The sequence below is a fragment of the Caldicoprobacter algeriensis genome (assembly GCF_023838525.1).
In the GTDB taxonomy this organism is placed as follows: domain Bacteria; phylum Bacillota; class Clostridia; order Caldicoprobacterales; family Caldicoprobacteraceae; genus Caldicoprobacter; species Caldicoprobacter algeriensis.
This window is the reverse complement of record NZ_JAHUQD010000009.1, coordinates 1-57,671: the sequence shown is the minus strand read 5'-3', so window position 1 is coordinate 57,671 and position 57,671 is coordinate 1. Positions and strand designations below refer to the sequence as shown.

Here is a 57,671-nt window from a genome sequence, read left to right as displayed (position 1 = left end):
TTCAGGTTTGCCAGAACATGTAAAAGACTTCACATGGATTACCTCTCGATTAGACAGCACCTCCAGGTCAAAGGCCTGTTTCTCTACCTCACCTTTTTCCAGTTTCTGCTTAACAACAAGTGCTACACCAAAGGCTCCCATAAGTCCTGGCTCGGGCGGCACTATTATCCTTTTACCCGTTATAGCCGCCATTGCAAGGGGAACAGCACGATTATAACACACACCACCCTGCATAAAAATCCTATTACCGATAGGCCTATTCCCCTTTACTCTATTTATATAATTCAAGCACACCGAATATACAAGCCCTGCTACAATATCTTCTCTGGATATACCTTCCTGTATAGCCGTTTTGATATCGCTGCTTATAAATGCGGCGCACTGGTCGTTAAAATTAGGTGGTTTTACTCCCCGTAATGCTATATCAGCTATCTGGTATACACTGATACCCAGAGTTTCGCCGGCAGCTTCTTCCAAAAAGGAACCAGTACCGGCAGAACAGGCTTCATTCATAGCGTAATCAGCCGGTACGCCCTGAACCAGATAAGTATACTTCGCATCCTGGCCACCTATTTCAAATATAGTATCAACATCCTTATCAAAATATGCCGCTGCCGTCGCGTGGGCTATTATTTCATTTACCACTGCTGAAGCCATAGCATGCAGCCCTGCTATCTGCCTTCCAGAACCCGTAACACCTAAACCTATAACTTTTGCTCCCTTTATTTCCTCTGCAATTTTCTTATAGCACTGCCGTGCCGCACCTACGGGGTCACCATTAGTCCTGAGATATTCTGAAGCCACTATAGTATTATCGCTCATCCTTATAGCCACTGCTTTAGTAGTGGTAGAACCGACATCCAAACCTACAATGCACTCTTCACCCGGTTTTACACTACCACGGGGCATTTCTTTAAACTCCACCATATCAGAATATTTAATAAGAGGTTCAAAATACGAAAAAGAAGCGGCTAACTCATCTATAAGCCTGCCTTCACCTTCAGGTACACGTGCTTTATTCAATGCTGCCCACACCGCTGTCCCAAAAGCTTCAAAACAGCCAGCCTCATCTGCCACTATTACATCCGGGAACTCTTCCTTTATATAATCCACCATTAGCTTGTTTTCAGCACATTTTCCTATCAAAAGTACTTTTGAAGCATCACATCTCCTTAAAAGTTCTATCACTTTTGATGCCATCATTTTACACAAACCTGATACCACACGCCCTTTAGGCTCTCCTTTATTCAAAGCATGGGTACAGTCGCTTTTACAAAACACTGAACAGCGCCCTGCCACAGTGTATGGTGGTTGTTCTGCAATCCTCAAAGCTTCTTCAGGAAGCAGGCCCATTCTTTTTATCTGCTGCATAAAGAATTCCCCTGTACCCGATGCACATTTGTTACCCGATATGATGTTCACTATATTGCCTTTTGTATTTAATTTATATGCTATAAACATCTCGCCTCCAGCTGATATAATTGTGTCTATACCAGGGTATTTATTTGATAAATGTCTATATGCGATTTCCACAGCCTCGGGCTCCGATATTTTGAGCAACCTTATGCGCCGGGCAAACTTCCTGCCTGTTACCGCTACAAATTCGCAGTTCAAAGAAGAAAAAACTCTTTCAAAAACCGAATTAGGAGACCCACCATGTGGAATCCAGAGGGTATCAACTATGCGTAAAAAATCACCCTCTAGTTGGACGCTTGCAACACTTACACTGGTAGAACCTAGACAGATACCTGTGCTGACCATCGTTTCCCTTTTCCTCCCCCGGCTTAAGCGTTGAAATATTTAAAAATATTTTAACACCTTCTGTTGAATAATTCATCTCCCTATCTTTAAATTTGCTCGGCTTAAAAAGTAACTCTCTTGTAAAACTTATTTTTGTTTTGTTATAAAAATTTATCCTTTAAAGTTGCGTATCCTTCACAACCAAATTTACTGAAGTATGTTGTACAGCTTGGCTCCAAAATGATACAATTCTATAAAACTCAATTCAAGGAGGTTCCCTATGTCAGGTTCAACCATCGGAAAGAACTTCACCGTCACCACCTGGGGTGAATCCCACGGCAAAGCTCTAGGAGTGGTCGTTGATGGATGCCCGGCCGGCATTCCACTGTGCGAAGAAGACATTCAGAAGGATCTGAATAGACGAAGACCTGGGCAATCCCCCTATTCCACGTCACGGCAGGAAGGAGATAAGGTAACCATACTGTCAGGGGTTTTTGAGGGCCTAACCACAGGCACGCCCATATCCCTCATCATCCCTAATGAGGATCAGCGGTCCAAAGACTACTCGCAAATTGCCCATGTATATCGCCCTGGCCATGCTGACTATACCTATCATCAGAAATACGGCATATGGGATTATAGAGGCGGCGGCCGTGCATCAGGCAGGGAAACGGCCGCCCGTGTCGCCGCCGGCGCCATTGCCAAAAAGGTTTTGTCCCAACTAGGGGTGAAAATACAGGCATATACCCTCTCTATAGGACCAATAAAGATTAATCGGGAAAAATTTGACGAAAACGAGATATATCGTAACCAATTCGCCATGCCTGACTGCGAAGCAGCGAAAAAGGCTGCAGAGTACATCCAGCAGCTCAAGGAAAAGGGCGATTCGGCAGGCGGGGTTGTGGAATGCGTAATACAGGGTCTGCCCAGCGGAGTAGGAGAGCCGGTATTCGACAAGCTTGACGCGGCCCTCGCCAAAGCCATAATGTCCATTGGTGCGGTAAAGGGCATCGAATTTGGCAGAGGATTTGAGGCAGCTTACCTCACCGGTTCGCAGAACAATGACCCTTTGACCTACGATCCAGATAAAGGGCTTATCAAGCTCACCAACAACTCGGGTGGTATAACCGGAGGGATAAGCGAGGGGTTCCCCATCGTATTCCGTGCAACATTTAAACCCACACCTTCCATTCGCATTCCGCAAAATACGGTAACGCACGATATGCAGAACACACAGCTTAAGCTAACAGGCAGGCATGACCCCGTAATAGTTCCCCGAGCAGTAGTAGTGGTGGAAGCTATGGCAGCCATTACAGTAGTGGACTTGCTCTTCCAGCGCATACTGTCCAGAATAGACCTCATAAAAAAGGCATTGTCTTGAGAGGGCTATAATTTTAAACAGTTCCCAGCAAGCCGTGCTTGAGTTTTATCTTTGTAAGCTATGTTTGAATTTTTTTCGATGAATCGGCTCCTCTATAATTTACAAATTATTCATACAATATTCACATGACATTCACAACTTTAATATAGAACACGGGTACAATATTAAATACACAAATCTAAAGAGGAGGTGAACAGACTTGAAGAAATGGTGGATAATGGCCATAGCCATAATGCTGGTAGGAGCCATTGCAGTTCCCATTGCGTGGGCCCAAAACGAAAATACACAGACGCCGGCACAAACTCCTTCCAACGCTACAGGAACACAGCTTAGTGAATCACAGAAAAAGGAACTGGCAGATCTGTACTCAAAAATTGCTGAGCTTAAAAAACAGATCGTGGATAAGTATCTAGAGTTTGGAGTAATCGACCAAGAACGGGCTGAAGCTATGAAGCAGAGAATAGACCAGATGGAGAAATTCCGAGCCGAACAAGGGTACCTGCCAGGATTTGGCCGTGGCAAATTTAATGGCGGTTTCGGACGAAGAAGAGGTATGGGTTTCGGCGGGCGGTGTCCATTTACTCAGCAAAGTTCATCTCAATCCACACAAACTTCTCAGTAAAAATACTTTAAAATTAAAGGGGGACTTTTAAGTCCCCTCCTTTATTTGCTGGATAAGAAGGTCAGCCAGCTCATCCGCTGCATATGGCCTGCCTACCTCACGCATCATCTCAATCATATACTTCCTTCTGCTTTCATTGTGAAACAGATGATAGACCGCTTCATCCACCGTAAAAGTCTCGCTAGTCTTAATGGCCAGACCATTGTTCAGCAAAAATTCAGCATTCCTGTCCTCCTGCCCCGGAATGGGGTTTATCAGGATCATGGGAATGCACTTGGCCAGGCTTTCAGATACGGTAAGCCCTCCAGGCTTGGTCAATATACAATCCGAGGCGTCCATCATGACGTCCACATTGTCCACAAAGCCGTAATTGTAGATCTTTTTCTTTATATCCATCAAATCAATCTTTTTCTTCAATGAAGCGTTATTGCCGCACACCGAAATTATCTGGAAATCCATGTCCATTTTGTCTAGCCTGCGAATAACGTCATCCACATTTCCATAGCCCATGCTCCCGCTCATAACCAATATCGTCCTCTTATTCTCGATGCCCAGCAGCTTTCTGGCCTCCGCTTTGTCCATCTTATTGGCAAACTTTATGAAAATGGGAATCCCAATGGGCCAAACCTTTTCGAGGGGTATCCCCTTTCTCTGGATTTGGAGGTTTAGCAGGCTGCTGGCAGTGACATAATAATCCAAATTGGTATCTTCCCAAAAAGGATGGACAGTGAAATCGGTTATAATACCCACGCTCTTGCATGACAGCCCCTTTTCCCTGAGATAGCTTATCACCTGTGCAGGGAAAATGTGGGTGCAAACGATCACGTCAGGTTGATATTCGCCGAGGAACACCGTTAATTTCCTGGACAAAAGCGAGCTTATTATCTTGCCTATGTAAAGCTTTTCGTTGGATTTCTCCAATCTTTCTCCCAGCCGGTACAGTCTCCCGTAAACAGCGGGGGTAAATTTCGTGGAGATGAGATAGGCCTTGGCAACCGATTCGCTTAATATGGGATTTATATACTCAAATATATCCAGCAACACGCAGTCAACGCCTTTAGCTTTCAAACTCTCCATGGCAGCCTTGGCCGTCTGATTATGGCCATGACCTGCTGATACCGATAAAAACAATGCTCTCACAGCCTTCACCTCCTTCGTTAGCGCTCAGCAGCCAGATCTATGATACACCCAAATCAAAATTTTGTGAACCATCATTCACTTTTGGAAATCTCAAGTATATTTTGCCATATTTAATCTTAAGTATATTCTACCATGTTTTTTGATAAGTGTATCCCGCTACTTTCGTAAAATTCGCATTAAACTAACAACTGCCCTCCCTGACTGTAACCTTGCGAGAAATTTTAAGGCATAAGAAATAAGGGGCCTACTCCTTGTGGGAAATCGGCCCCAATGAGTGTATAATCAGTAAATAATATTTGTAAATCGATGACAGACACTTCAGTCAGAACAAATGTACTTATTTCCTGCCGTACAGCGGTCCAAAGGCAGCACAAGCCCTGTAGTCGGCGCCCTCCAGGTCATTTGTGCCAAACGCATTCCAGGCGCTTGGCCTGAATATCCTGTCTTCCGAAACATTGTGCATGCACACCGGAATTCTCAGCATGGATGCCAGGGTGATGAGCTCTGCTCCAATGTGGCCGTAACACACAGCCGCGTGGTTAGCACCCCAACTGTTCATGACAGTGTATACATCCTTAAAGGCGCCCTTGCCTGTCAGTATGGGAACAAACCATGTGGTGGGCCATGTGGGATCAGTGCGCTTATCAAGTATATCATGCACATCCTCAGGCAGCTCCACCGTGTAGCCCTCGGCCAGCTGGAGCACCGGGCCTAGCCCTTTCACGATGTTTATCCTCGACATGGTAACCGGCATCCCGCCTCTGGTGGTAAAATCGGTGGAGAAACCGCCGCCGCGGAAGTAGCCCAGGTTGGCATACCTGAACTGGGTTGCGTCGAGACATCGTGCAACCTCCTCAGGTGTCACTTCCCAGAATGGCTTGATGGCCGGCTTGCCGTCCTTGGTCTGCTGGCCCGTACCGTCCAACGCCGCCGATCCGGAATTGATAAGATGGATAACGCCATTGGCTGCCAACCCGGTTAATTCTTTGCCGGTAACCCGCTTTACAGCCTCAGGACTCCAGTAGGTCCTCACATCGGCAAAGATCTGAGCCGTACCCGTGAGCAGATGTCCAAACAGCATGGCAACACCGTTTAACGAGTCGTTCTCGGTTGCAAGAATGTAAGGCTGCCTTATGCCGTTCCAGTCAAACGAGGAGTTGAGTATGGTCTCCATAAAATCGCCGTTGGGGAAGTGGTCAGTCCACTGCCTCTGCCCCTGGAATCCCGCCACTATGGCATTGTGCCCTAAGGCTTCCTCCTCAAACCCCATCTCGGCCAGTTTTGGATTGCCCACCATAAGGTCACGGGCAATCATTGTCATCTTTATGACCATTTCCCAGTCCTTATCCTTTTTCTCCCTGGAAACCTGCATCTCTGGCGGGTTGTTATCAGGGCCCTCTTTGCAGTTGGCCTTTACCCAGCGCAAAGCTCGCTCAAACTCCTCTTTATCATAGATCCCTTCCTCAATTCGCCTTATAAATTCGCTCATATCTATGTATTCCACGCGCATCCCCAGATAGCTCTCAAAGAAGTCTGGATCGACCATGGAGCCGGCAATGCCCATCGATACTCCACCCATGGAGAGATAGGATTTACCCCTCATGTTTGCAACAGCCAGAGCCGCTTTAGTGAACCTGAGGAGCTTCTCCTTCACGTCATCGGGAATGGTGGTATCGCTAGCATCCTGTACATCCCTGCCGTATATGCCAAAGGCCGGCAAACCTTTTTGGTTGTGAGCCGCCAGCACCGCAGCAAGATATACAGCCCCTGGACGCTCGGTCCCGTTAAAGCCCCATATCGCTTTGGGGATAAAAGGATCCATATCCATGGTCTCAGAGCCATAGCACCAGCATGGCGTTACGGTGATGGATACGCCCACACCTTCACGGGCAAACTTCTCGGCTGTCTGTGCCGCCTCAGCCACCCCACCAATGCAGGTATCGGCAATTACGCACTCTACCGGCATGCCGTTGTAGTGCCTGACGTTTTCCTCCAAAAACTTGGCCACCGCTTTGGCCATGTTCATGGTCTGCTCCTCCAGAGACTCCCTGACGCCCCGTCGCCTTCCATCGATGGTAGGCCGTATCCCGATTTTGGGCATACCCCCTTTAAACCTGTTGTGCGGCGGAATCAATTTCATTCCCTCAACATTGGCCATAAATCTCTCCTCCTCTTTTATGTATTTTAAATTTTTGATTGTAGTGTAAAAAACCTATTTTGCTACTCAAAACGAAATTCACAGTTTGAGGGTGGAGTGGTTTCGCCAACCCAATCGCTTCTGAGCATATATTTTCCCCAACAGCATCATATCAACTCTCACAGGCATAAACTGCATCTCATCATTTTACGCCTTGTTCAAACACCACCATCTCGTGTCCTTCGACTCTTGGCACCACCACTTTTACATATCCATTTGTATACTCAAAATCCAGCTCCTCACCTTTCGGAGCACAATACACCCTTTCAGGCTTTGAAGAAAGCTTTACCTTCACCTCTACGTTATACAGAGGAATTATGTCTTCTATAATGTCTATTTCCTCGCACCGCCTTTGGGGGATATAATGGAGTATATGGAGAATATACCGGTTATAGGGCTTTTGGTAATTTAAGAGCATATGCGCCGTGGTGGGTGCATTGGTTTCAACCAGCTTATCAGGCAAAAGCAGCCGCAAAGCGTTTACCACCAGCTGCTTATAAACCCTTGCTCCGTGCTTGTGATACATTGAAAACACAGGGTGTGCAAAATAGATGACGGAACCTTTCTGCGTAACCGCCGGATATCCGCTTTCCCTTTCAGGTGGCGTCTGACGATGGGAACAAAAATGCCTATAGCTTCTGTTGAAATAGGGATTCCAGATTGAGGCCAGTATCCTGGTCCCTTCTTGAGGCTTTACCCATAAGCCCCTGTCATACATGACATACTCGGTATCAAACAGACCCTGATTTATGGCCTCACCCGCCACCACATAGTCGGGCGAGTATTCGGCATCGCTCACCAGCTCAATCCCCATGCCTGACAGCACGAATTGTTGTTGACCTCTTACCATCCCGGATTTGTATGAGAGTAGCAGCTTGCCCCCGTTTGCAACGTAGCTTTCCAGTTTATCTTTTAGGGCCTCATCCAGAGTGATTACATCAGGAAGAATGATGACCCTGTAGCGGCTGAAATCCATCTGTTCATCGATTACATCAAACTGATAATGTGACTCCTCCAGCATCTTATAAGCGCCTCTCAAGGATGGATGGAGCCTGATGGCAGTATCCTCAATCGCTTCTGGCGTAAATACCCCTATCTCGGTCACCGCAGTGACATCATCGCACCATGGTTCCTTCTCTTTTACTTGGCTATACACGCTGCCAATGAGCTTGTATGTGGCTTTATTTATAGCTCCGCTGGGATGAAGCTGGTCGCCTATGGAGCACTTGGCGCCATGGGCCAGAGCTGTAAAGCATTCATATTCCAGCGCCGCTTGATTCTTAAACCCACCGAAATCGGCCCACGACTTATGGAACCTGCCGGTCATCCCCAGATATTCGTATCCCAAATTCCTGGCATACCTCACAGTGATGGGGAAATGCTCGTATCCCCACCCGCCGCTAGGAAGGGATTCCAGCTCCAAATGGGTATACGTATCTAGGGTATCCCTAATCGAGGGACCAATATGCCCTGCATTATAGAAGATGGTACAGTCTTTATTATACCTGCGCACAGTAGCCGTCATCCTTCTCTTGAAGGCATCCAGTACCTGTTTGGCAAACTTTTTGCGATCCTCCGGGTCTTCAGGGTTTAGCCCCGCCCGTTCCATCCCTTCCATGCAATAGCTGCAGCAGCAAGGGTGTTGGATTATTATGTCAAAGAACAAGCCATCCACTTCATCTCCAAACTTTTCCAAAACCTCAATGGTCTGTTCCTCCACATAATCGATGTACGGAGTATTAAAGCATAAATGTTTCCAGCCTGCCTCTAAAGGCCCAGCACCATAAGGCCTGCCATCTGGCATCCTCTCTAGCCACTCTGGATGCCGCTTTGCCATGTATTCATCCCAACCCACGGTTATGTAAATTGGTACTCGAATGCCCATCGCATGGCAGGCTTCAATCTGCTCACGCAAGAGGTCTCTTTTGAGCCCGGGATGCCGCGCAGGAAATTTGGTATCGTAGTAAATCATGCCGTGGTGACACCTGGCAAAGCAGGTGATGGAATCAACGCCAGCTTCTTTCAAGGTGTTAGCAAACTCCTGAGGGTCAAAAGCGTGCCCCACCTCCACAATCTTCTCGGAGGTGTGAAAATCCAGATGAACCTGCCTGAACCGCAATTTTCCCATGTTATCTCCCTTTCCATTAAATTTGTTTTTTAGCTTTTTGAAAAAACAAATAGTCAAAAATACAATCAAAATACAATCCATTCTTTCTAACAGATTAATCTCAAAATTGAAACGGTTCAAATTGAAGGTAAAACAATTAAAGAACACATTTAGAGGAACATATCTAAGGTTTATTTAGGTATTAAAGCGTATCTTGACTGCTAAGGCTAAGAAATGACTCTTACCGAATCCCTTACAATCATCCTGGTATGAAGCCTGTGTACCTCCGGGTAACCTGTATAATCCCCCTTTATCCTCTTTAATATGAGATTTCCGGCTATTTCTCCCATTTTTGAGGTGGGCTGTTCGATCACCGTCAAGGAAGGCTTTATGACATCTGACAGCTCAAAGTAATCAAAGCCTATGAGGGACAGCTCCTGCGGAACCTTGATATTCAATTCATGGATAGCCATCACAGCCCCCAGCGTCATATAATAATTGGTCACATAGAGGGCAGTTGGAATATCAGGTCCTTCAAAGAACTCTTTTGCAGCCAGATAACCTCCTACCGTAGTGAAATTGCCATACTTGATCCAACGGGATTCCACAGGCATATTATAGGCCTCCAGCGCTTGCTTGTATCCCTCAAACCTTTGCTGGCTGACCCATGAGTTGGGTGGCCCATTTATTATGGCAATTTTGGTATGGTTGGAATGGATGAACCTCTCAACCGCCCTGAAAGAGGCCCCGGCATTATCCACCAGTACTTTATCGGTATTAAAGCCGGGAATATCTTCATTTACTATTACTATGGGGATCCCCTCACAAATATACTTGTCCATTATGCTCAAACGAACGTTATTGGAAAAAAGGATAAGCCCATCCACAAAACGGTCCCTCAAAAAATTCAGCTTCTGCTCGAGCTTCTCAGTGTCGCCTTCGTAATCGCACAGTATGATGCTGTAATTCTCCTTTTCCACAGTCCTCTCTATGGCCGTTACGATAGAGGTGCAGAAAATATTCGTAAAATCATCGATCACTACTCCGATGGTCATAGAACGGTTGCTCTTGAGGCCTTTAGCGATGATATTCTGCTTAAAACCTAACTCCTGGATGGCTTTCTCAACCTTTAAACGGTTCTCCTCCCGCAACCTATACCCATTGAGGTATCGAGATACTGTACCCAAGGAGACGCCTGCTCGTTTTGCCACATCGCGGATAGTTACAGCCATATTTCGCTCCCAAATACCCTAAAAAAGATTGAACCAGTTCAATTGTTATTATAACCCCAGGGAACATCCACGTCAAGATTTGGAAGGCAAAGCCCCCGACTGAGGTAATATGGCAGTCGGGGGATAGCACTGCACATTTCTTTACTCCTCAAATTCAACGCATATGCTGGCAACGCTATAGGGTTGTACCTCAAATGATACACATGCCCCATCTATAGAAACGCTAAGGCCGTTGTCTATCCTACACTCGTTTAAGTCCACATAATAAGCCTGTACGGGTTGTTTCCACAACCTGAGCACAGCTTTAGCAGCCTTGCCTTCGGCCTCATAGCCCCTTACCACAACCCGTTTGGCTTTCCCCTGTTCCTCGGCCATCTTAACAGCCGAAAGCGCCACATCCCCTTCCTCCAGACTCATAAAGCTGCCTGAGGCAGGCAGCGAGCCTCCGTGTACAGAAGAGGAAATAACGCTCAACGGATGATTGAAGTTATATGCCCTCTGGATAAGCTCCCTGTTGCTGGCATTATCCACCAGACAGACAGCAAAACTGAACTTGTGCACGCCAAACTCGGGATAGGGATCCGGGTCATAAGAGCTGCGTATTAAGGTAATGGACATAGAGTTATCCACACATCTGAACCCGTATTTGGTATCCGTAATGAGCATTACGGATTTCCCGCCCGGCTGCTTTCTCACTCCCAAGGCCCAGCTGTTGGCCGGAACGTCCCTATCCATCCCCTCCCGCTCTATGGTGCCAAAGGGAATATCATACTTATAGCACGAACACTCATACCCAAGAGGCATGTAGAAGCTGAGCTGGGGTACGCTTATGCCTGGTTTACCCACCTCGTGCCAGTCACACTGCACATCATAGCGCAGCATCGGGCTGTTATAATCCAGCGAAATAGTTACCTTCAAGCTGGAATCCCTGAAAGAGCACTCATAAGCAATGGACTGCCTGACATTGCCTGCTCCATAAGTCACCTTTTTAATCTTAACGTCTCGAGTCAAGTCAATAACGTTCATGTGGCGACCCACAACCCATGACGTCATACCCTTGCTGGGGTCTTCCTCGATCAATCTGAAGATGCCGGCAGGTGACCCCTTTATAAACTCCTCTCCCGTAGCCTTATCCACCAACGATACGATGGCTGCATCACGGCTACTGAACACAACTCTTATATGATCATTTTCAAGGACAAACTGGTCTATACCCTCTATCCGCGGATCCCTGGGGAAGGGCAATGCCGTCTCGATCTCGTCATCTTCCGTCAGGATGTAAGTGTTATACCCGCATGCAGGAACTCTTGCCTTGATAAGCACCCTCATGTAGTGATGTCCCCAGTAAGAGTTAAAACCTTTGTCAAGTACCTGATGCTCAACTTTGTTACCTTGAGCATCCCTAAAAACAATTTTGTCGACATCGCCCAACCAGTCCCAAACCACTATCTCAGCCGCTTCATCTCTTTCCACCGGCGCAGGATTGAAGACATGGAATACGCGGGTCTTCCCCCTGCCCCTCTCAGATTGGGTCACCTTAAACTGTTCTGCACCAAATCCCGCTCCGGCCCCCTCAGATACGCTGTCCTTATCGTCCTCCTCAGACACGATAAACCTTGAGGTATCTATCTGTGCAGCAATGGCTTGAAGCGATAGGCTCCTCCTGCTGTTAGCTATGGCCATGGTATTCTGGAAAAGACCCATGGCATATTCCCTGGTATCTATTGTCCCCGAACCCGGAATGATGTCATGGAACTGGTTGAAAAGCACATTCCGCCATGCGCTTTCAAAAGCTCTGTTGTCATACCTGTATCCGGCGCAAAAGCTGGAAAACACATTGAACATCTCGGCCTCATTTAGCGCTGCCTCGCTGATACGGTTGGCCATCTTAATCCTGGACTGGCTGGTGTAGCAGCCTGTAAATATGAAATTGCGCTCACCCTTCACTTCCGGCAGTTCATCGGCAATCCTTTCCACCAGTCTGTAAAACTCAGCAAAGGTACCAAAGCGAATTTGCGGGAATACCGGCCAGGTATTCATGTCTATTATTCTTTCTAAATCCCTGCGAGTTGGCCCGCCACCGTGATCACCAACCCCGTAAACCTTTAGCATTGTATCCAGATTATGCTGGGTACAAAATTGGGGTACATATAATACCATGTCAGGGCGAATCTCCGCGTTGTACCAGAACGGTTCGCGATATGCTATTATATAATTCCCAGATGGCGCTACCCATTTGTAGAGGTAGGGCCCTTCATAGCCTCTGCAGTGGTAGTAATACTTCACTCCACCACTGCGCAGGATTTCAGGCACATTCTGATTGTGACCAAAGGTATCAGGCTCAAAGTCCAGGTTTAAAACCTCGGGATCGATATCCAAGAGCCTTGACAAATACCTCTTGGTATACAGGATATGCCTGGCCATGCTCTCGCCGTTGGGCATATTCTTATCAGCCTCAACCCATGTAGAGGCCGTAACCTCCCAGCGCCCTCCCTTCACCCTGCTTCTGACCTCTTCCAGCATCTCGGGCGCATAGTCCTCCAGTATTTTATACACAGATGCTTGTGACTGGGAAAACGTAAAATCAGGATATTCCTTCATCAGGTTGAGCACAGTCCTGAAGGTATCAAGGGTAACCATCACCGTTTCATCCCAGCGCCATATCCAATTCATATCGATATGAGAGTGAGCAGCGCAAATTATCTTAAATCTCTTAGCCTCCTGTGAAAGCTCTGCCAGCATCTCCTCTGCCTTTTCACAGGTAGACCTAGTAATGGCGCCTTCTTTGCCGAACTCCCCGTACACAAAATCGATAACTTTTGAAAGCAGGCCATCAAACTGATGGTCCTTAACCTCCGATAACTTGAGCCCATACTCGAGCTGGGATAAAATCCTGCTTCCCCAGTAGCCAAGGCCTTTGCTTTTACGCATCTCCCTTAGTTTTTTTAAATGATGTTCCATGGCAATCCCCTTTCTCGTAAATCCGTTCCGGCATCAATAGCCATTTCACACTGTTTAACAATCCACCTATGGTAAAGCGCTATTAGCTCTTCAAACAAATCGGGACAATCATATAGCACATAGGTTACTGCTTCAAGTCCACCCTCAAAAAGATCTACAAGGGTTACTTACACAGAGTATATATAATCCAGTTGGATATGTCAGGTGCAACGGGAACCCGGTCTGGCATACCCCCTCTCATTGCATACATCATACGCTCATGCGGCGTCATGTCCTCCATTTCACAACCACCTCAGTCACTTCACTAAAGATTTTTTCTAAAAAAACAACTTTGCACCTACTTATAAATGGTACCTACAGCATATAACCGTTAAGTGTTTTTACAGAATAATGAACTATCATCCATCTTTCTAAATATTTTATACCTCTTTTAAAAGGCCTCACTTTCATTCCCTATACGAAATGAGCTTTTACAAAATAAGCTTGAAAAATTTTATCCAAAAACAAAAACACCACCTGACTTCATTATCAGGCGGTCTTGCCTATGGTGGAGCTAAGGGGATTCGAACCCCTGGCCTCAACACTGCCAGTGTTGCGCTCTCCCAACTGAGCTATAGCCCCACGATATGGACTTGTGTCAACTAGCGAGTTATATTATAACCCAATACAGCCGTTTTGTAAAGTAGAAATTTTTACTTTCCCTGGCTGCTTGAAATCAATATCCAAGCAGCCAGGAAAGCCATCTTACAATACTTCGCGTTCCTTATTTCCCAAATCATGCCACAAAACAAACCCCATAGCCCATTCCATCATCCTGTAAAAATACCTTCACCATTTTCATCGCAGGTTTAGTATGCCCTAGCAAAGTACACCATATGTTTGGCCGGGCGCCTGCAATAAACGCAGTGGTCATCTATATGCTCCTGTTCAAAAGGTATACATCTGGTAGTAGCACCGGTCTCTGCTTTTATATTGTCCTCGCACTCCCTCTCGCCGCACCACATGGCCTTGACAAAGCCCTTCTTTACCTCTATAGCCTCTTTAAACTCATCAAAATTGCGTGCCACATGGGTAAAATTCTCTCGCATCTTCAAGGCCTTGTTATATATTCCCTTATGCACCTCGACAAGCATATCGTTTATGGCCTGCACAACGTTATCCATGGGTACAGATACTTTCTCAAAGTTGTCGCGGCGCACCAGTACCACCTGGTTTTTCTCTATGTCCTTGGGCCCTATCTCAAGGCGCACCGGCACTCCTTTGAGCTCCCACTCGTTGAACTTCCAGCCCGGCGTCTGCGTATCCCTCTCGTCAATTTCTACGCGAATGCCGGCATCAGCAATCTGCCTGTATACCTCTCTGGCTTTGTCCAGCACGCCCTCCTTGTGAATGGCAATGGGCACGATGATCACCTGTACAGGAGCAACCTTAGGGGGCAATACCAGACCGCGCTCATCTCCGTGTACCATTATTATAGCGCCTATCAGCCGTGTGGATACGCCCCATGAAGTCTGCCATGCGTATTTGAGCTGACCATCCTTATCTAAATACTGTATATCAAACACCTTGGCAAAATGCTGGCCCAAATTGTGCGACGTCCCCGCTTGAAGGGCTTTGCCGTCCTGCATCATGGCCTCCATGGTATAAGTGCGCAAGGCGCCGGCAAACTTCTCCTTCTCGGACTTACGGCCGACAACGACAGGGATAGCCAGAACGTTTTCAGCAAACTCCTTGTATATGCCCAAAATCTTCAGCGTCTCCTCTTCGGCCTCTTCTTCGGTGGCATGCACCGTATGGCCCTCCTGCCACAGGAACTCGGCAGTCCTCAAAAAAGGCCTGGTCGATTTTTCCCAGCGCACCACGTTGCACCACTGGTTGTACAGTATGGGCAGGTCCCTGTAAGACTGCACCCATTTGGCGTACATTGCACATATTATGGTCTCAGATGTTGGCCTGACCACCAAAGGCTCGGCCAGCTCCTCGCTTCCGCCCCGGGTAACCCAGGCCACCTCAGGGGCAAACCCTTCTACATGTTCGGCCTCCTTGCGCAAAAGGCTCTCGGGTATGAACAGAGGGAAGTATGCATTTTTATGGCCGGTGGCCTTAAACCGCTCATCCAGCTCCTTTTGGATGTTCTCCCATATGGCATATCCATATGGCTTGATTACCATGCAGCCCTTTACCGGAGCATAATCGACCAGGTCCGCCTTTAAAATCACATCGGTATACCACTGAGAAAAGTCCTCTTCCCTAGGAGTTATATAGGTAACAAACTCCTGTTGCTTTTTTTCCATACACCAAGCTCCTTTCACAAAACACGCGATGTTTACAACAATTCCCTCGGTTTCTTATTTAGGTATTTTAGCATCAGCAGTATATATTTTCAACTATATTTGCTGGATTGCAGCCAAAAACGCTCCAATTTTTTAACTAAATACCTAAACCTACTGCCTTGCTTCAATAGCTGCGCTCGGTGAGCCCATCTAAAAGATTCTCCAGCGCCGCTTTGGCTGGAATAGGCGCAAGGCCATCAATAAATGTGCTGGCACGCTTTAAATAGCTTCTGGCCATATTTCTGCTGTATTCAATACCCCCACTTGCATGTACCAATTCAATCACCCGTTCCACATCTTCCGGAACATAGCTTTCTTTATCCAAAATCTTTATAACCTCGTCTCTATAGGATGAGTTGATGGCATATATCAAGGGCAGAGTATACACCCCTTGAACGAAATCGCTTCCCACCGGCTTACCAGTCTTAGCAGGATCGCCTGTAAAATCCAGCAGGTCATCGGTGATTTGAAATGCCATGCCAAAGTTAAATCCAAACTCCCTCAAGCACCGCACAACCTTTGACGGGCACTCGCTTTCATGCGCTCCAACATAACAGCTCAGTGCAAACAGCAGTGCCGTCTTACGCCCTATCCTCTTCAAGTATTGCTTAACGGTGACGTATTTGTCATACCTCGATTGGTACTGTGCAATCTCGCCTTCGCAGATGGCCTTAACCACCTTGGATAGGCCCCGCATGTTTTCAAATGTTGTGCTGTGGGCAAGCAGCAAAAAGGTTTTGGCAAACAAAAAATCACCCGTAAAGACGGCTATGTCTTTCCCCCACCGCGACTGAACCGTAGGCCTGCCCCTCCGTATCTTTGAGTCGTCGATTATATCATCATGGACCAGGGTAGCCATGTGTAGTATCTCAACGGCCGCCGCCAAAGGGATGAGCTTTTTATCGTCATACTTTCCAAACTTGCCCGAAAGCAACACCAGGGCAGGTCGAAGCCTTTTGCCGCCGGCCTCCAGCAGTTCCCTCAAAGCCGCTTCCAACACCTTTTGCTTGGACAAGAGGGTGGCTTTGATGTGCTCATCAACCCTTTTAAGCTCATCCCCGATTATATCGACATAGCTCACGGTTAACCTTTTGCTTTGACTCTTCATCAACAACTGTTTAACCCCTTTCCCACTTAAACCACTTTTGCTCTTCTAGGTATTTAATAATATACCTGGATGCCAGACCTACAAAAAATCCAGTACCCACAGCAGCAACGGTCAACACAGGCAAATAGGTAAACAATATACCTATCGTTCCAAACACCCATGACGCCACCAGCAGCTGCCCTATATTATGGAATATAGCTCCTGCTGTGCTAATGCCCATCATGCTGAAATAAGCCCTCCACCTGAAATACAACCAGCCCATCACCAAACAGCTCAAAATCCCACCCGCAAGGCTGTAAAGCATTGCCGTAACGCTGCCTGCAAGAAGCGAACCCAGCACAGAGCGAACTATAACTACCACTAACGCCTCTTTAAAGCCGAAGAGTACCAAAGTGACCAGGGTCATAATGTTGGCCAATCCCAGCTTTATCCCCGGAGCCACAACCGGCATAAAACCCTCTATCAGATGCAAAACTAAAGCCTGCGAAATGATAAGCGCCAGCATGACCATCTTTCTAACTTTATTCATAAACTTTCTCCTCAAGATGCAATATCATCTACATCGGGCGTTTCTTCATGGCCAGCCGTTATCTTCACGACCACCCTATGAGGCAGGCACACTATGGCTTGACCGGCATGACGAATGGGACCTGACTTTACGCAAACCTGATCAGGACAGTTGGCTTCTTTTATTTTTACCTCTTCATATGTTACCGATACAACATTATATTTGCCGTTTCCAGCATCCACACGAAACTCCACAGGAGCCATACCTTTATATATACGGCAGGAATACACCTCTTTGCCATCCAGCTCAACCACTACACTTTTATCGCCACCCTGTGTCCCCATGGCATACATGCCCATCAAGCCTACCGCAACCAACGCTGCTGCAAATAGGTATACCACCAGGTCCCCTATTTTCATCGACATCCTCATGGCTGAAGCTCATACTCCTTATCGGTCACAATCAGCTTCCCCTTTAGACCTTTTGAGGTATATATTTTCTTATCAAATGTGATAGCCAGGGCATCTATGCCCTCCAACTTATCAACGAGTTCAAGCCCTCTTTCGACCCCCATGATAAATACAGTTGTAGACAGCGCATCGGCATCAATGGAGTTTGGAGCGACCACCGTTGTGGCCATAAGCCCGCTGTTTGCGGGATAACCCGTCGAAGGGTCAAATATGTGATGGTACCTCTTTCCTGTCTTCTTATAAATATCTACGATATAGCGTTCATAATCGCCCGAGCTGACAACGCTTCCGTCCATTACCTCTATAATAGCAATATGGCGCCGCGCTCCTTCAGCTCTAGGATCCTGTACGCCTATTCTCCAGGGCTGGCCATTGGGCTTACCGCCCATGGCCACCACATTTCCACCCATGTTTATAAGGGCGTGCACCACGCCTTCCTCTTTTAAAATCCTAGCCACTTCATCGGCGGCGTATCCCTTGGCAATGGCCCCCAAATCAATGCCCATGCCAGGCTCTTTAAGGTAAACGGTCTTCTCGGCCTCGTTTAGCACAACGTTGCGATAGTCCACAAACCTCAGCTTATCTTGTATCTCGGCCTCTGTAGGCACCCGGGGATGCTCAGATGTGATCCCCCACAGCTTTACGATGGGATATATGGTTATGTCAAAGGCTCCATTGGATATTTCTGCATACTCCAATGCCTTTTTTATGACTTCAAAGGTGTCATCGTGTACTTTCACGGGCTGCTTGCCGGCATTGCTGTTTATACGGCTCACGTCGCTGTCCTGTATCGTAACGCTCATGCGGTTCTCTATTTCTTCAATCCGCTTTATAGCCTTATCCAAAATATCGGGCCCTTCTTTGCCCGCATATATGCGTATATTGACCCACGTATTGAGAGCAAATATATCCTTGCGGTATTCCTGAGGCCCTGCTGTCCTTGCGCAGCCCTGCAAAGCCACTCCTAATAAAAAAATCGCTATGATTAAAGCACGAATTCGTTGGTACCTTTTCAAATGTAAACCCCCATCTCTCCATTTGATTTTGATGTAACATCCATACAGTGTGGCTTTTTAAATTTATTTTTTCGACGCCCTAATTCAACATAAAATATAATACCATCTGATACCCCTTATGACAAGCTTTTCAAAAACACAATTACGATTAAATAAAAGACCTGTCTTACGACAGGTCTTTTATTTAAATTTTACTTGCTCTGTGCTTCCTTTAAAGCTTCTTTTGCTAATGTCTTGAATTTCTCTGTTGTGCCAGTGGCACCGGTGTAAGTATCAACAGCGTCGGGATCCTGCTTCTCAACAAGGCCTTTCTCCAATGTCTCATATGCATCCAACAGGTCTACATTCTTTTGTTCCTTGAATCTCTTATGATACTCTGTATCCTCGCTCTTCTTCTTGCCTTCCTGGTTTACCTCATCATAATTGACTTCGGTAATTTTGCCGCCTTCAACCTTTATTTCAATCTGCCCTTTCCAACCGTGATCGTCAAATTTGGGCTCCTCAGCCTTATATGTTCCATCTTTATAAGCGGCAGTTTCAGCTCCCTTGTCTTCGGTAGCTCCTTGTCCTTGCTCATTGGAATCATTAGCGGCGCCACCACCACAGGCTGTTAACAGAGCAATGGTCAACAGCACTATTAATCCCAAGCTAAGTAACTTTTTCATTGCATGCACTCCTCCTTTTCCTTTTTGTTGTTATTTTTTAATCATTGTCTATTCTATCTCAAAACATAAATATATTCAATGCTTTTATCGGTTTATTCTCTCCAATTTTTTCAATAATAGGGATTATAAGCACTGTTTTGCTCATCCTGAGATAAATCTCCCTCCATTTTCTTTGATTTTAACCATTATTATATACATATTGTGCATATGCTCGTTAAAATTATATCTTTTATTTGATAAATTTATGTCTTTTAAACATTTAGATTATATGTTAAAATTTTAATAAGTGTTAATTTTATAACACATTTCTATGCACAAATAATCCGTATAACTCAAAGGAGGTAGATGCGATGTCCGATGCGATGTCCGCCAAGCAGGTGGTTATACTGGGTGCAGGGTACGGTGGATTGGAAGCGGCCAAAACTTTGCACAAACTATTAAAAAAGCAAAGCGATGTAGAGATCACCCTTATAGATCAAAATCCCTACCACACGCTGCTTACCGAGCTCCATCAGGTAGCTGGCCACAGGATTGAACCCAAGGGCGTTAAGGTGTCAATCGAGCACGTTTTGCAATATACAAAAGTAAAATTCGTACACGACAGAATACAAAAGGCCGACCTCAAAAACAAAAAGCTGATATCGGCGAACCATGAGTACAGCTTCGATTATTTGATTTTGGCCGCCGGTAGTCAGCCCGCATATTTTGGGATCCCTGGGATGAAAGAATACGCCTTCACATTGTGGTCGTTGGAGGATGCACAGAAAATACACGACCACATAGTACACATGTTCCAGCTGGCATCAAAGGAGCAAAACCCTGATAAACGCAAGGAAATGCTCACATTTGTAGTTGGTGGAGGCGGGTTCACCGGCGTAGAAATGATGGGCGAACTTATGGAATGGACAGTTACCCTGTGCCGTGAGTACAACATACCCAAAGAAGAGGTGCGGCTTGCGGTCATTGAGGCGCTGCCCACCATTTGCCCGATACTGGACGAAAAGCTATCTAAAAAAATAGTAAACTTCTTTGAAAAACACGGCGTAGAGGTATACACCAACACACCCATAACCGAAGTCCATCCTGACAAAGTCTGCATGAAGACCGGAGACATTATACCCACCAGGACCCTCATATGGACCGGGGGCGTTGAGGCAAACGAGTTTGCAAAGGAGTTGGGGCTGACACTAGGCAAGCGTAACCGAATAGTGGTGAACGAATACCTGCAAACCGTTGAGTATCCATATGTATATGCCATCGGCGACATAATGGAGTTTAAAGAAAACGGCAATGTGCTCCCGGCCCTGGTCGAGTCAGCCCTACAATCAGGCAAATGCGCAGCACAAAACATTGCCGCAGAGATTTTGGGCACTCAAAAACAAAGGTTTAAACCCGAGCTTCACGGCGTAATGGTGTCGGTAGGTTCCTTCTTTGCGGTGGCGCAGATCAAAGGCTTGCCTCTGCTGATCGGTATATGGGCCACCATCATGAAGCATCTGGTAAACATGCACTATCTATTTGGAATAGGTGGCCTTGAGCTTATATGGGACTATATTTACGACCAGTTCCTGTACAAGGCCAGAACGTACAACGCCTTCATAGAGACAGCCATCGGTCACATCAAGCGAAGAAACTTTACCTTCTGGCTTGTGCCGCTCAGAATATGGCTGGGAATCATGTGGCTATCATCGGGTATTCAAAAAATACAGGCCGGTTGGTTCGGTGATTGGGCAATGCTGGGTCCTGGAGGCGCAACCGATGCCACATCATCGGCATCCATCATCAGCCTGGTCAGCGATCATACTCCCGGCTGGTATGCCTGGATAGTCGAAAACATCATATACCCCAATGCCCTGCTGTTCCAGAAGCTCATAGTAATCACCGAGATTGGGCTGGGAATAGCTTTCATATTCGGAATATTCACCTTTATTGCTGGACTGGTATCTATTGCCATGAACATCAACTTTATGCTATCGACAGGCCTTCCTTCCACCAATACTGGTCTGCCAGACCTGTGGTACATCATGGCATCGATAGCCATGCTGGCCGGTGCCGGAAGGTCGCTGGGAGTGGACTATTACCTGATCCCTTACCTCAGGAATCAGGTAAGATACTTCCAGAAAAACAGGAGTTTCCACCTATTCAAGGGATGGCAGTGGTAAAGCACATAATATGTTGCCTCATATAGCGATTTCAGAAATGAACGGTTTGCATAAAGTTTGAGATGCACCAACACAACAAGCAGACGATAGGTAAAAAGCTTTTGCCGACGCCATAAGCACGAAAAGATAAAAAACGGGGCCAAGAGGCGTTTTCGCCTTGGCCCCGTTTTTTATGCCAGGTTTTTTATTTCATGCCACCGTTGTCTGATCTTTTTATGCTGCAGTTGCCTGATTGCATCTACGGCTTCTCGGCTTTTTTATCACGCGCGAAGCATTCAGTATAGAAAGTATGGCGACCCCTACGTCGGCAAAAACCGCTTCCCACATGCTGGTGGTGCCAGCTGCCCCCAGCAAAAGTACCAACCCTTTAACCCCCAGAGCCATGATGATGTTTTGCCACACGATACGCTTTGTACGGGTGGCTATCATTATGGCGGTTACCAGTTTGGAGGGCTCATCGGTCATGAGCACCACATCTGCCGCTTCGATGGCGGCATCGGAACCTAACCCTCCCATCGCCACCCCTACATCGGCTCTGGCCAACACCGGCGCATCGTTTATTCCATCGCCCACAAATACCACCTTGCCTTTCCTGGTGGCTTTAGTCCTTTCTATCGCCTCCAGCTTCTCCACCTTTTGATGCGGAAGAAGTTCGGCATATACCTCATCCAGCCCCAAATTTTGCCCTACCTTGAGTCCCGTATGATAGTTATCCCCTGTAAACATAACGGTTCGCTTTACGCCCATTCGCTTTAAATCATCGATGGCCTGTTTGGAGTCTTCTTTAAGCTCATCCTCTATTATGATATATCCTACATACTGCCCATCTATGGAAAGGTGCACAGCGGTATGAGCAAGCTCCACCTCCGGACATACCACGCCGTACTGCCTAAGCAGGCCAGCAGTGCCCACCAGCACCTCCTTGCCCTTTATTCTGGCCTTGACGCCATATCCCGGAATCTCAGCATATTCGTCAACCTGCCGCCGGTCCAAAGGTTTGCTGTAAGCCTCTATTATCGAGAGGGCAATGGGGTGGTTCGAATAGCTTTCGGCCAGGGCAGCGTAGTGAAGCAGCTCATCTCTCATCATATCGGCCACCGGAACCACTTTAGCAACCTTAAATACTCCTTTGGTCAATGTCCCCGTCTTATCAAACACCACGGTATCAACATTTCCAAGGGCTTCAAGGTACTGCCCTCCTTTGACCAGTATGCCGCTACGGGAGGCACCGCCCAATCCCCCGAAAAATCCAACGGGTATCGATATCACAAGAGCACAGGGACACGAGACCACTAGAAATATCAGGGCTCTGTACACCCATTCCTCAAAAGGCTGCTTCCACAGGAGGGGCGGCACGACGGCTATCAAGGCAGCGGCTGAAACCACTGCCGGCGTATAATACCTGGCAAACCTGGTTATGAATTTTTCGGTAGGTGCCTTATTATTTTTGGCATTTTCTACTAAATCAAGTATTTTAGAGGTAGTAGAGTTTTTAAAATCGCTTGTCACTTCAACGTATATAACTCCATTTTGATTTACAAACCCCGATAGCACTTTGGTACCCGGCACCACATCCCTCGGCATAGGCTCGCCGGTCAAAGCCGAGGTGTCTACTGTCGACTGGCCCTTGACCACAACCCCGTCAAGCGGTATGCGTTCACCAGGCTTGACTACGATAACATCGCCCACCGTCACCTCATCGGGGTGTACTCTCTGGATATCATCCCCAGCCACTTTATTAGCATATTCTGGCCTTATATCCATGAGCTCCGCAATCGACCGCCTGGACCTTCTTAAAATGCTGTCCTGCAGCCATTCCCCTATACGGTAAAACAGCATCACCGCAGCCGCCTCGGGGAACTCCTCGATAGCAAAAGCACCTATTGTGGCTACGGTCATCAAGAAGTTCTCATCAAACACCTTGCCTTTGATGGTATTTTTGATGGCATGCAGCACGACTTCCCTTCCCGCAAGTACATAGCTTATCAAATACAGCGCTGCCTTTATCCATTTCGAGAACGGAAAGAAAGCCGCAACTGAAAAGATGATAGCACCTGCTATAAGGTCGAGATTTTCCATTACCTCTTCCTTTAAATTCGCTTTGGAAAACCGTTCTGTTTGTAATCCCGCTGTATTACTGCAACCGCAACAGCTACAGCCCCCTGCTTCACGGTGATAAACATTGTTGTTTATGTTCAACCTCACAACAGACCTCCTCACATATTAAAATAAACTTCTTTTATTTCTCCATTATGTGTTTTAAACCAACCTGAATTATCTGCTGGATGTGTTCATCATCAAGCGAATAATATATGTTCCTTCCTTCCCTTCTGTATTTTATAAGCCTGCTCTGCCTTAACACCTTGAGCTGGTGAGAAACCGCAGACTGGTTCATCCCAAGAAACTCGCATAAATCACACACGCACATCTCAGCTATCGACAGGGCATACAGTATTCGCAGGCGCGTGGCATCGCCGAACACCTTAAAAAACTCAGCCAGCTCATTTACCACATCGTCGCTCAAGGCGTTTTTATTAACGCTGTCCAGGGTTTCCCGATGGACGATGAAATCCATACATACATCCAACTTTTCCTCGTTATTCAAAGTCAACATCCCTCCTGAAAAACTATTAAAATATGAACATATATTCATGCTTTGAATATATTTTAACTTATACTATGTTTGGCGTCAATACCCTTCAATCCTATAGAGGATACACACCCACTACTGAGCATATGACAACGTACATACCAGCTTTCCTTTAAACAACTCATCTCTATGAGTACGAGATCTTCTTGTCGAGTTAGAACAAATTCAATCATCTCCAATCCATAAATCCCCAATCCCAGCACACACCATATTTACTGTTGCCATCGTTATACTGTATAATTAACAAGACAGCTATTCTAAAAATTCAAAGTAGAAGGAGTAGGGAATATGCCTTTTAAAAATAGAAACAATCGAAACTATTACGCTCTAATGATAGAAGGCACCCTTTTTTTCACCGGCTTGGCTTTCCTGGATACCAACTCAGTAGTACCCGTATTTATACATACCTTTACGCAAAGCCTTCAGCTAGCTGGACTGGCCAGTACAATGGGATCTGCGTCTTCGCTGCTGGCCCAACTTTTTATGGGGCCGTACATACACAGGATAAAGAACTTACCGGCTTTTATATCAACCATAATGTTTCTCTTCAGGCCCCTTCCACTGCTGATGGTGCCAATTTTAATGTTTGCGGTTAACCCCTATATCGTGGTGTGGGCATTCCTTTGCATATATGCGCTTTTATGGGCCAGCGATGGGCTCATTGTGGTACCTTGGTTGGACGTCTTTGGTCGTACAATCCCAGACAATCAAAGGGGAAAGTTGCTTGGGAATCAGCAACTATTTGGCGGTATAGGAAGCCTAGCAGCAGGATTTATAATAAAGATAACGCTGGAAAATGCTCTCCTTTCCAGCGCACAAAAATACTCCATACTTTTCGGGCTATCGGGTATTCTGCTGCTGTCTTCGGCTGTAGCCATGACTTTCGTCAAAGATTCTCCTAGAGAAAATAGCCATAAAAGGATTAACATTCTTGAATATTACAGCACTTTGCCAGGATATTTAAACAAAAACAAAGCCTACAGGCATATGCTGGCCACTCAGCTCATCGGGAGCCTTGCAGGCATGATCCTACCCTTTATAATCCTTTTTGGGCAAAATACCTTTGCTTTGTCTCCAAACCAGGTCTCTACGCTCATTTATATCCAAATCATTGGCTCTTTAATTGGAGGCCTTTTTTGGGGAAACATCAGCCATCGTCTGGGCAACAAATATATTATCCTGATTTCCCAAATAATTAACTTTACCCTCCCTTCTCTAGCTTTAATAAGCTTAGGACTGCATAAATTTATTCCACCATTATTTTTTCTTGTTCCCATGTGCGTCCTTGGCGGAATAAACAAGGGAGCCTGGATGGGATATACCAACTACACTATAGATATAACAGATGAAGAAAATCGCCCTGTGTATTTTGTATTAACAAGCCTAATCACATTTCCAACAACCTTTTTACCCTATATTGCCGGGATCATAGCAGATGCGTGGGGCTTTATTCCACTGTTCATAATTGGCATGGCAGCCGCTTCTATTGCAATAAACCTAGCGCTTGCCCTTAAAACCCCTCATAGGATTGAATAACAACTAGTTAGCTGCTTTTTTCGATCCGCCACGTAGCCACGTAGCAAATTCTCAGCTTACAATAAACAAGATACCAACCAAAAACATTAAGGATCGGACGTATTTTATCATCCGATCCTTTTAAATTTATCCTATTCATCCAGCAAGCCATCTCGGAGCCCCAGAGGCAATGGCGCCGGGCGGCTGCACGAACTGGGAACGGTATAATGGCTTCCGCTCTGTGAGGCGTCCAAAAACCCCTGCATTACATCCAGCACATGGTAGGCCATCTCCCCATTGGCCCTGTGTGGCCTTCCCGACAGCAATGCATAAGCCATATCAGCCACTCCAATGCCTCGGCTGTTGTCGGCATAACCGTGAGTCAAAGGAACCTCGCCCCATTCACTGGCCCCTTGACGGCGTATCAGCACAGGACCGCCAAATGTGTTGGGATCAGGCACGCTTAGGCTGCCCTCGCTGCCGTAAATCTCAATTCGCGGTAGATTGGCGCTCCATACATCAAAGCTGGTGATAATGGTCCCCACGGCGCCGTTTTCAAAATCCATAACGCCAGCAATATGAGTGGGCGTCTCCACCTTTATCTTTGTGCCATATTTGGGTTGGCTGGTGATGGTCCTCTCCGGAAATGTAATCCTGGCAGAAGCCGTCACCCTCTTTATGGGACCTATAAGGGATATCAGAGCCGTTATATAATATGGCCCCATATCAAACATAGGGCCTCCGCCCACCTGATAGTAGAACTCGGGATCAGGATGCCAGCTCTCATGGCCATGGCATACCATAAACGCCGTTGCCGCTATCGGTTCACCGATCCAGCCGTCGTCTATCAGCTTTCGACAAGTCTGAAGCCCGGCCCCGAGAAATGTATCGGGAGCACAGCCCACCAAAAGCCCTTTTGCCCTGGCTATGTCCAGTATCCTTTTCCCTTCTTCACGAGTGATGGCCAACGGTTTTTCAACATACACATTTTTGCCGGCTTCAAGAGCGGCAATGCACACCTGGGCATGTGCTTTAGGAACCGTCAAATTGACCACGATGTCGATCTCGGGATCCGCAAGAAGTTCATCTACCGAGCACGCTTTAGGGATGTTGAATTCTTTTGCTCTGGCCTGCGCCCTTTCCAAAATCAAATCCGCACAGGCCACCACTTCCAAAATCTCAAACCGCTGGCTACAGTTTTTTAAATAGATGCCGCTTATGTTACCGCATCCGACAATCCCCACCTTTACCTTTTTCATGACAACCACCCTTTTACTTAAAACATCCTCTTTACCGATTGGATTAAAACTTCAGCATTATCACTGGCCTGCATGGCAACGTCCTTGCCTTCAGCTGCCCAGAGGAAACCCCTTTTCATTATGGTTCGAACCGGCTCAACCTGCAACACGTCTACATGATGTCCTAAAGAACAGTAGAATACCCTTCCTCTTCCCCAGCGCTTGGTCCATACAACCGGCACATCCACCTGCCCATTGGCAGCATGCGGGCCATCCACCACAGGAAACCGTGTGGTGGCAAGCACTTCAATCGACGGGTCAATATGTACATAGTATTGTTCGCTCTTTACGGTAAAATCCTCAATCCCTTCAACAATGGGGCTGGAGCCCCTTTTGACGTTGACAACGTATTCCACCCCATCCCCTCCAGGATGCGCTACCCACTGTCCTCCCGTCATAAACTGCCACTGGACGCACTCCCTGAAGGCATCGCACATGCCGCCATGGCACCCTGCAATGCCCACTCCGCTGGCCACAGCCTCAAGGACCGGTCTAACCTGAGCATCGGTTATCTTACCCATGGTCCACACAGGGATTATGAGGTAAAGCGACTTTAACTTTTCCACATCCAAAAACGCGTCCAGCGTCTCGGAAATCTCTACCTCAAATCCTTCTTCAACAAGAATATCGCGAAAGAGCTCCGACACTTCAACGGGCTGATGGCCTTCCCAGCCTCCCCGAACTATCAGGGCCTTTTTACCCATAATGGCATATCCCCTTTCAATAAGATTTTCAGATGGCGTTCATAACAATTATATCAAAAAAGTACTATCAGAACACGCATAAAAATGACAATTTCACTACTTAACCCATAAAAGTAAGCGCCTTAAAATTCACACAAAAAACCTCTCCAGCATCACCTCATAGCTGGAGAGGCTTAAAAATCACTCTTCCTCCTTTACCAGGTCTCCACGAATCAAAGCCTCCAGGTCATCCAGCATCTTGTTCACCTGGCTCCTGGACACTACAAATTCAGCCTTTCCACTGCGGAATACAGCGTAGAAATCATTATCGTATGGCACGTAGTTCACATGAACCTCTCTCCTTGAGCCCTTATTCAGGAAGAAAGTGGTTTTCACTTCGGGATTCTCCTCTGCCATTTCCCTATCGATTTCGGCATCTACCAGTATGCCAATCAGGCTCTGATAAAACTTCTTAAAGGGCTTTTCCTCTACTTCCTTGCCATCTACCATGTATGTGGTAATAACCTCGTCTTCCTCCCCTTCCTTCTCAGCTTTTTTGGTTTGCCTGGTAAGGGTAAGAACATGGGTTTTACCGCGCCCCTCTATTGTGATCTTATCCACATTATCGATGTTGACTATATACGCAAATTTATCCACAATGTCAAATGGCTTTGTATCAAGTAGCTCCGTCTTGCTCTTCTCCATAGTATATACCGAGTTAACGTCAGCGGTCTTGAAGTACACGCTTTTACCGTCGTCCGTATCTTTTCCAAAGTACAAATGAAGCGTGTTTTCTTTGTCCTTGACGATGAGCTCGGCCACCGGGTCATCCAAACCATACTTAGAGAGGTCCTGTGGATTATCCTCTACAAACTCTTTGATGGCATTGCTGGTAAGCGAAGATATACCATCCAAAACTTTTTGGAACTTATCGGCCGATACCCCCATTGGCTCATTGTAAGGCTGGGTCATCCTCCACAGGCTCAGGCCAAACTGGGCTTCATCCTTCGATTGCTCATCATTCATCTCTATTTCAATGGTAGGCTTACCCTTTTTAGCTATTTTAAGGTAGGTCAGCTCTTGGGTTTTAATCTCAGTCAGGTCCTTTTCACGCACATCCGAAAGCTTATAGCTAAAATGCTCGCCATGATTCATCCACACCGAATAAACCTTTGGGTCCCCATCAGCCATCAAATAGTAGGTATTGCCTGCCGGCGTCTTGTTGCCGAGATACAATACCTTCTGGGTGCCGTCCTTCAGAAAAGCTCTGGCAACAACAGCCGGCTTATCCAAGCCGTACACCGATAGGTCTTTAGGATTTTCCTCTATTATCCTCTCGGCATACAGGCTGGCAAAGCTGTAAGCTATATCATCGACGCTTGTCTGGTCCAAAACCACAGGATGGGGATAGTCCACCGTCCACTTGTCATCCTTCTTTTCAAACGTCAAGGTAGTCCCATCCCGTGATTCCAGCACCATTTTGACGATGTCCTCTTTGGGTACTTTACATATCTCTAAGGTTTTATCATCCTCGGCCTGCTTTTTTGGCCGGTTGCTCACGTAAAAATACGCACCAACCAGCACTGCCAGCACCACCACAAGAGCAAGTATGCTTCGCTGTCTCTTCTTCATAGATGCCTCCTCCTCAACCATACTGTAAGCCCTGAAGCCAGCACGATGAGAGGAATCAATATGACAACTATACCTGAGAATATAAGCTGCTGATAAGCCGATATTCTAAGACGTGAGGTTGTCAAGCTCTTGGGCCGTATCGATATGTTCTCCTCCCTGTCCTGCAGCCAGTTAAGGCTGTTGAGCAGGAAATTGACGTTGCCCGGCACCTGCGAAACCAGCTGGCTGTTTAGCAGATTAGTATTGGCTACCACTACCAGCCTAGTCTCCTTGGTCTCGTTATCCTCGTATATCTTATCCGTGATGGCAACCGCAATGTTAAACGGCCCTTCCAAATCCCCCTCTTCTTTCTCTATGGTAGTAGCCTCCAGGTTGGTCTTGGCCCATGCCTTGTCTGAAGTGACCAGCAACGGCTCTATCTCCAAAGTCCGTCTCTTCATCTCAAGTACCTCTATGCTCTGCGACTGGGGCGCAAACACGTACATCTGTCCGGATTTAAGCGGACTTAAAATGCTGTGGCTCTCCATGTTGGGTATTATATAAAGAGGGTTGCCGGGATAATGCATATTGGCATCCCCCTCTACCACCACAACTCTCTGCAGTGCCACACCATAGCTCTTGAGCAGCGACTCAAAGTTGGGCAGCTCCTCATTCAAATTCTGTATAAAGAATATCGCTCTACCCTGATTTTCTAAATATTTCCTAATCTTTTCCTCTTCCTCTTTTGTAATATCCCTCTTGGGCGAAAGTACTACCAGAGCATGTGCCTTCTCGGGCACCGAATCTTGGGTAACAAGGTTTAAATCCTCTATAGTGTAGTTCTCCAATTCAAGCTGCTTTCTCACATCGTAAGGAATTGAATCCTCACCGTGGCCTACCAGCGTATATACCACAGGAAGCTCTTCAGTCGTCACATACAATATAGCCCCTGTGAGGCGCTGCTCCACAGCCAGAGACTGAGCATACCACTGACCAGAATACTGGTTGTAGCTATAGTTTACCAGGTCATAGCGATCGATCACCTTGAACTTGTCTCCGCTCTCTACGATCAAGCTTCCGGCATTCAGCGATTCGCCGCCTTTTTCGTACTTTGTAAGCAACTGCGGATATCTCTCGGGATCAACAGTAGTAAAGCTAATCCTCTTTGAGCGTTTTTGATAGCGCTCTATGATTTCTAGCACCGTCTTATCTTCCTCACCAGTCTCATAAAGGCCGATGATCTTGACATCCTGTTTGAGGTTATCCAGCACCTTATTGGTCTGCTCGGACAGAGAGTACATCTGGTTTTGCGTCAGGTCAACTTCCCAGGGGATCTGGTCCACAATCAGGTTGATGATTATGGCAATTGCAATGACAACAGCCACCATCAAAGTAGCGTATCCGCCGTATTTGAACTTCTTGCTTTTAAAGGATTCCTTTACAGATCTAAAATTGAATCCAAGAAACTTCTTCATTTCGTCTCCCCCTTCTGGTTAGCTCCACCTTCTCTTTTCAATTACCCGTACAGTCAAGAATAGAAATACAGCTGAAAAGGTAATATAATAAACAATCGGGCTTAAGCTTAAAATGCCCATCATAAAGTTTTCATACCTCTTAAGCAAAGAGAACCACTCAAGGGTCCTCACAATAAACCCGTCAAAGAAGTATTCGTTGGCAAAATATACGCCTGCTATAATACCAAAGCCGATGACAGCAATTGCAACGCTTACAAATATGTTCCTGGTGGTAAAATACACCAGCGCTGCCACTCCTACTACCAGGGCACATGCAAATACTATGCCTGAAATCCTATCGGTCGGAAGCCCCTGTATGACCCAGTCCAAAATCCATATGAACAGCAGCGCGCTGAACGTTACAACCGCCGCAATTACCTGATTGTCAGTTAAAGAAGAGATGAACAATCCTATAGATATGAAGGCCGCACCCAGCAGGAAAAACCCAATATATCCACCAACTATTTCCCAAACGGCAATGGTTCCAAAAAAGCTCAAAATAACAGGATACAAACATGTGATCAACAGGGTGAGCAAAAATACGGCTACAGCCGCAAAATACTTGCCCAGCACTATTCCAGTAACGCTCAATGGGCTGGTAAGCAGCAGCTGGTCAGTCTTCTGCCTGCTCTCCTCCGACATCAACCTCATGGTAAGAACCGGCACCACTATCAAAAACACAAAGGTTATGCTGCTCAACACGCTTATATAATCCGGGCTCGCGGTGAGCAAATTGGAGAACGCAAAGAATATGCCGCATATCAGCAGAAAAAAGCCCATGAAAATATACCCTGTTGGCGATGCAAAATACGCTTTTAATTCCCTCTTGAATACAGCCAGCATCAGGAAACCTCCCTTTCCTCAGTTGTTACTTGCAGGAATATCTCCTCAAGCGTCAAATCGACCGACCTCATATAAAGGATGGGGTATTCTGCCCGGCTCAAAGCATAAAACAGCGGCCTTCGTATATCGATATCCCTTTCAGCTTCCACCAGTATGTCCACCGTACCGGGCTCTTTAACCCCCTGTACCTCAGCGTTTTTGACACCCTCAAGCTCCCTGACCAGCTTCAATACCTGCTTTTCTGGCCCGGCCACCCGCAATGAAAGCCTACCTGAGCTGCTCAAACGTTTGGATAGATTCTCTGGCGTATCGCTTGCCACGATCTTGCCCTTGTTTATTATTATTACTCGTCCGCACACCGCGCTCACTTCCGGGAGGATATGCGAACTCAATATGATGGTGTGCTCTTTGCCAAGCTCCTTGATGAGGCTTCGAATCTCTATAATCTGTTTGGGGTCAAGGCCCACCGTCGGCTCGTCCAATATAAGGACAGGCGGCGTGCCGATCAAAGCCTGTGCCAGCCCTACTCTCTGCTTGTATCCTTTAGAAAGGTTCTTTATGAGCCTTTTGCGCACATCACCTATTTTGACGAGGTCCATGATCTTTTCCATGCTCCTCTTCTTGGTTGCCCTGTCTATCTTCTTGATATCGCTCACAAAATCCAGGTACTCCTGCACCGTCATGTCCATATACAGCGGTGGAAACTCGGGCATATACCCTATCCTCTTTTTGACCTCCTCGGGCTCTTCCAGAATATCAAAGCCATCCACTTTGACGGTCCCTTCGGTCGCTGAAATGTATCCGGTTATAATGTTCATTGTCGTAGTCTTGCCAGCACCGTTTGGCCCCAAAAAGCCCAGTATCTCACCTTTTTCAACGGTAAAATTGATATGGTCTACCGCTACGTGCTGGCCATACCGTTTGGTCACGTCTATAACCTGAATCAATTATATCCCCCCTGTTTGCGATTTTAAATGATTATACTTCAACCATTAACATTATATCAAAAGTTTGTACCCAGTGTATGAACAAATTGTGAATTTTGTGCGCTATCGCACGCTCTTGATCATTGCAACAACTTCTACACACAGATATGCAATCACAATGACCCCTGAGGCTATAGCAGGCAGCATATCCTTTATAGAAAGGCCTTTCATCTCGTCAAACATCAAACTGCGTACGCTCTCTTTGCCATATGTAATGCGATTAAATGAGGTTACGCAGGCAACAAAAAGACCTAAGCAGAAAAAGGTTATTATACCCCATACAGCCATGGCGGCAGCCAGCAGTTCAGGCGGCATCTGCTCCACATTTTCCGGTACCGCTATCCCATCCCCCAAGTACCGTTGTGCAAATTCCTGAAGAAACAGAAACGATATGGACAGGGCATTTTGTGTAAAATGATACAGCACTCCGGCAAAGATGGAATTGGTACGCACAACCACATAGCTGATCATAATTCCTAGAAATATGATAGCGGGCAGATTCACTAGATTCAGGTGAAGCAGCCCAAAGAGTACACCGCTTACAACTATGGCCGTCAATGCCCCAAACCGTTCGTAGCCTCTCAAGATCACCCCCCTGAACAAAAACTCCTCAACCAAAGCGGGCGTCACAGCCATGGCTATTATGGCCATCATGTACTGCCTGCCCGTCTTAATTGGCGGAAAAACCGGCTCAACAGGGTTACCAATGCGGCTGAGTATCGAATACCACAACATATTAATAAACCCTACAATTGCGTATCCGAACACCGCCATGCCTAAAACCAGCAGCAGCTCGACGCCCCTTATCCCATTTATCCTGGCCACCCGTTTTATATTCATCTTGGAAACAAGAAGATATATCAAAGGCGGAATGCCTATCACCGCTACTTCCATGATAAGAGTAGCAATAAGCCAGCGCTCTGTATTCATACTCTTGGGGCTAAAAAGGTCAAATACAATGCTGGATATCGCAATCATCAATACCAGCACAATAAGGTAGAGAGAGTTACTCCCCAGGACAGTGGGCCACCTCTGCTGTCCATCATCAATCCGTTCATCATCACATAAACTCATAGATTACCCCTCCCCCACTCAATAATCATCTATAGCTCGGGCTTTGGCTGTAATACCATGGTAACAGTACGCCTTCTCCCTCCTCTTATGACCTCTATGCTGACCCTATTGCCCACTTTATATGAATAAATTGCACTCCTAAGGTCAAGCATCTTGGTGACCTTCCTGTTCCCCACACGGGTTATGATATCGTCAACTCTAACTCCTGCCTTATAAGCCGGTCCTCGCTCATCGATATCCACCACATATACCCCTTCCTGTATGTTCTGATCTTGCTTGAAGTAACGGGCCATCTCCCTGTCAAAACCCACTATCCCAATATACGGAGTAACAAACGAACCCTCTCTTATGAAGTGTTCGATAACCGGCTTGGCAACGTTGATGGGAATGGCAAAGCCTATGCCTTCAGCGCTGGTCACCTTAATGGTGTTGATGCCCACCACTTCACCTCTCATATTGACCAACGGGCCACCGCTGTTGCCGGGATTGATAGAAGCATCAGTCTGGATAAGGTCTTCCATAAAATTTTGTCCGCGCTCGGTTGGAACCTGTACCGTGCGGTTGAGCGCGCTGATGATTCCAGCCGTTACAGTATGCTGAAACTGCAGGCCCAGCGGGGTACCAATGGCAATGGCGGTATCCCCCACTTCCAGCTGATCGCTGTCCCCCAGGGCAGCAGCCGGTAAATTTTCAGCGTCCACCTTTACGATGGCCAGGTCCAGAGTAGGGTCGGACCACAGGGTACGTCCTTCCAGCTCATCACCGTTTTCAAGTATGACTGTTATATGGGTGGGATTGCCCCCTGCTACGTGGTCATTGGTTAGGATATAGCCTGCGGGATGCACGATGACGCCCGCCCCCACCCCTTCTATTACCTCGGTATCATCCCACACCGTGGTTCTGGCAGTATGTACAGTCGAAATCCCCACTACCGATGGAATCACCTTTTTCACAACTTGAGATATAGAGGTTCTATCGACAGCGTTCTTCTGCTGAATGGGAGCCGGTGCGAGTTCTTGCTGTGTAATTTCCCGCTGTGAAAGCTCTCTCTGCCTCTCCTCATAGTCATACTTTTCTTCAGGAGACACAGACCAACCCCACCCACAGGCATTGGTCAAAAACAAAATCTCAGATAGTACAACCATTAAAGCAGCAATCCTTATCCCTTTCACGAAATTTTCCTCCTCGTCCTCCCTTTTGAAGTATCACCCCCATCCCCTTTGCATTTTTAGGATTACTCTATATGGTAAAAGCTGCTTATACCGTTGCGGTACGTCAAATCTATCACCACGTCTTTCCCCGGCTTAATGCCGTTTGAAACAAGTATACTGGTCACCGTCTCATAGGCTAGCGCAGGCAAATTATTCTCTTCGCTCAAGTGCGCCAGAAGCACATACATAGTTCTATCCTTAAGCATTTCTACCAAAGCCATACCGGCCTGCTCGTTGGACAGGTGGCCATACTTCCCCATAATGCGCTTTTTAAGAGGCCATGGATAAGGCCCCATCTGCAGCATATGTACATCATGATTTGCCTCCAGCAAAATCAAATCCGAATCCTGTACCATCTTAATTATGCTAGTGTTAGTATGCCCCAAATCGGTGACAATACTAATCTTTTTATTGCCGTTGTAAAAGCAAAAGCCCACAGGCTCAGCCGCATCATGGGGTACAGCATAGGATTGAATATTTATATCATTTATATAAAAATCCATGCCGGTATAGAATATCCGAACGTTATGGGAAGCGATATCTCCTACCTTTTGCTGCATGGCTTTCCAAGTCTCCTGGTTGGCATATACGGGTATGTCAAACTTCCTTGACAGCGTCCCTGCACTCCTTATATGATCGACATGCTCGTGAGATATAAGAATCGCATCCAGGTCGTACGGTGACACATCAATGCTTTGAAGAGCATCAAGGGTATCCTTCAAAGCCAAGCCTGCATCTACCAATATGTTTGTGCAGCTGGTGCCTATATAAGTAGCGTTGCCGTCACTCCCGCTGGAAAGCGAACATACCCTAAACCCCATCCCGTCCATCTCTCCCTCTTTTGTTTAGTCAAGCTATCGTCTTTTATAGCACATCAGCAGCCGCGCCCTTTTACAGCCCTCAATAGTACTCCAAAACGGCTCCTTGCATACCGTTCCGAAACAACATCAACAAACGCCAACCACTGCTTATTATAATACATAACGGGGATGCATTGCTATTGATTTTATCAAAAAACCTTTTCATCCCTGCAAGATGGCCACCACCATACACAAAGTTGCCGTTTGTATTTCCCACATAAAACTGCTAGAATATAGACAAGTCACTTTAATAAATTCGAAAGGAGGACGGCGTTTTCTTCTTCCGATTTTCAAAAATTTTTGCCTTTACGCCGTAAAACCATGAAAGAAATACATGTAAGCAAGATAATCGATACTATCGCACGCTTGTGCATAGAAGCCTGTTATAACGTGGGGGATGACGTAAAAGCCCTGCTCGAGAAAGCCAGGCAGCATGAGGCCTCACCCCATGGGAAAAACATCCTGGATCAGCTGCTCGAAAATCTTCGCATAGCCCATGAGCTAAAACTGCCCATATGCCAGGACACAGGTATGGCTGTGGTGTTTCTTGAAATCGGGCAGGACGTCCATATAGTCGGAGGAGACCTTTATGAGGCAGTACATGAAGGGGTGCGTCGAGGATATACAGAGGGGTATTTAAGAAAATCGGTACTCTCCCCCATAACGAGAATAAACACTGGCGATAACACCCCCGCCGTCATTCACACCGAAATGGTCCCCGGCGATAAGGTCAAGATAACAGTCGCACCTAAAGGTTTTGGTAGCGAAAACATGAGCCAGCTCAAGATGCTGAAACCCTCCGATGGCCTGGAAGGCATAAAAGAGTTTATATTGCAAACTGTAATTGACGCCGGAGGTAACCCCTGCCCTCCCATCATAGTGGGGGTTGGAATAGGTGGCACCATGGAAAAGGCGGCATATATGGCAAAGAAGGCGCTGCTGCGCCCAGCCGGTCAGCATAATCCGGATCCGCTGGTAGCGCAGCTGGAAGAAGAGATGCTGCAAGCCATAAATAACACGGGCATTGGCCCTCAGGGGCTGGGCGGGACGGTAACAGCACTGGCTGTGCACATTGAAACCTACCCCACACATATTGCAGGCCTGCCGGTGGCGGTAAACATACAGTGTCATGCCGCGCGGCACAGCGAAGCCTTGCTGTGACCGGTATTTTGGTACAAACGCAGTCATATTCAACAGGAGGTCAATCCCATGGAAACAAAAAAGATCTTTCATGCGCCGGTAATCCATGAAGAGCTCAATTCCCTAAAAGCAGGTGACACAATATATTTGAGAGGCAGCATAATCACCGCGCGGGATGCAGCGCACAAAAGAATATACCAGCTACTGCAAGAAGGCAAACCGTTGCCCATCGAGCTAAAGGACCAGGTGATATACTACGCTGGCCCATGCCCGGCAAGGCCGGGCCTCATCATAGGCTCCTGCGGCCCCACCACCAGCAGCCGGATGGATGTATACACTCCCTTGCTGCTTGAACATGGGCTCAAAGCCATGATAGGAAAGGGCCCTCGTTCTGCTCAAGTAATCGAGTCCATGATAAAACACGGTGCAGTGTATCTGGCAGCGGTAGGCGGTGCCGGTGCCCTGATCGCCTCGTGTATTAAAAAAGTGGAGGCAGTGGCCTTTGAGGACTTAGGCCCCGAAGCCATTTACCGGATGGAAGTCGAAGACATGCCTCTTCTGGTAGCTATAGATGCCCGAGGCAATAATTTATATGAGATAGGTCCTCGCCAATTTGCACGTATATAGATACTGGCACATAAACGGACTGCAGCACGGAATTATAGCATGCGGTTATCGAAACGCTATTGTTTAGACGATACGTCAAAATACAAGCGGTCCATCCGTCAACTCATAAAAAGATGAGCCATACACCCATTTCCATGTACGGCTCATCTTATCTTAAACATGCCTTATAATTACATTTTTGGACTCCATACTCCTCAGTTTGCAATTAAATACATCGGCATCTGCCTTCAAGCTTCACAACTCAACACGCCTTTTAGAATACGTCAATTGCCAACCAACTTCAGCCTGGCTATTTTGTCGTTCTGGTCGCTGACCCTCTCAATATCGGCTCCCAGGCTGCGCAACTTTTCTTCCAAACGCTCATATCCCCTGTCTATGTGCTTGACGTTTGTAACCTCAGTCACTCCCTCGGCTATCAACCCCGCAATGACCAAAGCTGCACCAGCCCGTAAATCAGTGGCTTCAACCTGCGCACCGGTGAGCTTTTCAACCCCTTCAATTATGGCATTTCTGTCCTCTACTTTTATGACTGCTCCCATACGGCGCAGCTCTTCCACATGGCGATATCTGGACTCCCACACATTCTCGGTAATGATGCTGGTACCCTCTGCCACGCTCAACAACACCGACATGGGCTGCTGAAGATCGGTGGGGAATCCCGGATAAGGGAGGGTCTTGATGTTGGCCTTTCTGGGGCGTCCAGTACCTATTACCCTTACATAATCGTCTCCTTCTTCCACATACATACCCATTTCAAGCAGTTTAGCTGAAACGGCTTCAAGATGTTTGGGTATAACCCCTGTTATCTTTACATCCCCTCGCGTGGCAGCAGCGGCAATCATAAAAGTACCCGCCTCTATCTGATCAGGTATTATGGTATATTCACATCCGTGCAGCTTCTCTACACCTTTTATTTTGATGGTATCAGTACCCGCACCTTTAATGTTGGCGCCCATCGAGTTTAAGAAGTTTGCCACATCCACCACATGGGGTTCCTTGGCCGCATTCGCTATGGTAGTGGTACCTTCCGCTTTGACAGCGGCCAGCATTATATTGATGGTGGCGCCCACGCTCACCACATCCAAATATACCTCATTGCCCACTAGCTTCTCCGCATATGCCTTTATAAGCCCGTGACCTATAGACACATCAGCACCCAGTGCCTGAAACCCCTTGATATGCTGGTCCACAGGACGCGCCCCTATCTCACAGCCGCCGGGGAAAGCCACCTCTGCCCTGCCAAATCGTCCCAAGAGCGCTCCCAGAAGATAATAAGAAGCTCTCATGCGCCGGACCAAGTCATAATTTGCCCGGCAGCTGCTGACTCCGGCTGCATTTATGGTTATACGCCCTTTAGGCTCCAGAGTCACCTGCGCCCCCATCTGCTTTAGAATTTCGGCTAGCATTATGACATCATCGATGTATGGCAGGTTATCTATCACACAGGTTTCGTCGGTCAGCAAAGCAGCGGGTATAATAGCCACCGCGGCATTTTTGGCGCCACTTACCTTTACACTACCTATTAACCTTTTCCCTCCACGTATTACTAACTTCTCCAACTATGCGTTCCTTTCCCACCCCGGAAAGGAACTTCACCTCCTACCCTATACCGACTGAACCTGCAATTGCTATACATGGAATCAATTTCACTTGTTATTTTACCACAATATTTTGTTTTTTAAATTTAAATATAGTTACATTTATGTTAACTTCAGTTAAAAAACCAGGTTTGTCCAATTTTTACACAAAAAAATATTGTTGGCATCAATGACCACAGCCGCTGCAGCTGCAACAACTGGAACCGGAACATCCACCAGAACCGGAAGAACTACTGCTCATCCCGAAATAACACTTGCCTTCATAGATCCGCTTTAGGTCATTGCTTCCGCATTCCGGACATTTTACCTTATCCAAATTGCCCCCAAACACCAGCTCTTCAAACTTCTTTCCGCATTTGTTGCACTGGAAATCCAGCAAGGCCATATCCATCTACCCCTTTTAGTTAAGTAGATTTTTAACATTATAAGTATAGCGCTTTTTAGTCAAAAAATCAAATAGAATAAAATGGATTTTCCCTACCAATTTAGCGATTTCAAGCGTTTTTTGAAAAAGTCCTTCCACGATTTTCCTGTCACTTCCTCGCAAGCCTTTATCAATTGAGCAGCAGTTGCATTTTTAAACTTATTATCCTCATAATACCTCTGCAGAATACCGTAAAACTTTTGATGGCCTGCAGCCTGGCGAAGGTCATTGAACAGGCTGGCCCCTTTTCCATATACTACCAAATCATATGTAAGCCAGTCAGTAAATCTATAAACCGGTTGATCGATTGTATGTTCTAGCCCCTGAACATGATATTTTTGTAGGTAGGAACATTTACCATTGACTATGACGTTTTCATAAACTTCTTTCCCCATATCCTCGCCATACCTGTTTTCATAGTAAAGTATCGTTGAATATTCGGTCAGCGCTTCATCCAGCCATGCTTCATCTATCTGGTCATTGCCCACCACTGCATACCACCACTGATGCGCTGTTTCATGTACCGTAACATACTCCAGCCATTGCTGGTCTCGGCCATACAGGCTTTGGTCTATCATGACGAGACACGGATACTCCATACCCCCTACAAAGAAATCCGACTGCACTACCGCCAGATGGCTGTAAGGATATCTCCCAAAACGGCGATTGAAAATCTCAATGGCCGCTGCAGCACAGTCTAGGGCTTTTTCTCCTCCACCGCTGCTGTCCGGCAAAAAATATGAGTAGACCATGATGCCATCCACGCTGCGGGATACGACTTCAAAGCCTTCACTGGCAATCCAGGCAAAATCCCTAACAGCCAGCGCTTTGAATTCCCATACCTTATAATCTCCCTCAGCCTTTACGTTGATAGCTTTCCCTGTAGCGGCTATGGTGTAACCAGAAGGTGCTTCAATCTTCACCTGGTAATTTGCCGCATCGCTGTAAAACGGGTCCCCCACTGGATAATAGGGATCGATATTCCATCCGGTATGGTCATATACACATGCAATGGGATACCAATTGGTAACGTTGAAGGTGTGCTGTCCATATCCAAACCTGCCAATGCAATTGGGAAGCTTTACGGTATATACCATATCAATTTTAGCCATTTGGCCAGGTTTCAAAGGCGTCTCTAACACAATGCTGAGTATATCGCCGCTATAACCTCCAATGTTGAACTCAACCGGATTCCCATTTACCATAACCTGTTCTATATCAAGCCAGCCAGGCGAAAAGCCATTTGGATATGCCCTTCGCTTCTCCTCAGCAAAAAAAGGAATGCGCTTTTCATCCCTGAAGGCGTTGGGATAAAGGTGAAAATAAAGCCTGTCAAATTTCACATCATGGTTGTTTCTATACTCCACCGTTTGTGTACAGCTGAGCTTTGCCTGCTCGGGGTCAAATACAGCAGCTATACGATACCAGTTTAAACCCGCGCTGGCTTTCAACAGCTCTGCATCGGCTCCCGGCCGTGCAATGCTGCCATAGTATAACAATCCCGCCCCCGCCACCAGCATGCAGGCCAATATTACAAGTATAAGCCGTTTTAGAGTCTTAACATCCATACTTTGCTCCCATATTCATATCCTGTTTATGTATTACTCTACATACGGCAATTCGATGATAAATTTAGTCCCCACGCCTACCTTGCTCTGCACCCTGATATTCCCATTATGATTTTTTATGATATTCTTACATAGGGTCAGTCCCAGACCGCTGCCATCCTTTTTTGTGGTGTAAAAAAGTTTAAATATCTCAGAAAGGTTTTCTTCGGGGATCCCTACCCCTGTGTCCTCAAATTCAATCAATGCCATTCCAGACCGCTCATCTCTCAAAAGCCTTATTGTAAGGGTACCTCCGTTTTCCATGGCTTGTATGGCGTTTTCAATTAAATTGATAAACACTTGTTGAATAGCCCCCTTATCCACCTTTGCAAACACATCTTGCTCAGTCATCATGAGTTTTATGTCCACTTTCCCTATACAGGCTTTGGCAAGCATCAGGTCCACCACATAGCGAAGCAACTCGTTTAGCGAGTGTCTCACGAAATTCAGCTGTGATGGCCTAGTCAAGCTCTTAAAGTCGTTCAGGATCTTGTTTACCCTCGTAACCTCCGTCAGTATCTTATCCGCTTTCAGCGTATCCAGCACTTTTTCAAGCTGTAGCAGCTGTACGTATGCACTTATGGTGGACAACGAGTTACGGATCTCGTGGGACAGCATAGAAGCAGTATTGACGATATCGCTATTAAACTCAAATAATCTGCGGTTGAAAGCCTCCAACTCTGCATATTTGCCGCTTAAGCCTAGCTGATCCTCTATCCCCTTGACAGCCAAAAGGGCCATCCCTAACATTTCATAATTGGCGTCTTCCTCTCTCATATAAATGCCTAAAGCCCCCAAAATCCTGCCATCCACGCCGTGGATGGGAGCAGCAACCCCGGCCCAGTCCTTAAAGACCCTCAGGAAATGCTGGCTGCCAAATATAGCTATCGGCTTATGTGTGGCTATACATGTTCCCAGACAATTGGTTCCCATATTGCCTTCGCTTACTATATGCCGCTTTTCAATTCCCAGCTTAGCAAGTTCAGGTGCATCCCCAAGCCTATAAAATACAACACAGTCTTTGTTGCATAGAAGTACGATGCTATTTTGTTGAGGAATAATGCTCTTTATCTTTTTCATATATGGAAGTGCGAAATCGATAAGGGTTTGATTTTGTCTTATTATGTCATTCAATTCAAGCTTAGACACTGTCCTTATTCTGGGGAAATCTTGAGGTGTCAAACCGCTGTCTTTACAGCGTTCCCATGATAGGCGTATTTCCTTATCAAATTTCTGAAGATTTTGCTTCGATACTTCCTCCATATCGAAATTCATATCTCCTATCATCCCCAATCCTCCAATTATGCAAAAAATGAGACAAGAAAACGATTCCGAAATAAAGTTTTACATTCTTTTCAACTTTTATAAATTCTATATTTATCCCCAAATTCCTTCAAAAATTAACTTGAAACCTGACAAAATAGCGGTAGGAATATAGTCCTATAAAATCGCCCTGTTATATAATATATATATGCTTGAAGCGAAATATATTCATCTCTATAAAGCTTTATAAAAGCGTTTGACAACAAAGAAATTCTAATTTATAATGTAAAAGACTATTTAGAATCCACTGTATAAAACTTGAGGGAGAAAGCGATATGTCCAAAACAATAGGAAGAGATCTCACAGAAGGAAGCATCGTAAAGCACCTTATCACCTTTTCGTCACCCCTACTTTTAGGCAACGTCTTTCAGGCGCTTTACAACACGGTTGACAGCATATGGGTGGGACAGTTCTTGGGGCCAGAAGCCCTGGGCGCCGTATCGGTAAGCTTTCCCATCACCTTTGTATTGATATCCATGGTCATGGGCATCACCATGGCCACCTCCGTCCTAGTATCACAGTATGCAGGCGCCAAAGATACCGGCATGATTTCAAGGACCATAAACAACTCGTTTTTTCTCTTAGGGATAGCCGCTGTTGTATTTACGGGCTTGGGGCTTATTTTTAGCCGAAAGGTGTTCATGCTTTTGAATACCCCCGAGGACATTCTCGGCTATGCAGTAGAATACTTGAATATATACCTTTTGGGCCTTGTATTTACATTTGGCTACAACGTGGTAAGCTCCGTGCTAAACGGCCTGGGGGATTCCAAAACGCCGGTTAAATTCCTAATTACCGCCACAATCGTTAACATCATACTGGATCCCCTCCTCATCTTCGGGTTTGGCTTCATCCCTAGAATGGGCATCGCCGGAGCTGCCCTTGCGACCATACTATCGCAGTCGCTGTCGTTTTTGCTGGTGTTTAGATTTCTCGTCAAGAACAACCACCTTATCAAGCCCGACTTTAAGAATTTCAAGTTTGACCGCGATCTGGCATGGAAGCTTATCAAGATAGGGCTGCCTGCCGGCATCCAACAAATAGTGGTGTCCATGGGGCTGACTATGATGACGGGCATAATAAACCTTTTTGGCTCCAATGCGGTAGCGGCCTTTGGCGCCACCTCTAGGCTGGACCAGTTTGCCCATATGCCCGCCATGTCTCTGGGGCTGGCCACATCAGCACTTACAGGCCAAAACCTGGGAGCCCAGAAGCATGAAAGGGTTAAGGAAGTATTCAAATGGGGCAACATACTGGCAGTGGGCATCACTGCTGTAATCGTCATACTGGTAATGGCGTTCCCCAGAGCCATTCTACAGATTTTTACCAGTGCTCCCCATGTGCTGGACATAGGCAGCAGGTACTTGAGAATTGTAGGAATCTCCTACATCCCCTTTTCTCTTATGTTTGTCACCAACGGCATACTGAGAGGTGCAGGTGATACGCTGCCCACCATGGTTTTCTCGATTGTGTCCCTATGGCTTATAAGGATTCCACTGGCCCGCTACCTGTCATCATTCAAAACCCTGGGAGTAGATGGCATATGGATGGCCATAGCCATAAGCTCCATAATCTCCATGACCATGAGCATCACCTACTATTTATCCGGCAGATGGAAAAACAAAAAGCTGGTCACAAAAAACGCTCAGTGACCAGCTTTTCACATACCCTCGTCCCACAGGAGATAAGCGTCAAAACAAGCACATTACCTCCACATATCATCTTCGTTATTCACAGGATAGACTCAGGCGGCCATAATGAAGGCATATGCTGACCCTCTTTTCACCGCTTTCCTTTATTGCCCATACCCAAATAGGGGATCACATAGGGCTTCCCCGAAACCGGGTTTTCAATTATGCTGGCATCCACCGAAAAGGCTGATATCATGTTGTCCCGCGTCAATACTTCAGCGGGAGGCCCGCAAGCTATCATTTGTCCTTCCTTCATTATGAGGATCTCGTCGCAGAATTCAGATGCCAGGTTTATATCATGAAGCACGACGATCACCAGCAAGCCTGTAGACGCCAGACCCCTCACAAGTGACAGTATCTCGATTTGATACTTTATATCCAGGTGGGATACCGGTTCATCCATCAGCAAAATCTTTGGCCTTTGAGCCAGAGCCCGGGCTATATACACCCGCTGCCTTTCCCCACCGCTCAAATGCCTTATGCTTCTGTCCTTAAGATACCAAGTATTGGTCGCTTCCATGCACTCTTTCACGATGTCCCTGTCCTGTTTTGTTTCAGTTTGGAAACGCCTAAGATACGGCATCCTGCCCATCATCACTATGTCATAGCAGGTAAATTCTAAGTTATACATCCCGTCCTGTGGAACGTATCCGATATACCTTGCCCTCTCCTTTATACCGTAATCCATGATATTTTTCCCCAGTATGGATACGCTGCCGTAAACCGGCCTCAAATACCCCGATATGTTCTTGAGAAGCGTGGTCTTGCCGCTGCCATTGGCTCCTATTATGCCCAGCACCATATTCCTCTCTATGCTAAGGTCTATCCCCTTTAATACCTCCACTGCCCCGTACGCGAATCGCAACCTCTCTACCTTTAGAATGGCCATGGCATCACATTCCTTCGCCTTTTCTTCTGTTTTTTATCAGTAGGTACAGGAAAAACGGGCCCCCAAAGGCCGCCGTGACTATACCTATGGGCACCTCTACCGGCTTCAATATCACCCTTGCCACCACATCGGCAAAGAGCAAAAAGGTTGCCCCGAATATGGCGCTGAAGGGCACCAGTACCCTATTATCTGCCCCTACCATCAGCCTGGATATATGAGGCACGATAAGGCCAACAAACCCTATGACTCCCCCAACCGATACGGAGGTAGCAGTCACCAGCGAACCAAACACAAGCACCACCTTTTTGATCAGCTCGGTATTTACCCCAAGATGCTCGGCCACCTCTTCCCCGGTCAATATGGCATTCACATCCCTTGAAAAGGTATACAGCGCAAAGGAGCCAATAACTATCACCGGTACTGAAAACATCACGTCTTCCCAGCTAGTAAGGTTGAAGCCGCCCATGGTCCAAAAGATTATCCTTGACAGCTCGTTGTGGTTGAGCAGCATCATAAGGGATATGACAGCCGACATAAAAGCGCTTACCGCTATCCCGGCCAGCAGCATGGTGGTCATGGATATTCGTCCGCCCACTTTGGATATGGCGTATACAAAAAACACAGTCATGAGCGAGGCGATAAACGCCATGGCATTAAGGCCCAATATCCCAAATCCTAGCACTATGGCTATGGTGGCGCCAAGAGCCGCGCCCGACGATATCCCCAGCACATACGGATCAGCCATCGGATTTCTCAGTAACCCCTGGAAGAAGGCCCCTGCCACTGAAAGCCCCATACCCACCACGGCCGCCTCAATCATCCTGGGAAGCCTCAAAGCAAGAATTATCGTCCTGGAAGCCTCATCACCGTTGCCCAGGAAGACATCCAAAATCTTGCGCAGGGGCATATCAACAGCCCCTGCAGAAATCGAAAATACGGCCATTAGAATAAACGCAAGGAAAGCTATTAAAAAATATGCGCTCCTTTTAACCCTCACCTTACTCAAATACCTCCGGATGCAATATCCTGGCAATTTCTTCTAGACCCAGCACAATTCTGTTGGAAGCCCTGGATACGATATCGTCGTTGCTTATCATGAACACCTTATCATTTTTTACGGCATTGGTATCCTTGTATCCTTCTGCCTTTTTTACATCCTCTATTTTACCGGCATATGCACCCATTATTATAACATCTGGATTTTTCTTGACCAGCTCCTCGGTGCTGTATTGTACCCATTCACCGCCTGCATCAGCCGCTATGTTCTCCCCGCCGGCCAGGGCTATCAGCTCATCAATAAAGGAGCCTTTGCCGGCCGTCCAGTTGCCGTTTATGTCAAGCAGGTAAAACACCTTTACCCTGGGGAGGTCCTTTGTCTTGCCGCTTATCTCATCCATTTTATTCTTCATCTCCCGTATAACTTCCTGCCCTCTCTCTTGCATGCCCGTCAGCTTCCCGATGAGCTGAATGGATTCATATATCTGCTCAATGTTTCTGGCTTCCAGCACCGCAACAGGAATGCCGGTGGACTGCTGCAGCGACTCCATCTGGTCTTTGCCGGACAGGGAAGATGCAAAGATTATATCGGGCTTTTGGGCAATAATGGCCTCGACGTTGGGCCCATTGAAATCACCCACTTTGGGCACATCCTGCACTTCCGGGGGATAATTATCAAACGCAGTAACGCCTACCACCCTGTCGCCTGCTCCCAAAGCATAGATCAGCTCGGTTATGGAAGGAGCAAGCGACACTATTCTCTGGGGCTCCTTTTTGACGGTTACCTCCCTGCCCATGAAATCGGTAAACTTAAAAGGGAACTGTACCGCATCGCCAGCATCTTCAGACTCGGTATCCTGCGATGCATCGGCAGCTTTGTTCTGGGATGCATAGTCTTTGGCCGCAGTGTCCTGCGATGCACCGCTGTCATTGTTAATATCTTGCTCCTGCGGTTTCTCATTATCGGCACTCGAGCAGGCCATAGCCCCAAAAGCAAGCAAAAGCACCAACAGCCAGGCAAGCAAAACTTTCAAGCCTTTCATAACCATCCTCCTCAGCTTAAAGTTTTTTTGTTTATCATAAAAAAAGCCCACCCCCTACGGAGGTAGGCCTTTGGTCATAAAGATATAAAATCAGGTAAACTCATACCCTACAGCCGGGCACAAAAATACCGCTCCACCTTCCCTCCGAAGGCGAACTGTCCACGTCTTATGGCAGGTCTCCTGGCTCGCGATTCATCTTCCGCCCAGCCTTCCCATCCCCGTTCAACCAATTGGGGACAGTGGCATATCAGGGCTTCATCCTCGCTCACAGTAGCGGGGGCTGCAGCGGATTTTCACCGCTTTCCCTTTTAACCTTTCGGACCATAAGACTCAAACCGGCTATGCGATTGTATGTATAAAATTTTACAATTGTTGATGGGACAAGTCAATAGGCATTCGAACTATTTTGAAGGCTGCTCCTTTAGTCCTTCTTCAATCCACCTAAAGAATTCGTCAGGCACCTCTATATAGCGCCCCATGGTATCCTGCTCAAAGCGACAAATACCCAAATCGCGATAGCACAGCAAAGGGCCAAATCCTGTATCCTCGGTAAAAAACTCCAGCGAATAGGTATAGGGCTGAAGTATTATCCCTTCCAAGCCATCCCTTTCATTATGCACCACCACATCCACAATCCGCCGTATTATATCCCTGTCGGTGATCTCTTTGACCTCTCCCGTGCTCCTGACCACCACCAGTATACGCTGGGTGTCGTACATCGCGGATTTAGTGGAAAAAAGCTTATAGGCTCCCCACCCCACCACGCATAGCACTATAACAAGAGAAGTGATAAAGACTCGCCTCTGCATAATTCCCTGCGCCTCTTCTTTCAAAATTTTCAAAAAAGTCAATTAAAACTCTATCTATGATAAATATTTTATCATACAGAACAACCACTTGCATACTTTAATTCCGCCTCTATCCCTGCCCAATTCCCCTATGTAATTTATCATTCCTATACAAAATTTCTGTGCATTCTTTGGATAAGATTGATATTTGAATTTCAAATTTAGTGGTATATAATATATTGAACCGAAATATAATCTTTAAGTGAAAAAGGAGGTGGGCTACAGCATGACGATAGAGCGGCAGGTAAAGCTCGAGAAGCTCACCCAGGTGTGTGATTTCGTCAACCTAGCTTCCAAATACAGCTGCGATGTAAAGGTAAAGAGCAATAACCAGGTGGTGGATGGCAAGAGCATACTGGGCATACTAACCCTCTCCCTGTGGAAGCCGGTGACGGTATGGGCCTCGGGAGAGGACGCTGAAGAATTTATAGCCCAGCTTGGGCCATTTCAACCTCAATGAAAAAGGTATCCCTTCAATACCAAAAATCGAAAGGGATACCTTTTTGTTTTTGGGCGGTTTTCTTTAACCAGACAATATCATTTGCTTCACACACCGCCGCTTTAGCCCAATACGCCTACTTCACCTTTGACCACCAATCCCAAAATACAATTCAAATCGGTCCAGTCCGCTCCAAATCAAGCACGCCAATTTCCTAATATCCGACAGGAATGCATTACAAAGGGCAAAAGCACGATACCGTTTCAAAAGCTATATGCGGCAACTGTGCTGTGTTTTATACTTCCACAAGGAAAGCATAATACCCTCGCATGGCTTCGTATATATCCGCCTTGCTGGTAACCTCCCAGGGCGCATGCATACTGTGGACCGGGACCCCGCAGTCTATTACATCCATCCCGTATTTGGCGAGTATGTATGCGATGGTTCCACCGCCACCCTGATCCACCTTGCCCAATTCAGCGGTCTGCCAGGTAACGCCATGCTTATCCATAATGGCACGAAGATAGGCCATGTATTCGGCATTGGCATCATTGCTGCCTGATTTTCCTCGCGCCCCGGTGTATTTGTTAAACGTGACGCCCTTGCCCAAATAGGCGGCGTTTTTCTTCTCCATGACCGACGGATAATTCGGATCAAAACCCGCACTGACGTCGCAGGATAACATCTTGGAGCTAGCCAGGGCACGCCGCATCTTAAGCTCGCTATAATCCCCCATCAAGTTCATGATTTCGGCCAGGGTGTTTTCAAAAAATCTCGATGTCATGCCTGTTGCCCCTACGCTGCCTATCTCTTCTTTATCCACCATCAATGCTACGCACGTCTTTTCAGGGTTCTCCACCCTCATGAGGGCCTCAAAAGAAGTATAGGCGCATACGCGATCATCCTGTCCATAGGCAATGACCATGCTTCGATCCAGGCCGTAATCCCTTGCATGACCTGCGGGCACCACCTCCAGCTCTGCCGACACCAAGTCCTCCTCGTCTATCCCATACCTCTCATTAAGCAGGCGCAAGATGTTCTTCTTGACCCGTTCCCCCTCGTCCTTGTTGTCGCTCTTAAGCGGTATACTACCAATACACACGTTGAGGTCTTCACCTTCAATACCTCTGGCAAGCTTTTTCTCCATCTGCTCAGCAGCCAAATGGATTAGAAGGTCGGAGATCCCCACAACCGGGTCGTCATCTTTTTCGCCAATCACCACGTCGATGACCGTACCGTCCTTCTTAACCACCACTCCGTGTATAGCCAGGGGTATGGCAACCCATTGATACTTCTTTATACCGCCATAATAATGTGTGTCAAGCATGGCCAGACCCGAATCCTCATATAGTGGATTCTGTTTTAAATCCAGGCGGGGCGAATCTATATGGGCTCCCAGAATCCTCATGCCCTTTTCAAGCGGCTGCTGCCCGATAACAAATAAGACCAGCGTCTTGCCCATGTTGTTAGCATACAGCTTATCGCCGGGTTTCAGTCTCTCCCCTCGCGCCATAACCTCCTCAAGGTTCCGGTAACTATGGCTTTCGGCCAGCGCAATGAACTCCTTTACACATTCCCTTTCGGTTTTGCACTTGGACATAAAAACCTTATAGCCTTCAGCAAAGGAAAATACCCTGCCTAGCTCTTCGTCGGTGTACTTATCCCAGGCATATTTATATACCTTTACCAAATCCGAACTGCTCTTTTCATTCGCACCCATCTTTAAGACTCATCTCCTTCTTTTAAAATTTATGCAATCTTTTATAATCGCTATAGCTTTTATTCCCCTCAAGCAGTTTATACACTCACCACCGGCCATGGGGTAACAAACAAATCCTCCAGATACTTCCTTCAATATTTTACCACGTTTTTTAAAATGATTCATCCATACGCTACAATATAATTCACTGGGCTTAATAATAAGCGAAAAATTCCCTTAAAACTCACCCACAACAAGGTAAAACTCTCAAACCAACCCCAGCAAGCGAGCCGTCTGCGCCACCACAAAACATAAAACGATTCCGGTAATGGTCGGCACCATGAAAGAAATAAGCGTCCATTTCCAGCTGCCGGTTTCCTTACAAATGGTCAACAACGTGGTACCACAAGGAAAGTGGTTGAGAGAAAACAACATGGTGCACAGGGCGGTCAGCCAGGTCCAGCCGTGTTGCACCAGTATCTGATGCAAAGCTTCTAAACTGTCCAGATCCATCAGGGTACCGGCTGACACATAGCTCATGAGCACTATGGGTATTACTATCTCATTAGCCGGCAAGCCCAGTATGAAAGCCATCAAGATATACCCATCCAGCCCCAGCATGCGGGCAAACGGATCCAGAAATCCCGCAAAATGGTTTAACAGGCTGTTTCCTGCTACGTTCACATTTGCCATAACCCATATGACAAGTCCGGCAGGGGCGGCCACTGTAACAGCACGGGCTAATACAGAAAGGGTGCGATCCATTAGCGAACGTATCAAAATCTTGCATACCTGTGGCTTCCTGTAGGGCGGAAGCTCAAGCACAAACGAAGAAGGTAGCCCCTTTAAAACGGTACGTGACAATATCTTGGACGTCAACAGCGTTACAACCACCGCCAGCGTGATCATAGCCATAACTGCAAAGGTTGCCACTACCGTTTGAAACCATCCCGTTCCTACGGCCATAAATATGGTCGCCAAAGCGATCAGCGTGGGAAATCTCCCATTACACGGAACATAGTTGTTTGTAATTATAGCGATCAGCCTTTCCCTGGGCGAATCGATTATCCGGCAGGACACAACTCCCGCCGCGTTGCAACCAAACCCCATACACATGGTCAATGCCTGTTTGCCGTGGGCACACGCCCTCTTGAAAAAATTGTCTAGGTTGAAGGCCACCCGTGGGAGATATCCCAGGTCCTCTAGCAGGGTAAACAGCGGAAAAAATATGGCCATGGGCGGCAACATCACTGACACCACCCACGACAGCGTTCGATATACTCCATCGATCAATATGCCGTACAGCCATTGAGGCATACCAGAAGCCATAAAAAGCTCAGCTAGCTCCTCTTCCAGATAAAAAAACGCCTTGGACAATATGTGTGAAGGGTAGTTGGCTCCTTGGATGGTAATCCAGAACATCAATCCTAAAAGTGCAAGCATGGCAGGTATCCCCCACGCCCTCGACGTAAGCAGGTCATCTATTTTAGAATCTATGCTATTGGTTGCGCCTTTCTTGTGATGTACCACCTGGCGGCTTATCTCTTCGGCATTGCGGAACAATGAGGATACCAGCCTATCGCCAAGCTGGTCAATGGTTATGCCCCGCTCCACAAGCATATCCCGCGCTTTCTGCAATCTTTCCTTGAGTTCAACCCACCCAAAGATGTCTATCCCCAAATAACGTTTAAAGGCCTCTACAATAGCTTGATCCCCTTCAAGGAGTCGCAGCGCCAGCCATCGGCTGCTTATACTGCAGCTTAGGTTATCTATAAGACGGCTTATTTGCGGCTCAACAATGCCCACCGCGTCTTCTATCGCCTCATCATACTCTATCTTGATGGGATTTACGCTGAGCCCGCCACAGGCTACCTCCCATACCGATTGCTTTAAAAGATCCAACCCTTGTCTTTTAAGCGCGCTGATCCCCACTACCGGAACGCCAAGAATATCCGAAAGCCTCTTTGTGTCAACTTGAATGCCTTTCCTGTGGGCTTCATCCATCAAATTTACGCACACCACTACTTTGGGAGTCATCTCTATAATCTGGAATACCAGATTCAGGTTTCTCTCCATGCAAGTGGCATCCACAACCACAACCGTTACATGGGGATTACCAAAACATATAAAGTCCCTGGCCACCTCCTCTTCCGGTGAGTTGGCCATAAGCGAGTAAGTACCTGGCAAATCCACCAGTATGAAGTTTTTCCCATCATATCCATAACGTCCACAGGCGTTGGTGACGGTCTTCCCGGGCCAATTGCCAGTATGCTGCTTTAACCCTGTCAAGCTGTTAAATACGGTACTCTTTCCTGTATTGGGATTGCCAGCCAAAGCAACTATTATATCGCCCGACGACTGAACTTTTACTTGAGCTATAGCTATACGGCGCATTATAGCCAGGCCGGTTGACTGCCCTGTCAGTCCCATACAAGCCACCTCCCGTTATAACATGGATCTTTCAACCAAAATTTTTGAGGACTCCTCGCAGCGAAGCGCAATCATGGCTCCTCTTATCTCATACAAAGTGGGATCACCTGACAGGCTCTTACGTACAGCCTTAACTTCAGTGCCAGTGACAAGCCCTAGGTCCATAAGCCTCCTCCGCAAAGCTCCACAAGCATTTATCTGCTTCACCCTTGCAGTACAGCCAACAGGAAGAAAATTTAAAGGCAAAAGCTCCATCCATAATCCCTCCAAGGCACATTCGAATTTGCAGAAAAAGGTATCTCTTTGGGCTAATATATGCCCGAATTGTGCCATGTGTGCCTGTGCCACTCGTGCAAACCCATAAAATATAAAAAAGCCATATTGACAAGATGACGATTTATAATTATAATAAAATTGTAATTGTTATAAAATTATAATTATTGTAAGATTTAAAGATTTTGCAAAAGTAAACACAACGCGATTATGGGGTTATAAAAATAATTTAATAACCATACTAAAAATGCCGCTAGGATAAACTGCGCCACTTGGACACGAACCAATATTAAAAGCCAATTGGAATCCAATCTGAACAAAAACCATGGACAATCCAACAAGTGGCTCAAAAACTTGGATGCGAAACGAAAGGATGAGGAAAGAGAGATGGAGAATACGATTAAGCAGCTTAAAGAATATCTCATCAAGCACGATATAAAGCCATCCACTATAAGGCTTAAGATACTGGAATATCTGCTCAATAACCGAATACACCCAACGGCCGATGACATCTATAAAAATTTGCTGGACCAGATACCCACTCTTTCGAAAACCAGCGTCTATAACACCCTGGATTTATTTGCCGATAAAGGAGTGGTAAAGGTCCTGTCCCTCAACGAAAAGGAGGCACGTTATGACATAAACACCCGCCTTCACGGCCATTTTAAATGTCGTGTGTGCAGCCGAGTATATGATTTTGCCATACCCTATGATGTTTCGATACCGCATGAATTAAAAGGGTTTGACGTTAATGACATTGACATAAATTTTTATGGCGTATGCCAAAATTGTAAAAATCAGGGAAGGAAGAGTTAAAAATAGAAGAGATGAGCAGGAAAGCCTGTATATAACAGGCTTTCCTGTTGTCTTTATATGGTACATCTTCTTAGTGAATTCTACCATCTCACCAACAGCCTGTCAAACCATTAAATCTATGCGCTGTATGCCTTCCCCATGCCATCCGCATTGTCATACAGCCATTGAGGTTGGGCATATTACAGGCATCCTGGATTGCCATTCTACCGCGTTCTGCATTGCCACTTTACAACGAAAATACAGCCCAATTCAGCTAAAGGGGAAAATGTCATTTTAAAAGCTCCAAATGCTTTTTTATATTGTCGGCAACATATCTGTAGTGTTGAGCCTCATGCCTGTTCAATACATCATAAATTTCCTGCTTCTTCTCATCCAGCAACACCCCGTAAGATATGTGCAGCAGCTGCTTTACTTTGGGATTTTGCAGTACCTGCGGATTATCCAAATCCAACCCTTCATCAAAGTCCTGCCTGCAGATCGAAATCTTATACGCCTTTTTGCTCTCCTCCAGGTTATCCAGGGCAATCCTGTAAAGCTCTTTAAAAAGCTGTCTGTCTTTCTCGTGTATCACGTTCAAAGCCTGCAGCCAGCTGGTCCCCGAAGTCTTTATATGGAAGTTATGCTGAGTTGCGTCATTGAAAATCCTGTATACGCTGAACTTATCGCTGCCCGAGTGAAGGCTCAACCTGTAACCTCCAAGCATTCTTGCAACGGCACAGTGCTTGTCAAGCTCCAGTGCAAATTTATCTATATCGCCCCTATAATCCACCGCCTTCTCAAATTCGCCGGGGAATTTGGGAGCTAGGCTCCAAAAATCTATCCCTCTCCTGTGCAGGTACTCGGCCACAAATATGTGGTCCTCCACTGTGGTATCCCGATCCCCTTCGTCAATGGAAACCTCGAGGTCAAAACCCCTCAGCCTTTCTTTAAGCAAGCCATGAACCCTCTCTACAAAATTCATGGCCTTCTCGTATATCACAGCAGACCTGTACAGCTCTTCTTCCTTTACCGTATACTCCCCGCCTTTGAAACTGATTCTTTTGCCGCTGAAGTCTTTTATTATATCTCTGCTGTGCTGAGAAAGATGGTCTGCCTTATCCGGCGAAACATCTCCCTTTACCAGCATCTCGCTTACATCCAGGGTATACATGGTATAGCCAGCATCTGCGGCTTCCAGCAAATACCTCTCATCCTTTATGTGATCGGCATCTGCACCAAATCCGCCAGTGTAACCAGCCTCCAACACCCCCAGCACAGCCTTCAACAAGACATCCCTGAAATCCCTATGGGTTTTCTCAAGCTCCCGCGGCGATTGCTGCGACAACACAGGAAACAGGTCATAGCCTTTGAAGGCACTCAAGTGAGCAGAGGTGGCCAGTCCAAGCCTGTCGCCGGTACCAAAGGACGCCTTGTTTTTACAGAGCACCGGAGCAATACCAAATTCATCCCTCAAAATGAGGTAGTTTTCAAAACTTAACGGGTAGAGATTGAAGGAAAATCCAGTGGCTTCTACTTTGATGTCTTCAGAAAAAAACGGAACCCTAAACCCGAGGGCCTTTCCCTTGCTCAAGATCCCTACTTTCTTGTCAGCATTGCCCTTGACCACAAAAACATAAATGTCTTCTGCCAGCTTGCGCACTGAATTGGAATACAAAACAAATGAATGGCGTGACAGTAAACTCGAGAGTGGATTTAATACACCCTTATCCATCATGCCCATCTTCCCCTTCTATTGAATTAATATTTCTAAAGTTTCAGCTTTTAATTTTCCCCTCAAGCATGCATATACAGGTCATCAACCAACAAATATTTTACCATATATCTCCCCACAATGCATCTTTTAGACTACAAAATGACTAAATCAATTTTGCTGCTCAAAACGAAATCTTCATATTGGAATGCCGTTCACCATTGGCCACATACACCATCTTCCTTCTCTCTTAGTTAAAAAATTTATAGCCGGTATAGAAACCGGCCATATCTTAATCCGCATCACTCGTCCAAAGGCTCAAACATGTCTTTCCCAACGCCACACTCGGGGCATACCCAGTCATCCGGTAAATCCTCAAAAGCCGTGCCTGGTGCAATCCCTCCATCCGGATCACCTATTGCAGGGTCATAAACATATCCACACACGGTGCATTGATATTTGGTCACAGTACTTCCTCCTTCCCATTTTACAGTGGTAAACTACATTCTGCCCGTGAATTACCACCCACCTAAATTCGAAAGAATTTTTACAACAAAATATTTACCCTTATTTTAACTCTTAAAACAACAATTTTTCCTTTATTCTCCCCAGTCGTCATCTTCATCATCGTCATCATAATAATACCCATACTGCCTCGGGGCCTTACCTTTCTCTTCTATGACCTCAGGCTTCTTAAGCAAAGGTTCATCCCTATTAATTTGTAATAGCTGCACATCAAACTCCCATGAGTCACCATAATCAAAAAAATACAAAAAATGTTGTCCTTCATACAAATCAAGTTCACCGATTCGCACCTGATTCACATATGGCCCCTCATCTAACAAAGGCGCATGATACGCGTTATCGGAATATTTCTTTCCATCCATAAAAAATGAATACAGATGGTCATTATCAAAATCAAAAGCCATTTGTATGGCATCATGCAAATCTTCTAGTGTATGCCTGGATGAAATCTTTATCTTTCGCCATACTCCTCTCCCAAGCGATACCTTAAACACATAGTTCCCTTCAACGTCTTTATGTATTTCGGCTGTAACGGTTTTATTCAGCACTCCTTCCGGAAATACAGGTTCTAACAACTTGTAAAACGGAACAAATTCCCTTTTGTGTTTTCGTTTGCGCGATCTACTTGCCTTTGCTCGTCCCCTTACATTCATAAGCTGGGAAAATAAATCTACTCCAAAATGAGAATTGTCCGATATGTTCTTCTCATACAGTCCATTCTTCTTTAACCAGGGTATATTCCAATTTAGTATGTCGTATTCGGCCAAAATTTTGCACACGTTTGCTCCAAATTCCGTTGGAATCACTGCTTCTATTCTATCATCGTATTTGGTCAGTTTCTTTCCATTTTCAACAACTGGTATATATGTGCACAAACCAAAATAATCTAGGTATTGTATTATTACCGAGCATGAAGAAAAGATCGGGTCATCCATTTCATAACCCGAAAATGCACCACTTCTCAACTCTTCTCCTGGCTTTGAAAAAGCTATAGTCTCCACCACTCTATCAATAGGATTTCTAGAAAATATATATGAATTTGCGATCTCACCAAAATCATATCTAGTCCAAAAAGTTTCAAAAAGGAAGGCATACTTTTCAAAAATATTTAAAGAATCAAATTCATCTTTTCTCACGGTATAAATCAAATGAACATTCCCCTTATGATCTGTTATTCTTTGATACAGCTTTCCCGCTAAGGCTAGATTAAATAACAAATCAATCACAGGATATGCCTCCTGCTGAAAATTTGGAGCAGCAACTTCCTTTTTGTGAGCGAGCAGTGAATTTAATTCAAATAAATCTTTTTTCCCCAATACGCCTTTCTTTTTGGTCAATACTGGATTGTTTTGATCAATAAAATTGCAAAACCTCACAAAATCGTTCACAGTAGTGCTTATATCCTTCTCACTTGCTTTATTATACATCACTTTAAGTTTCACCCACCTTATTTTATTATCCTTGATGTTCAAAAATTTTGTGAATTTTACCTTCAACAAAGGAACCTCACGGAAACAAAAAACCCCCTCTCCATTTTAATTTTATCACAACCGCACATTATTATGCTAGTTACAAAAATTTTGGTTTGTGTCAAAGTAACCTACATTTCGCATGTTAAAAAATGGGATTTATCTTTTTCGTGTAAATGTCAGGACTAAATCCCAACCATTCTAGCATCTTCAATATCTTTGGTGAAGTATCATTTGGCAAATACAGATCACCATTG

General features: G+C 46.3%; 46 protein-coding genes, 1 tRNA gene and 1 riboswitch (1 of these 48 running past the window's edge). Of the genes, 9 read left to right on the top strand and 38 right to left on the bottom strand.

Going from position 1 to position 57,671, the window contains the following annotated elements:
* Nucleotides 1-1,614, bottom strand: the beginning of a protein-coding gene (locus KVG29_RS07085) for an acyl-CoA dehydratase activase (protein ID WP_252227545.1). Its footprint begins 2,487 nt before the window's first position; only the first 1,614 of its 4,101 coding nucleotides appear in the window; the start codon lies at nucleotides 1,612-1,614; the stop codon falls past the left edge of the window.
* Nucleotides 1,615-2,020: 406 nt separating this feature from the next.
* On the opposite strand from KVG29_RS07085, the gene aroC reads away from it, so the two are divergent.
* Nucleotides 2,021-3,121, top strand: coding sequence for a chorismate synthase (gene aroC / locus KVG29_RS07080; protein ID WP_252227544.1), 1,101 nt, complete (start codon nucleotides 2,021-2,023; stop codon nucleotides 3,119-3,121).
* A gap of 199 nt (nucleotides 3,122-3,320) precedes the next feature.
* Entirely contained in the window at nucleotides 3,321-3,743 is a 423-nt protein-coding gene (locus tag KVG29_RS07075) for a YckD family protein (protein ID WP_252227543.1), read from the top strand.
* Between the two features lie 27 nt (nucleotides 3,744-3,770).
* Here KVG29_RS07075 and KVG29_RS07070 read toward each other — a convergent pair whose 3' ends face one another.
* The 12 genes from KVG29_RS07070 to KVG29_RS07015 form a co-directional block, all read right to left on the bottom strand.
* Nucleotides 3,771-4,883 carry an MGDG synthase family glycosyltransferase gene (locus KVG29_RS07070; RefSeq protein WP_252227542.1) on the bottom strand — a complete coding sequence of 371 codons (1,113 nt, stop codon included), beginning with the start codon at nucleotides 4,881-4,883 and terminating at the stop codon, nucleotides 3,771-3,773.
* Between the two features lie 337 nt (nucleotides 4,884-5,220).
* A complete protein-coding gene (locus KVG29_RS07065) occupies nucleotides 5,221-7,041 on the bottom strand; it encodes an L-fucose isomerase (protein ID WP_252227541.1) in 1,821 nt (606 codons plus the stop codon).
* Nucleotides 7,042-7,222: 181 nt separating this feature from the next.
* Nucleotides 7,223-9,208 (bottom strand): alpha-amylase family protein, encoded by a 1,986-nt coding sequence (locus tag KVG29_RS07060; RefSeq protein WP_252227540.1) that lies wholly within the window; start codon nucleotides 9,206-9,208, stop codon nucleotides 7,223-7,225.
* A gap of 206 nt (nucleotides 9,209-9,414) precedes the next feature.
* Complete coding sequence (locus KVG29_RS07055) at nucleotides 9,415-10,419, bottom strand: LacI family DNA-binding transcriptional regulator (RefSeq protein WP_252227539.1); 1,005 nt, start codon at nucleotides 10,417-10,419, stop codon at nucleotides 9,415-9,417.
* 141 nt (nucleotides 10,420-10,560) lie between these two features.
* Nucleotides 10,561-13,380, bottom strand: a complete 2,820-nt coding sequence (locus KVG29_RS07050) for an alpha-mannosidase (RefSeq protein WP_252227538.1) — start codon at nucleotides 13,378-13,380, stop codon at nucleotides 10,561-10,563.
* A gap of 545 nt (nucleotides 13,381-13,925) precedes the next feature.
* Nucleotides 13,926-14,001: transfer RNA gene (locus tag KVG29_RS07045), tRNA-Ala, on the bottom strand.
* A gap of 227 nt (nucleotides 14,002-14,228) precedes the next feature.
* On the bottom strand, nucleotides 14,229-15,674 hold the full coding sequence (gene proS, locus KVG29_RS07040) for a proline--tRNA ligase (RefSeq protein ID WP_252227537.1): 1,446 nt from the start codon (nucleotides 15,672-15,674) through the stop codon (nucleotides 14,229-14,231).
* Nucleotides 15,675-15,837: 163 nt separating this feature from the next.
* A complete protein-coding gene (locus KVG29_RS07035; protein ID WP_252227575.1) occupies nucleotides 15,838-16,821 on the bottom strand; it encodes a polyprenyl synthetase family protein in 984 nt (327 codons plus the stop codon).
* A 10-nt stretch (nucleotides 16,822-16,831) separates the two neighbouring features.
* Entirely contained in the window at nucleotides 16,832-17,350 is a 519-nt protein-coding gene (locus tag KVG29_RS07030) for a Gx transporter family protein (protein ID WP_252227536.1), read from the bottom strand.
* Nucleotides 17,351-17,361: 11 nt separating this feature from the next.
* Entirely contained in the window at nucleotides 17,362-17,760 is a 399-nt protein-coding gene (locus KVG29_RS07025) for a NusG domain II-containing protein (RefSeq protein ID WP_252227535.1), read from the bottom strand.
* The gene (locus KVG29_RS07020; protein WP_252227534.1) at nucleotides 17,757-18,815 is read right to left on the bottom strand and encodes an FAD:protein FMN transferase; all 1,059 of its coding nucleotides are present in this window, start codon (nucleotides 18,813-18,815) and stop codon (nucleotides 17,757-17,759) included. The genes KVG29_RS07025 and KVG29_RS07020 overlap by 4 nt, the downstream gene beginning before the upstream one ends.
* 191 nt (nucleotides 18,816-19,006) lie before the next feature.
* Nucleotides 19,007-19,480, bottom strand: coding sequence for an FMN-binding protein (locus tag KVG29_RS07015; RefSeq protein ID WP_252227533.1), 474 nt, complete (start codon nucleotides 19,478-19,480; stop codon nucleotides 19,007-19,009).
* 350 nt (nucleotides 19,481-19,830) lie between these two features.
* Between KVG29_RS07015 and KVG29_RS07010 the strand changes: the two genes are divergently transcribed.
* Entirely contained in the window at nucleotides 19,831-21,642 is a 1,812-nt protein-coding gene (locus KVG29_RS07010) for an FAD-dependent oxidoreductase (protein WP_252227532.1), read from the top strand.
* Between the two features lie 213 nt (nucleotides 21,643-21,855).
* On the opposite strand, the gene KVG29_RS07005 is transcribed toward KVG29_RS07010, so the two are convergent.
* Nucleotides 21,856-23,847, bottom strand: coding sequence for a heavy metal translocating P-type ATPase (locus KVG29_RS07005; protein ID WP_252227531.1), 1,992 nt, complete (start codon nucleotides 23,845-23,847; stop codon nucleotides 21,856-21,858).
* Between the two features lie 34 nt (nucleotides 23,848-23,881).
* On the bottom strand, nucleotides 23,882-24,247 hold the full coding sequence (locus KVG29_RS07000; protein WP_252227530.1) for an ArsR/SmtB family transcription factor: 366 nt from the start codon (nucleotides 24,245-24,247) through the stop codon (nucleotides 23,882-23,884).
* A gap of 333 nt (nucleotides 24,248-24,580) precedes the next feature.
* Here KVG29_RS07000 and KVG29_RS06995 point away from each other — a divergent pair, with 333 nt between their 5' ends.
* Nucleotides 24,581-25,828 (top strand): MFS transporter, encoded by a 1,248-nt coding sequence (locus KVG29_RS06995; RefSeq protein ID WP_252227529.1) that lies wholly within the window; start codon nucleotides 24,581-24,583, stop codon nucleotides 25,826-25,828.
* 131 nt (nucleotides 25,829-25,959) lie between these two features.
* On the opposite strand, the gene KVG29_RS06990 is transcribed toward KVG29_RS06995, so the two are convergent.
* The 9 genes from KVG29_RS06990 to KVG29_RS06950 form a co-directional block, all read right to left on the bottom strand.
* On the bottom strand, nucleotides 25,960-27,066 hold the full coding sequence (locus tag KVG29_RS06990) for a Gfo/Idh/MocA family protein (protein WP_252227528.1): 1,107 nt from the start codon (nucleotides 27,064-27,066) through the stop codon (nucleotides 25,960-25,962).
* A gap of 17 nt (nucleotides 27,067-27,083) precedes the next feature.
* Nucleotides 27,084-27,809, bottom strand: coding sequence for a ThuA domain-containing protein (locus KVG29_RS06985; protein WP_252227527.1), 726 nt, complete (start codon nucleotides 27,807-27,809; stop codon nucleotides 27,084-27,086).
* Between the two features lie 180 nt (nucleotides 27,810-27,989).
* Entirely contained in the window at nucleotides 27,990-29,420 is a 1,431-nt protein-coding gene (locus KVG29_RS06980) for a DUF4340 domain-containing protein (RefSeq protein ID WP_252227526.1), read from the bottom strand.
* A complete protein-coding gene (locus tag KVG29_RS06975) occupies nucleotides 29,417-30,874 on the bottom strand; it encodes a GldG family protein (RefSeq protein WP_252227525.1) in 1,458 nt (485 codons plus the stop codon). Before KVG29_RS06975 ends, KVG29_RS06980 begins: the two co-directional genes overlap by 4 nt.
* Nucleotides 30,875-30,892: 18 nt before the next feature.
* Nucleotides 30,893-31,756 carry an ABC transporter permease subunit gene (locus tag KVG29_RS06970; RefSeq protein ID WP_252227524.1) on the bottom strand — a complete coding sequence of 288 codons (864 nt, stop codon included), beginning with the start codon at nucleotides 31,754-31,756 and terminating at the stop codon, nucleotides 30,893-30,895.
* A complete protein-coding gene (locus KVG29_RS06965) occupies nucleotides 31,756-32,703 on the bottom strand; it encodes an ABC transporter ATP-binding protein (protein WP_252227523.1) in 948 nt (315 codons plus the stop codon). Before KVG29_RS06965 ends, KVG29_RS06970 begins: the two co-directional genes overlap by 1 nt.
* A gap of 102 nt (nucleotides 32,704-32,805) precedes the next feature.
* Nucleotides 32,806-33,816 carry a type II CAAX endopeptidase family protein gene (locus KVG29_RS06960; protein WP_252227522.1) on the bottom strand — a complete coding sequence of 337 codons (1,011 nt, stop codon included), beginning with the start codon at nucleotides 33,814-33,816 and terminating at the stop codon, nucleotides 32,806-32,808.
* A gap of 29 nt (nucleotides 33,817-33,845) precedes the next feature.
* On the bottom strand, nucleotides 33,846-34,988 hold the full coding sequence (locus KVG29_RS06955) for a S1C family serine protease (protein ID WP_252227521.1): 1,143 nt from the start codon (nucleotides 34,986-34,988) through the stop codon (nucleotides 33,846-33,848).
* Nucleotides 34,989-35,050: 62 nt separating this feature from the next.
* Nucleotides 35,051-35,848 carry an MBL fold metallo-hydrolase gene (locus KVG29_RS06950; protein WP_252227520.1) on the bottom strand — a complete coding sequence of 266 codons (798 nt, stop codon included), beginning with the start codon at nucleotides 35,846-35,848 and terminating at the stop codon, nucleotides 35,051-35,053.
* Nucleotides 35,849-36,208: 360 nt separating this feature from the next.
* Here KVG29_RS06950 and KVG29_RS06945 point away from each other — a divergent pair, with 360 nt between their 5' ends.
* Both KVG29_RS06945 and KVG29_RS06940 read left to right on the top strand, forming a co-directional pair.
* Nucleotides 36,209-37,048: a fumarate hydratase gene (locus KVG29_RS06945; protein ID WP_252227519.1), complete on the top strand. Its 840-nt coding sequence runs from the start codon at nucleotides 36,209-36,211 to the stop codon at nucleotides 37,046-37,048.
* A gap of 48 nt (nucleotides 37,049-37,096) precedes the next feature.
* Nucleotides 37,097-37,654, top strand: coding sequence for a Fe-S-containing hydro-lyase (locus KVG29_RS06940; protein ID WP_252227518.1), 558 nt, complete (start codon nucleotides 37,097-37,099; stop codon nucleotides 37,652-37,654).
* Between the two features lie 263 nt (nucleotides 37,655-37,917).
* Here the strand turns inward: KVG29_RS06940 and KVG29_RS06935 are convergent, their stop codons facing one another.
* The 4 genes from KVG29_RS06935 to KVG29_RS06920 form a co-directional block, all read right to left on the bottom strand.
* On the bottom strand, nucleotides 37,918-39,213 hold the full coding sequence (locus tag KVG29_RS06935; RefSeq protein ID WP_252227517.1) for a UDP-N-acetylglucosamine 1-carboxyvinyltransferase: 1,296 nt from the start codon (nucleotides 39,211-39,213) through the stop codon (nucleotides 37,918-37,920).
* Between the two features lie 205 nt (nucleotides 39,214-39,418).
* Nucleotides 39,419-39,637 (bottom strand): FmdB family zinc ribbon protein, encoded by a 219-nt coding sequence (locus tag KVG29_RS06930; RefSeq protein ID WP_252227516.1) that lies wholly within the window; start codon nucleotides 39,635-39,637, stop codon nucleotides 39,419-39,421.
* 92 nt (nucleotides 39,638-39,729) lie between these two features.
* On the bottom strand, nucleotides 39,730-41,244 hold the full coding sequence (locus tag KVG29_RS06925) for a M1 family metallopeptidase (protein WP_252227515.1): 1,515 nt from the start codon (nucleotides 41,242-41,244) through the stop codon (nucleotides 39,730-39,732).
* A 33-nt stretch (nucleotides 41,245-41,277) separates the two neighbouring features.
* On the bottom strand, nucleotides 41,278-42,570 hold the full coding sequence (locus tag KVG29_RS06920; protein ID WP_252227514.1) for an ATP-binding protein: 1,293 nt from the start codon (nucleotides 42,568-42,570) through the stop codon (nucleotides 41,278-41,280).
* A 311-nt stretch (nucleotides 42,571-42,881) separates the two neighbouring features.
* Between KVG29_RS06920 and KVG29_RS06915 the strand changes: the two genes are divergently transcribed.
* Nucleotides 42,882-44,258: an MATE family efflux transporter gene (locus KVG29_RS06915; RefSeq protein WP_252227513.1), complete on the top strand. Its 1,377-nt coding sequence runs from the start codon at nucleotides 42,882-42,884 to the stop codon at nucleotides 44,256-44,258.
* 130 nt (nucleotides 44,259-44,388) lie between these two features.
* Here the strand turns inward: KVG29_RS06915 and KVG29_RS06910 are convergent, their stop codons facing one another.
* The 4 genes from KVG29_RS06910 to KVG29_RS06895 form a co-directional block, all read right to left on the bottom strand.
* Entirely contained in the window at nucleotides 44,389-45,186 is a 798-nt protein-coding gene (locus tag KVG29_RS06910) for an ABC transporter ATP-binding protein (protein WP_252227512.1), read from the bottom strand.
* A 4-nt stretch (nucleotides 45,187-45,190) separates the two neighbouring features.
* The gene (locus KVG29_RS06905) at nucleotides 45,191-46,183 is read right to left on the bottom strand and encodes a FecCD family ABC transporter permease (RefSeq protein WP_252227511.1); all 993 of its coding nucleotides are present in this window, start codon (nucleotides 46,181-46,183) and stop codon (nucleotides 45,191-45,193) included.
* Between the two features lies 1 nt (nucleotide 46,184).
* Nucleotides 46,185-47,225, bottom strand: a complete 1,041-nt coding sequence (locus KVG29_RS06900) for an ABC transporter substrate-binding protein (RefSeq protein WP_252227510.1) — start codon at nucleotides 47,223-47,225, stop codon at nucleotides 46,185-46,187.
* Between the two features lie 153 nt (nucleotides 47,226-47,378).
* A riboswitch (cobalamin riboswitch) is annotated at nucleotides 47,379-47,566 on the bottom strand.
* Between the two features lie 60 nt (nucleotides 47,567-47,626).
* Nucleotides 47,627-48,067 (bottom strand): hypothetical protein, encoded by a 441-nt coding sequence (locus tag KVG29_RS06895; protein WP_252227509.1) that lies wholly within the window; start codon nucleotides 48,065-48,067, stop codon nucleotides 47,627-47,629.
* A 208-nt stretch (nucleotides 48,068-48,275) separates the two neighbouring features.
* Here KVG29_RS06895 and KVG29_RS06890 point away from each other — a divergent pair, with 208 nt between their 5' ends.
* A complete protein-coding gene (locus tag KVG29_RS06890; RefSeq protein ID WP_252227508.1) occupies nucleotides 48,276-48,533 on the top strand; it encodes an HPr family phosphocarrier protein in 258 nt (85 codons plus the stop codon).
* Nucleotides 48,534-48,807: 274 nt separating this feature from the next.
* Here the strand turns inward: KVG29_RS06890 and KVG29_RS06885 are convergent, their stop codons facing one another.
* The 3 genes from KVG29_RS06885 to KVG29_RS06875 all read right to left on the bottom strand — a co-directional run bounded on the left by KVG29_RS06885 (nucleotide 48,808) and on the right by KVG29_RS06875 (nucleotide 52,896).
* Entirely contained in the window at nucleotides 48,808-50,232 is a 1,425-nt protein-coding gene (locus KVG29_RS06885; RefSeq protein WP_252227507.1) for an aminopeptidase, read from the bottom strand.
* Between the two features lie 246 nt (nucleotides 50,233-50,478).
* On the bottom strand, nucleotides 50,479-52,641 hold the full coding sequence (feoB, locus tag KVG29_RS06880; RefSeq protein ID WP_252227506.1) for a ferrous iron transport protein B: 2,163 nt from the start codon (nucleotides 52,639-52,641) through the stop codon (nucleotides 50,479-50,481).
* A gap of 15 nt (nucleotides 52,642-52,656) precedes the next feature.
* Nucleotides 52,657-52,896 (bottom strand): FeoA family protein, encoded by a 240-nt coding sequence (locus KVG29_RS06875; RefSeq protein ID WP_252227505.1) that lies wholly within the window; start codon nucleotides 52,894-52,896, stop codon nucleotides 52,657-52,659.
* A 405-nt stretch (nucleotides 52,897-53,301) separates the two neighbouring features.
* Between KVG29_RS06875 and KVG29_RS06870 the strand changes: the two genes are divergently transcribed.
* Nucleotides 53,302-53,730: a Fur family transcriptional regulator gene (locus tag KVG29_RS06870; protein WP_252227504.1), complete on the top strand. Its 429-nt coding sequence runs from the start codon at nucleotides 53,302-53,304 to the stop codon at nucleotides 53,728-53,730.
* Nucleotides 53,731-53,998: 268 nt separating this feature from the next.
* On the opposite strand, the gene KVG29_RS06865 is transcribed toward KVG29_RS06870, so the two are convergent.
* The 3 genes from KVG29_RS06865 to KVG29_RS06855 all read right to left on the bottom strand — a co-directional run bounded on the left by KVG29_RS06865 (nucleotide 53,999) and on the right by KVG29_RS06855 (nucleotide 57,441).
* Nucleotides 53,999-55,444, bottom strand: a complete 1,446-nt coding sequence (locus KVG29_RS06865; protein ID WP_252227503.1) for a tagaturonate epimerase family protein — start codon at nucleotides 55,442-55,444, stop codon at nucleotides 53,999-54,001.
* Between the two features lie 278 nt (nucleotides 55,445-55,722).
* Nucleotides 55,723-55,887: a rubredoxin gene (gene rd / locus KVG29_RS06860; protein ID WP_252227502.1), complete on the bottom strand. Its 165-nt coding sequence runs from the start codon at nucleotides 55,885-55,887 to the stop codon at nucleotides 55,723-55,725.
* A 132-nt stretch (nucleotides 55,888-56,019) separates the two neighbouring features.
* Nucleotides 56,020-57,441 carry a plasmid pRiA4b ORF-3 family protein gene (locus tag KVG29_RS06855; RefSeq protein WP_252227501.1) on the bottom strand — a complete coding sequence of 474 codons (1,422 nt, stop codon included), beginning with the start codon at nucleotides 57,439-57,441 and terminating at the stop codon, nucleotides 56,020-56,022.
* Nucleotides 57,442-57,671: the final 230 nt, after the last annotated feature.

Bases quoted from the DNA above. Each gene is read 5' to 3' on its own strand.
- KVG29_RS06930 (WP_252227516.1), bottom strand. From the start codon at position 39,637: ATGGCCTTGCTGGATTTCCAGTGCAACAAATGCGGAAAGAAGTTTGAA.
- KVG29_RS06940 (WP_252227518.1), top strand. From the start codon at position 37,097: ATGGAAACAAAAAAGATCTTTCATGCGCCGGTAATCCATGAAGAGCTC.
- KVG29_RS07050 (WP_252227538.1), bottom strand. From the start codon at position 13,380: ATGGAACATCATTTAAAAAAACTAAGGGAGATGCGTAAAAGCAAAGGC.
- KVG29_RS06995 (WP_252227529.1), top strand. From the start codon at position 24,581: ATGCCTTTTAAAAATAGAAACAATCGAAACTATTACGCTCTAATGATA.
- KVG29_RS06970 (WP_252227524.1), bottom strand. From the start codon at position 31,756: ATGCTGGCTGTATTCAAGAGGGAATTAAAAGCGTATTTTGCATCGCCA.
- KVG29_RS06865 (WP_252227503.1), bottom strand. From the start codon at position 55,444: ATGATGGATAAGGGTGTATTAAATCCACTCTCGAGTTTACTGTCACGC.
- KVG29_RS06885 (WP_252227507.1), bottom strand. From the start codon at position 50,232: ATGGGTGCGAATGAAAAGAGCAGTTCGGATTTGGTAAAGGTATATAAA.
- KVG29_RS07010 (WP_252227532.1), top strand. From the start codon at position 19,831: ATGTCCGATGCGATGTCCGCCAAGCAGGTGGTTATACTGGGTGCAGGG.
- KVG29_RS07030 (WP_252227536.1), bottom strand. From the start codon at position 17,350: ATGAATAAAGTTAGAAAGATGGTCATGCTGGCGCTTATCATTTCGCAG.
- KVG29_RS06975 (WP_252227525.1), bottom strand. From the start codon at position 30,874: ATGAAGAAGTTTCTTGGATTCAATTTTAGATCTGTAAAGGAATCCTTT.
- KVG29_RS07055 (WP_252227539.1), bottom strand. From the start codon at position 10,419: ATGGCTGTAACTATCCGCGATGTGGCAAAACGAGCAGGCGTCTCCTTG.
- KVG29_RS06915 (WP_252227513.1), top strand. From the start codon at position 42,882: ATGTCCAAAACAATAGGAAGAGATCTCACAGAAGGAAGCATCGTAAAG.
- KVG29_RS07015 (WP_252227533.1), bottom strand. From the start codon at position 19,480: ATGAAAAAGTTACTTAGCTTGGGATTAATAGTGCTGTTGACCATTGCT.
- KVG29_RS06945 (WP_252227519.1), top strand. From the start codon at position 36,209: ATGAAAGAAATACATGTAAGCAAGATAATCGATACTATCGCACGCTTG.
- KVG29_RS07025 (WP_252227535.1), bottom strand. From the start codon at position 17,760: ATGAGGATGTCGATGAAAATAGGGGACCTGGTGGTATACCTATTTGCA.
- proS (WP_252227537.1), bottom strand. From the start codon at position 15,674: ATGGAAAAAAAGCAACAGGAGTTTGTTACCTATATAACTCCTAGGGAA.
- KVG29_RS06960 (WP_252227522.1), bottom strand. From the start codon at position 33,816: ATGAGTTTATGTGATGATGAACGGATTGATGATGGACAGCAGAGGTGG.
- KVG29_RS07035 (WP_252227575.1), bottom strand. From the start codon at position 16,821: ATGAAGAGTCAAAGCAAAAGGTTAACCGTGAGCTATGTCGATATAATC.
- KVG29_RS06980 (WP_252227526.1), bottom strand. From the start codon at position 29,420: ATGAAGAAGAGACAGCGAAGCATACTTGCTCTTGTGGTGGTGCTGGCA.
- KVG29_RS07060 (WP_252227540.1), bottom strand. From the start codon at position 9,208: ATGGGAAAATTGCGGTTCAGGCAGGTTCATCTGGATTTTCACACCTCC.
- KVG29_RS06925 (WP_252227515.1), bottom strand. From the start codon at position 41,244: ATGGATGTTAAGACTCTAAAACGGCTTATACTTGTAATATTGGCCTGC.
- KVG29_RS06900 (WP_252227510.1), bottom strand. From the start codon at position 47,225: ATGAAAGGCTTGAAAGTTTTGCTTGCCTGGCTGTTGGTGCTTTTGCTT.
- feoB (WP_252227506.1), bottom strand. From the start codon at position 52,641: ATGGGACTGACAGGGCAGTCAACCGGCCTGGCTATAATGCGCCGTATA.
- KVG29_RS06985 (WP_252227527.1), bottom strand. From the start codon at position 27,809: ATGGGTAAAAAGGCCCTGATAGTTCGGGGAGGCTGGGAAGGCCATCAG.
- KVG29_RS06910 (WP_252227512.1), bottom strand. From the start codon at position 45,186: ATGGCCATTCTAAAGGTAGAGAGGTTGCGATTCGCGTACGGGGCAGTG.
- aroC (WP_252227544.1), top strand. From the start codon at position 2,021: ATGTCAGGTTCAACCATCGGAAAGAACTTCACCGTCACCACCTGGGGT.
- KVG29_RS06875 (WP_252227505.1), bottom strand. From the start codon at position 52,896: ATGGAGCTTTTGCCTTTAAATTTTCTTCCTGTTGGCTGTACTGCAAGG.
- KVG29_RS06870 (WP_252227504.1), top strand. From the start codon at position 53,302: ATGGAGAATACGATTAAGCAGCTTAAAGAATATCTCATCAAGCACGAT.
- KVG29_RS06950 (WP_252227520.1), bottom strand. From the start codon at position 35,848: ATGGGGTTTAGGGTATGTTCGCTTTCCAGCGGGAGTGACGGCAACGCT.
- KVG29_RS06920 (WP_252227514.1), bottom strand. From the start codon at position 42,570: ATGATAGGAGATATGAATTTCGATATGGAGGAAGTATCGAAGCAAAAT.
- KVG29_RS07065 (WP_252227541.1), bottom strand. From the start codon at position 7,041: ATGGCCAATGTTGAGGGAATGAAATTGATTCCGCCGCACAACAGGTTT.
- KVG29_RS06990 (WP_252227528.1), bottom strand. From the start codon at position 27,066: ATGAAAAAGGTAAAGGTGGGGATTGTCGGATGCGGTAACATAAGCGGC.